Source organism: Paracoccus sediminicola (assembly GCF_027912835.1).
Classification (GTDB): Bacteria; Pseudomonadota; Alphaproteobacteria; order Rhodobacterales; family Rhodobacteraceae; genus Paracoccus; species Paracoccus sediminicola.
Genome location: NZ_CP115768.1, coordinates 1,789,932 through 1,845,680, shown reverse-complemented (window position 1 = coordinate 1,845,680; position 55,749 = coordinate 1,789,932). Strand labels below are relative to the sequence as shown.

The window sequence follows — 55,749 nt, the reverse complement described above, 5'->3', positions numbered from 1 at the left end:
ATGGAATATGAGCCTTGAGCAGGCCATCGAGGCAGAGGCGCAGGCGCAGGCGATCTGCATGCAGACGCAGGATTTCGGGCGGGCCTATCGCGCCTTTGTCGCGAAGGAAAAACCGGTATTCGAAGGGGATTGAGGCCGGAACCGGGGGCCAGCCCCCGGCCCCCCGGGATATTTGCATCAGGATGAGAGGGCGTGGCACAGGTGGCGGATCGGACATTTCTTGACTGGCCTTTCTTCGAAGACCGGCACCGGGCATTGGCCGAGGCGCTGGAAGGCTGGTGCGACACGAATCTTCCGGTGGATCATTCGGATCTGGACGCAGCCTGTCGCGATCTGGTGGCGGCGCTCGGGCAGGGCGGCTGGCTGACGCATTCGGGCGGCGACAATCTGGATGTGCGGACGCTCTGCCTGATCCGCGAGACTTTGGCGCGGCATGATGCGCTTGCCGATTTCGCTTTTGCGATGCAGGGGCTGGGCATGGGCGCGGTCAGCCTGTTCGGCTCTGATGCGCAAAGAGAGTGGCTCGAACGGACCCGCGCCGGCGAGGCGATTTCTGCCTTTGCGCTGACCGAACCGGGTTCGGGTTCCGATGTCGCCAATACCGCGACCACCGCCGAGCGGGTCGAGGGCGGCTATCGCCTGACCGGCGAGAAGACCTATATCTCGAATGGCGGGATCGCTGATCTCTACGTGATGTTCGCGCGCACCGGCGAGGCACCGGGGGCGAAGGGGCTGTCGGCCTTTCTGATGCCAGCCGACACGGAGGGGCTGAGCGTGGCCGAGCGGATCGACGTCATCGCGCCGCATCCGCTGGCCCGGTTGCGAATGGAGGGCGCGTTCCTGCCCGATGAGGCGCTGATCGGCAAGCCGGGCGACGGGTTCAAGCTGGCCATGTCGGTGCTGGACGTCTTCCGCCCGACCGTCGGCGCGGCGGCCCTGGGCATGGCGCGGCGTGCACTGGACGAGGCCATGGCGCGGGTCACGGAACGTCAGGTGCAGGGCGCGCCGCTGGCCTCGCTTCAGTTGGTGCAGGGGCATATCGCGGATATGGCGCTGAAGATCGATGCCGCCGCATTGCTGGTCTATCGCGCCGCCTGGACGAAGGATCAGGGCGCGCCCCGTGTCTCGCGCGAGGCGGCGATGGCGAAGCTTTATGCGACCGAGGCCGCGCAGGAGGTGATCGACGCCGCCGTGCAGCTTCATGGCGGTGACGGTGTGCGCCACGGTGAGAAGGTCGAGGAGCTGTATCGCGAGATCCGGGCGCTGCGCATTTATGAGGGCGCCAGCGACGTGCAGCGTCTGGTCATCGCCCGGAGCGTGCTCGGATGATCTATCGCCGCGAGATCCAGGTCGAGTTCAACCATTGCGACCCGGCGGGCATCGTCTTCTATCCGCGCTATTTCGAGATGACCAATTCGGTTGTCGAGAATTTCTTTGCCGAGGCGCTGAACTATCCGTTCCGGCGGATGCATATGGAAGAGGGCACCGGCGTCCCCACGGTCAGGATCGAGGCGGATTTTACCGCGCCATCGCGACTCGGCGATATTCTAATCTTCTCGCTTGAGGTGGAGCGGATCGGCGGCGCGAGCGCGACGCTCCTGCTGCGCGCTTCGGGGAGGGGCGAGGAGGGCGAGCGGCTCGCGGCGCGGATCACGCTCGTATGGGTGACGCGCGGGCGCGGCGCCACCGCCTGGCCCGAAGAGGTTCGCCAGAGAATGGAAACTTATCTCAGCTCGCCCATGGCCGGGTGAGCCGCCTTGCCCGGAACCGGGGGGCGCAGCACAGACGGATCGTTGAAGGGATGCCGCAAGGGGCAACGATCCGTGAAAGGGAGGACGAAAGATGGGGCGCAATTCGCCTTTGGGACCGACGGGTCATATGGACAGCTTCGCGCGGGACAATCTCCCGCCCGGGGAACTCTGGCCAGAGCTGAAGCTGGACGGGTTCAGCTATCCCGAATATCTCAATGCCGCGGTCGAGATGACGGACCGGATGGTCGAACAGGGACATGGGGACAGGACCGCTCTGATCGGCAACGGGCGGATGCGGACCTATAAGGAGCTCACCGACTGGACCAACCGCATCGCCCATTCGCTGGTCGAGGATTACGGCGTCAGGCCCGGCAACCGGGTGCTGATCCGATCGCCGAACAACCCGGCCATGGTCGCCTGCTGGCTGGCTGCGACCAAGGCGGGCGCGGTGGTGGTGAACACGATGCCGATGCTGCGCGCCGGAGAGCTGGGCAAGATCATCGACAAGGCGCAGGTGACCCACGCGCTTTGCGATACGCGGTTGATGGATGAGCTGACGAAGGCGGCGAAAAGCAGCACGGTTCTGGAAACGGTCGTCGGCTTCGATGGGACAGCCAATCACGATGCCGAGCTTGACCGTGCGGCGCTGACCAAGCCGGTGCAGTTCGATGCGGTGAAGACCGGGCGCGACGATGTGGCGCTGCTGGGCTTTACGTCTGGCACCACGGGCGAGCCGAAGGCGACGATGCATTTCCATCGCGACCTGCTGATCATTGCGGATGCCTATGCGCGCGAGGTGCTGGATGTGCAGCCCGAGGATATCTTTGTCGGCTCCCCGCCTCTGGCCTTTACCTTCGGGCTGGGCGGTCTGGCGATATTTCCGCTGCGTTTCGGGGCTGCGGCGGCGCTGCTGGAAACCGCGTCGCCCGCCAATATGATCGAGATCATCCAGACCCATCGCGCCACGATCTGCTTCACTGCGCCCACCGCTTATCGCGTGATGATGCAGGCGATGGAGGAGGGGGCGGACCTGTCCAGTCTTCGCATGGCCGTTTCTGCGGGAGAGACGCTGCCCGCGCCGGTTTATGAGGAATGGATCGACAAGACGGGCAAGCCGCTTTTGGACGGGATCGGCTCGACCGAGATGCTGCATATCTTTATCAGCAATCGGCTGGGCGACAGCAAGCCGGGCTGCACTGGCAAGCCTCTGCGCGGATATGAGGCGAAGGTAATCGGAGCTGACGGGGCCGAGCTGCCACGCGGTGAGATCGGCCGGCTGGCCGTGCGCGGGCCGGTGGGCTGCCGCTATATGTCCGATCCGGAGAAACAGGCGGAATATGTTCTCGACGGCTGGAACCTCACCGGCGACACCTTCACGCAGGACAAGGACGGCTATTTCCACTTTGCCGCGCGCAATGATGGGATCATCCTCTCTGCGGGCTATAACATCGCCGGGCCGGAGGTCGAGGCGGCGCTGCTGTCCCATGCCGATGTGCTCGAATGCGCGGTGGTCGGGGCCCCCGACGCCGAGCGCGGCCAGATCGTCGAGGCGCATGTCGTGATGCGCGAGGGTGCCGAAGCCGGCCCCGCCATGGCGAAAATCTTGCAAGATCACGTCAAGGCGGCAATCGCGCCGTATAAGTATCCCCGCCGCGTCATGTTTGTTGATACGCTGCCAAAGACGGAAAGCGGGAAGATCCAGCGTTTCCGGCTGCTTGAAGATCGGGACTGAAATCCCGCAAATGGAAGACACAGAACAAGACAACAGGGAGACGAGAATGAACATCCTCAGCAAAATGCAGTTGGCCACCGCCGCATCGGCGCTTCTTCTGGCGGGCGCCGCGAGCGCTGAACCCGTAAAGGTCGGCATGATCACAACGCTGTCCGGTGGCGGGGCCGGTCTGGGCATCGACACGCGCGACGGGTTCGAACTGGCACTGAAGAATGCCGGAGATGCAGCCGCCGAAATCGAGCTGATCATCGAGGATGACCAGCAGAAGCCGGATATCGCGGTGCAGATCGCCGACAAGATGATCCAGTCCGAACAGGTCGATTTGCTGACCGGGATCGTCTGGTCGAACCTTGCCATGGCGGTGGTGCCGGCGGCCGTGGCGCAGGGCAAGTTCTATCTCTCCACCAATGCCGCGCCGTCGCAGCTTGCCGGGCCGGGCTGCGATCCGAATTATTTCTCGGTCTCGTATCAGAACGACAATATGCACGAGGCGGCGGGCGCCTATGCGAGCCAGGAGGGCATCGCCAGCACCTTCATCATGGCGCCGAACTATCCGGCGGGGAAGGATTCACTGACCGGCTTCAAGCGCTTCTATGAGGGCGAGGTGACCGACGAGGTCTATACTCAGGTCGGGCAGACGGATTATGCGGGCGAGATCGCGCAGATCCGCAACAGCGATGCAGACGCGGTGTTCTTCTTCCTGCCCGGCGGGATGGGGATCGCCTTCATGAAGCAATATGCGGAATCGGGCGTCGACAAGCCGCTGATCGGGCCGGCCTTCAGCTTCAGCCAGGACATTCTGCCCGCAGCCGGTGATGCGGCGCTTGGTGTCATCAACACCGCGAACTGGTCTCGGGATCTCGACAATGACGCCAACACCAATTTCGTCGAGACGTTTCAGGCCGAATATGGAAGGCTGCCGTCGCTCTATGCGGCGCAGGGCTATGACACCGCCAACCTGCTGATATCGGCGATGGGCAAGGCAGATGTCTCGGATCAGGAGGCGTTCCGCGCGGCATTGAACGAAGCCGATTTCGACAGTGTGCGCGGCAAGTTCAGCTTTGGCCCGAACCAGCACCCGATCCAGGATTTCTACGTCCGCGAGGTGGTGAAGGATGGCGATGTGCTGACCAACAAGATCGTCAGCACCTCTCTGACCGATCATGCCGATGCCTATGTCGAACAGTGCCAGATGTAAGCCGGACCGGCGCGGGTCGTGCATGAGCATGGCCCGCGCCGCGCCGGATCGTCGTCCTCAAGGGAGAATGTCTTGCTTCTCGTGGCCGAGCAGGCGCTGAACGGCCTGCAATACGGAATGATGCTGTTCCTGATGGCAGCCGGGCTGACCCTCGTTTTCGGGGTGATGGGGCTGATCAATCTGGCCCATGGCTCGCTCTATATGATCGGCGCCTTCGCATGCGCCAGCGTGGCGGCGGCGACGGGCTGGTTCTCGCTCGGTCTGCTGGCGAGCCTGATCGCGGCGGCGGCGGCGGGCGCTCTGGTCGAAATGGTCGTCATCCGCAGGCTTTATGCGCGCGACCATCTGGATCAGGTGCTGGCGACCTTCGCGCTGATCCTTGTGTTCTCCGAAGGCACACGCTGGGTGTTCGGTTCCTTCCCGCTCTATCTCAACCTGCCCCCCGCGCTTCAGGGCGCGGTGACGCTGCCCGGCGGGCTGCAATACCCGCTGTTCCGGCTGGTCATCATCGCCGTGGGCGCGGCGGTGGCTGTGGGGCTTTGGCTGCTGATCACCCGCACCCGGCTTGGCATCCGTATCCGCGCCGGAGAGGCGGATCGCGAGATGATCGCGGCGCTTGGCGTCGATATCGTCGGGCTCTACACCATCGTCTTTGCGCTTGGCGCGGCGCTGGCGGGGCTGGCCGGCGCGCTTGTCGGCTCGATCCAGTCGGTTCAGGTCGGGATGGGAGAGCCGGTGCTGATCCTCGCCTTCGTCGTGGTGGTCATCGGCGGGATTGGCTCGATCAAGGGCGCGCTGATCGGGGCGCTTCTGGTCGGCATGACCGACACGCTCGGCAAGGCGCTGCTGCCCGGTTTCTTCGCGAATTTCATGGCGGAATCGAGCGCCAATGCCGTTGGCGCATCGCTGGCCTCGATGCTGATCTATATTCTCATGGCGATGGTGCTGATCCTGCGACCGCAGGGGCTCTTTGGGGCGAGGGCGTGACCATGCTGCCAGAGATGAACCGCGAGACGCTGGTCAACCTTGCCATCTTCCTGCTGCTGATCGCGGTCGCCATCATCGCGCAGCTGACCGGGCAGGCCTTTACCGTGACACTGGCCACCAAGGCGGCGATCTTTGCGCTGGCCGGGGTGGGGCTGAATCTGGCGCTCGGCTATGGCGGGCTGATCTCCTTCGGTCATGCGGCGTTTTTCGGTCTTGGCGGCTATGTCACCGGCATCCTCGCCAGCCATGCCAGCAACGGCACGCCGGTGATGACGCTCGGCTTCGAGATCATGGGCAGCAACAACATGCTGGTCATCTGGCCCGTGGCGATGATCGTCGCAGGGGTTGCCGCGCTGTTGATCGGGGCGCTGTCGCTGCGCACGTCGGGTGTGTATTTCATCATGGTCACGCTCGCCTTCGCGCAGATGATCTTTTACTTCGCCCTGAGCTGGTCGCGCTATGGCGGCGAGGATGGGCTGAGCTTCTATGTCCGGAACAACTTTCCGGGGCTGAACACGTTCGATCCGATCCAGTATTTCGCGATCTGCGCCACCCTGCTGGCGCTGGCGCTGATCTTTACCGGAATCGTGACCCGCTCGCGCTTCGGTCTGGCGCTTCAGGCGGCGCGGCAGAACCCGCAGCGCAGCTTTGCCGTTGGCATCCGGCCCTACGCGATCCGGCTGACCGCCTTCGTGCTTTCGGGGATGATCGTCGGGCTGGCGGGGGCGCTTTACGCCGATCTCAACCGCTTCGTCAGCCCGGCGATGCTGTCCTGGCATATGTCGGGCGAGATCATGGTCTTCGTGATCCTTGGCGGAGTCGGCCGGATCTGCGGTCCGGTCGCGGGCGCGGCGATCTATATCCTGCTGGAGCATCTGCTTGGCGGCATCAGCGAATACTGGCAGGCGCTGCTCGGGCTGCTGCTGCTGGTGATCGTCCTGTTCTCGCCCGGCGGGCTGATCGGCATCCTGACCGGGAGACGCCGCCATGCCTGAACGTCAGTCAGCCGAACCGGTCCTCGAAATCGAGGGGCTGCGCAAGAGCTTCGGCGCGCTTACCGCCACCGACGATGTCGATCTGACGTTGAACAGGGGCGAAATCCACGCGCTGATCGGGCCGAACGGGGCGGGGAAATCCACCCTCCTCAAGCAGATCACCGGTGAGCTGCGGCCCGATACCGGGCGCATCGCATTCGAGGGGCGGCCCATCGACCGGCTTGACGCGGCGGCGCGGGCGCGGCTTGGGCTGGCACGCAGCTTTCAGGTGTCGTCGGTGATCCCGGATTTTTCGGTCCTTCAGAATGTTGCGCTCGCCGTCGCCGGGGCGAGCGGGCGCGTCTTTCGCTTTCTGCGCCCGGCGCTTGCCGACCCCGCACTGACCGAACCGGCATTGCGGCATCTGGCGCGGGCAGGACTGTCCGATCGGGCCGGGATCGCGGCGGCCGAACTTTCGCATGGCGAGCGCCGCAAGCTCGAAATCGCAATGGCGCTTGCCCTGAAACCACGCGCCTTTCTTCTTGACGAACCCATGGCCGGGATGGGGCTTGAGGGCGGGCGTCAGCTGACCGGCATCCTCTCGGAGCTCAAGGCCGAGGCGCCGATCCTGCTGGTCGAACATGACATGGACGCGGTCTTCGCGCTGGCCGACCGGATTTCGGTTCTGGTGTATGGCCGGATCATCGCCACTGGCAGCGTCGCGGAGATCCGCGCCAACCCTGACGTGCGAAGCTCATATCTGGGGGAGGAAGCATGAGCGCGCTGCTGGAACTCGATCGCATCAACGCGTCCTACGGGGCGGTGCAGGCGCTGTTCGGCGTGTCGCTGACGCTGCGCGAGGGCGAGGTGGTGGCGCTGATGGGCCGCAACGGCATGGGCAAGACCACGACGATCCGCTGCATCAGCCGGCTGATGCCGCTGAGTTCCGGCAGGCTTTCTTTCGCGGGGCAGGATCTGACCGGGCTGAGCGCGCCGCGCGTTGCCCGGCTTGGCATCGGTCTGGTGCCCGAAGGACGGCGCTGCTTTGCGCCGCTAACCGTGTCGGAAAATCTGCTGGTTGCGGCCCGGCCCGGCCCCTGGGACATGGCGCGGGTCTGCCGCCTGTTTCCGCGGCTGGAAGAGCGGATGGGGCAGGTCTCTGCCACGCTTTCGGGCGGCGAGCAGCAGATGCTGGCCATCGGGCGCGCGCTGATGACCAATCCGCGCCTGCTGGTTCTGGACGAGGCGACCGAGGGGCTCGCCCCGGTGGTGCGCCAGGAAATCTGGTCCGGCGTGCGAGAGCTGAAGGAACAGGGGCTGTCGATCCTCCTGGTCGACAAATCCCTGCGCGAACTCTCGGCGGTGGCGGATCACGCGGTCATTCTGGAACGCGGCTGCTCGGTCTGGAGCGGAGAGATGTCGGCGCTCACCCCCGAGCTGACCGACAAGTATCTTGGCGTCTGAGGGCGGGTCGTCCCGGCCCGGCCTCAGGTGACCGCCTCGCGCGCGGTGTATTTCGGATCGGTCCACACTTCGCGGCGCAAACAATCCGCCATCACCTCAATCGCGTCGAAGAGATCGGTGAAGCGGAGATAATAGGGGGCGAGACCGAAGCGCATGATCCCCGGCTCGCGGAAATCGCCGATGACGCCCTGTTCGATCATGGCGCGAACAACCGGGTATCCATTTTCGAAATCGAAGGACACCTGACTGCCGCGCTCATCCGCGTCGCGCGGCGAGACGAGCCGCAGATTGCCGCAGTCTTGATGCTGCTCGACCAGCCGGATGAAGACGTCGCATAGCAGCTGGCTTTTGCGGCGTATCGCGGTAATATCCACGCCGTCGAACAGATCCATCGCAGCTTCGACACCTTTCAGCCCCAAAATCGACTGGGTGCCGCACAGAAAGCGCCGGATCCCGCCAACCGGTCGATAGCTGCTTTCAAATGCAAATGGCTCGGCATGGCCCCACCAGCCCGAAAGCGGCTGGCGCGCGCTGTCGTGATGCCGTTCTGCGACATAGATATAGGCCGGCGCGCCGGGTCCGCCGTTGATGTATTTGTAACTGCAGCCCACCGCGAAATCAGCCTCGATCGCGTCGAGTTCGATGGGCATCACACCGGCCGAATGACACAGGTCCCAGATGACCAACGCGCCGCTTTCATGGGCAAGCCGCGTGACCCGCGCCATATCGGTCAGCCGGCCCGTCCGGTAATCGACATTCGACAGCAGCACCGCCGCAACCTGATCGTCGATCAAATCGCCGAGATCGTCTCCATCCCGGCCGAGAAGCCGGGCGCTGTAATCCGCGCCCATCGCGCCCTCCATCATATAGAGGTCGGTCGGGAAGCTGCTTTGCTCTGATACGATCACCTTGCGATCCGGCCGCATCGCCATCGCTGCCCTCAGCGCCTTGTAGATATTGATCGAGGTGCCGTCGCAGACCACGACTTGACCCGGTGCTGCACCAATCAGCCGACCCAGCCGGTCGCCGAGCCGCTCGGGCAGGGTGAACCAATCCGCCTCTCCCCAACTTCGGATCAGACCATCGCCCCATTCCTGCTCGACCGTCTTCGACAACGTATTCACCGCGCCTTCGGGCAGAGCGCCGAGAGAGTTACCGTCGAGATAGATGACACCCTCCGGCAGGCGGAATTTTTCTCGCAACTCAGCAAGATCATCTTGCGCATCAAGCCTGGCGCAGTCCTCGCGGGTCATCATCGGTGCATCTCCTACGGTCGAGTCGAAAAAAACTTTACAAGAAATTCAGAATGGGTCAAGATTATATAAAATATTGATGACCCTATAATCTCCATGCCTCATTCCGCTTCGGAACAAATCCATCATGAACTCCGCGCCATGATCCTTGGCGGGCGTCTGCGCACGGGGCAGAGCCTGCGCGCCGCGGCTCTGCAAGAGCAGTTCGGTTTCGGGCTCACCCCGCTGCGCGAGGCGCTGAACCGGCTGCGCAGCGAACAGCTTGTCGTGGCGGCGCATCACCAGGGGTTTCAGGTCGCACCCACTTCTAGCGAGGATCTTGCCGATCTCGAGCGCACGCGCGGGCTGATCGAAGGTGAGATGCTTATCGAGTCGATGCGCGCAGGGGACGATGCCTGGGAAGGCGCCATCGTGGCGGCGCATTACCAGTTGGGAAAGCAGATCGCGCCGCATCATCGCGCCTCCGATGACGAGATAGACCGATGGGACAGTCGCCATGCGCAGTTTCATGAGGCGTTGCTGGCCGGTTGCCGTTCCCGTTGGCTGGCGCATATTGCGGCGTTGCTCGGCGCGCAGTTGCAGCGTTATCATCGCAACATATTGCGCGATGTGGCCGAGTTGGCGGCATCCAGCCCCGATCTTGCGCGCGAGGTCGATCAGACCCTCTCCGAGGTGACCGGCATGGATGCCCACACGAGATTGATGGAGAAGGTTCTGGCCCGCGACGAGGCGGCCGCCTCGGCAGAGTTGGCGGCGCATGTGCAGCTGAGTCTGAAAGCCTATCTCGGCTTCGGCCGCCATCTTCGCGCCGCCCGCGCCGCATAATCGGTATCAGGAAAGGACAGCCGCGATGACCTCTGACGACAAGCCGGACCGGATGCTGACACGCGGTGTCGAAGACAGTCTCGTGACCGAGTTCGCGCGCGAGAGGCGCAGCACCTATGGCGATTTCCTCGAACTCAAGACGCTGCTGAACATCCAGCACACGTTTCAGGACCCTGCCGAGCCGGATGAGATGCTGTTCATCATCATCCATCAGGTCAGCGAGCTGTGGCTGAAGCTGATGCATCACCAGCTGGTCGAGACGCGCCGCTTTCTTCAGCGTGACGAGATCGGTCCGGCGCTGAAGAATATCGACCGGATCAAGGCGATCCAGCGACAGCTCATCGCGGCATGGGAGACGCTGCTGACCATGACCCCGGCGGATTACCTGACGTTCCGCGACGCGCTTGGCAATTCCTCGGGCTTCCAGAGCTATGGCTATCGTCAGATCGAGTTCATTCTCGGAAACAAGGATGTCTCGACGCTTGCGGTCCACCGCCACGATCCCGAGGTGATGGAGGCGCTGAACGCGGCCCTCACCAAGCCGTCGCTTTACGATGAGGTGATCAAGCTGCTGGCGCGGCAAGGATTCGATGTGCCCGACGACCTGCTGGAGCGGAATTTCTCGGAACCCTATTCCGGCGATCCGCGCATCGTCGCGATCTGGGTCGAGATCTATCGCGATACGGACAGATATTGGGATCTCTATGCGCTTGGCGAAAAGCTGATGGATGTGGAAACGCTCTTTCAACGCTGGCGCTTCGATCATGCGACCGCGGTCGAGAGGGTGATCGGGATGCAGCCGGGCACGGGCGGTTCCAGCGGCGTGGCCTTCCTGAAAAAGGCGCTCGAACTGAAATTCTTCCACGATCTTTACGACCTGCGCACCGCCCTGGTGCAGAGGCCGGAGGGCGGGGCATGAATTATCGTGGCTTTACACGCGACGAGTTGCAGCGGGAATATTCGCCCAGCGCCATGATCGGGGGTCATCTGCAACCCTATCTGGAGGCATACGCGGCACTGAGCGCGCAGGCGCGGGCCACGTGCGAGGTTCGGGAGAATCTGCGCTATGGCACGGCGCCGGAACATGTGCTCGACCTCTTTCCCGCGCCGCAGCAAGGCGCGCCGCTGCATGTGTTTATTCATGGCGGCTATTGGCAGGCGCTGAGCCAGCGGGAATCTTGTGGCATGGCACCGGCAATCCTTGCGAACGGGCAGGGCTTTGCGACGCTCAACTATACATTGGCTCCCGCGGCGCGGCTTGATCAGATGGTCGAGGAGTGCCGCGACGCGCTGATCTTCCTGGCGCGCAACGCCGCCGATCTGGGCTTCGATCCGGCGCGGGTCACAGTCTCGGGGCACAGCGCCGGGGCGCATCTGGCCGCGATGGTTCTCAGCCGTCATGGCTCGGCGCTTGTCGAGGCGGGCCTGACTGTCACCGATGCCATCCTCATCAGCGGGGTCTACGATCTTGAACCGATTGCCGAGATGTCGGTCAATGAACCGCTGCAATTGACGGCGGACGAGATAGAGACCCTGTCGCCGCTTCGGCTGCCCGCCCCGTCGGGGACACGCCTTCGCGTCACCGTGGCCGAGCGCGATACGCCGGAATTCATCCGCCAGAGCCGCAGCTATGCAGAGCATCTGCGCCGGGCGAGGGTGGACGTATTGTTCGATCTCCAGGCCGGACTCCATCATTACGACATCATCATGACCCCCGGCAGCTTCATCGCCGGCCCAACTTAGCCCGGAGGCACGCCGCGGCGAAATCAAGCGCTGAAATCCATGGCTTTCGCGACCATGGCAAAGCAGTGCCGCAGATATATTAACCTGCCGCAAAAGACAGGCGCCGTCGGCCTCGCGGGTGGTTCACGGGCCGGACGGCTTTGGCTAAGCTGAAATCACGGCGGAACTATGTTATCCTTCAATGGAACTGAACGGTTCTGTCATTGCCTATCTAAATCTATTCGTTTGTCATTTTGCGCGGTCCGGTAGGGTTTGGTGCGGGCATCGGTGATTGTCCGAACCGGGGGGTTGCGTGGCGTATCGGAACGGAAGCGATCGGGGCTGGCGCCTTCGCCGCCCTGCCGCCTCTCCGGTGTTGGTTGGTGCCTAGTTTGGGGGGTAGGTGGGTCAGGGGTATCACGTGGCGGACCGAGCCTGCGGCTGTCCGTGAAGATTTGGCGGGTCGGATCAATGCGGTGGTCCGACCCGTATGATACGAGCCGGGCGGGCCATAGCTTCGTCTCGGCCCTGTCGCAGCTCGGCGTCCTGTCGCTCTGTCATTTGCTTGGTCAGTTCCACGAATTCCGGTTTTTCCTGCGCTGGTTCGTCCGGCCGATAGGCCCCGGCCAGCGCACAAGAATAGGCCTTGTCTGCTTCGACGAGCTGCGCGGTCTGAGACTTGTCGTCGATGGCGATAACCAGAAGCATTGCGTTCCTGATCCCGCCGGCCTGCGGCAGGTCGGACTGCGTGGCATCTCCGAGATGGACCTGCTTGCCGATGCTGCGCAGAATCCGCGCAATGATTCCGTCATAACGCCCGTGTCCGGGACGATGCTCTGGCCAGATTCACCTGCTTCGTCCTACTTATCCTTCTGCCCGACGGTGACATGCGGCGCGATCACGCTTTCATTAAGGACGAACGGCCCCGGCTCTAGGAGCATCGAAAACGCCATGCTCGGCAGCGCGATCAGCCCGAGTGTCAGCCAGATGACCGTCACCTGTAATCCGTCAAGCCCGAGCAGCCGCGCCCGCATCGATCACGTCGACATTCAAAAGCGCCGGCAGCGACGACATCACGATTCCCACAACCAGATAGACAAGCAAGGTCCCGACCCCGAAACGACTGCCAACGTCGCGGCGATGATATCGGAGAACAGGAAAATCGTGGCGAGACGAAGAAAACCATTTATGCGAAACGGCTCCGATCATAGAGCGGAGGACGGCGCAGAAGGTGCCGAGGGGCAGATCGGTCTAGACCTGATATGGCCGAAGGCAGGGGCGGTTGCGACAATCCGGTGCAGCGCGAAAGCTTCGGCGCTGCTCAGGCGACGCGCTGTCCGACGACCCAGCTTTCGCGCAGTGAAGGCGTGTCGCCTATCATCCTGAAGCGGATCAGATCGGCGCGTTGGCCGGTCGCAAGCCGCCCGCGATCCGATAACCCCGCAGCAAGGGCCGGGGTGGCGGTGACGCAGGCGATGGCGCGCGGCCAGTCCTCCCATATCTGTGCCAGCAGCGCCGCCGCCGACAACAGGGCCGAGGGCACGTAATCCGAACTGACGATGTCCAACAGCCCTGCCGCCGCCAGATCCCGCGCAGCGATATTGCCTGAATGAGAGCCGCCCCGGATCAGGTTCGGAGCCCCCATGATCGTGCGGATGCCATGAGCGCGGCAGGCTTCGGCCGCCTCGCGCGTGGTCGGGAACTCAGCCAGCCTGATACCGTGTTCGGCCGAGCGGGCGACCTCTGTCTTGGTGGAATCGTCATGGCTTGCCAGCACGGCGCCGACGGAATTGGCAAAGCGCACCGCCCCTGCCTCATGCGCCGCGCCGTTTTGCGCCGATAGCGCCTTCAGCTCGTCGAAATAGCGGGCGATCTCGCGGTCCTCCATCTGCACCTTGCTGCGCAGATAGGTCTCGAGCATCGCCGTGTCCCGGAATTGGCGTTGTCCGGGCGTGTGATCCATGAGGCTGACCAGACCGACCCTGTCGGCCGGCCCAAACTGGTCCAGCTCGTCTAACAGCGATTCGCAGCAGATCTCGGCGCGCAGATGCAGATGGTGGCTGATCTTTAGCCCACCAGCCGCGCGCTGCGCCAGCAACTCGGTGGCGAGATGCCGGGCGTAGGGTGCGTAATCCTTGCGCGACGGGATCGAGCCGACCCGCATCGCATCGAACACCGTGGTGATGCCGCAACCGGCCAGCTCGGCGTCATGGGCAAAGATCGCCGCAGCATGCGGCCAGTCGACGCCGGGGCGGGGCTGAATATGGCGTTCGAGATTGTCGGTGTGCAGCTCGATAAGGCCGGGTGCAAGAAAATCGCCTTCGCAATCGATCGCTCCGCGCGGCGCGGTGCCGTTGTCGATCACGGCGATATGCCCTTCTCGGATCACCAGATGGCCTTTCGCCACGCGATCGGGCAGGATCAGCGTTGCATTGGCCAGGACGGTTTCTTGCATCTCGATATCCACAGGTCTGCTCGATGAACGAGTATCGCAGATATGCGCTGTATTACACCCCGCCCGAGGGCGCTCTGGCGGATTTCGGTGCGGGCTGGCTGGGATGGGATATTGCGTCGGGCCGGGCCGTGGCTCAGCCTGTCGCGGCAGTTCCGGAACTGGACGCCATCACCGCGACGCCGCGCAAATACGGGTTTCACGCCACGCTGAAGCCGCCCTTCCGGCTGGCAGCAGGTGCCGCCGCGGAGGCGGTTCTTCGGGCAGCGCGCGATCTGGCGCGGTCGCTGTCGCCGGCAGAAGCGGATGGGCTGAGGCTTGACCGGATCGGCCCGTTCCTTGCCCTCGTCGCGGGCGGCGATAATACGGCGCTGAACCGTCTTGCGGCGGCAACGGTTACCCGGCTTGACCATCTGCGCGCGCCGCTGACCGAGGCCGAGTTTTCACGCCGAGCACCGGGACGCCTGTCACCTCGGCAGCGTGAATTGCTGGATCGCTGGGGCTATCCCTACGTGCTGGACGAATTCAGGTTTCACATGACGCTGACCGGCGCGTTGGGCGAGGCGCAGCTGAGCCGAGTGGAAGCGGCATTGACCAAAATTCTGCCACCGATGCCGCAGCCCTTCACGATTGACGCGATCAGCCTCGTCGGAGAGGGTGCGGATGGTCGCTTCCGCCTGATCGAACGCCTGCCGCTATAGCCAGTTCTTCCATTTGAGAAGCAGATAGGTCGCCCCCGCCGTCACCGCCATCAAGCCGAGCGCCCATTCATAGCCAAAACTCCATCCGAGCTCGGGCATATGCGCGAAATTCATCCCGTAGGTCGAGGCGATCAGCGTCGGCGGCAGGAACAGCGCCGCAACGACCGAGAGCACCCGCGAGATGTCGTTCTGCTGAAGGCTGATCATGCCCATAGTCGAATCCACCGAAAGGCTCACGCGCGAGGATAGGAAATCGGCATGTTCCTGTAGCGCCTGCACGTCGCGCTGATGTCCTTTGAGGATCGGCTTCAGCTGTCCGCTATCCTCGGACAGCTTGGCACGGGTCGCCGCATAGAAGCTTAGCACCCGCTCCAGCGAGAGCAGTCCGAGACGCACCCGTGAGATCAGCTCTGATTCCTGGCCGATGGTCTCGAGCGCGGATTGCAGCGCACCGGTCCGTTGCCGCGTATTCGGTTTGAACACATTCCGCACTGTCCCGTCCAGAACATGGCCTGCCGCCTCCAGCAGATCCGCCAGCCGAGCGATGATTTCCTCGATCAGTCCCAGGAACACACGATCGGCACTGCCGGTCCCGCTGGCCGAGCGGTCGGCGCGATCTGCGAAGCTGTCGAAAGGGCGCGGGGCATGGTGGCGGACCGTGACCAGACGGTCACTGGTGAGGATGAACGTCACCGGCCCCGAGATCGATTCCCCGTCAGGTGTAGAGCCTGGCAGCATCGCGGTCATATACGCGATGCGACCGTCCAGATAGAGCCGCGAGGAGATCTCGATCTCGGCCATGTCCTCCAGCGTTGGCACGGTGATGCCCAGCGCCGAAACCGCGTCGATCTGCGCGGGCAGGGGGCGGTAGAGATCGATCCAGATTGCCTGCGCCGGAGATTGGCCGGGCTCGAGCAGGGCGAGATGATTATCCTGCCTGATATATGCGCGAAGCATGGCGGTTCCTTTCCCGCGCCATCAGTGTCCCCACGGACCGGAAGCGTCAAGCCGAACTATGGCCGAAGACGGCCGTGCGGCGTCAGCTCGGGAAAATTTCCTGCACGCCGCAGTGTTCTGAACCGGCGACCGGGCGGTCACAACCTGAGGCCGATTCGCCGTGAATAGTACAAAGATAATAGTTTCACATTGAACATTGTTCAGAACCTTGCGTCCAAACTGTCGGAATAGGCAATTTTCTTACCGAGCACTAACTAAAAAGACAGGTCGAAGCGCGGTTTTCGGGTGCGATTTCCGGGACATGTTTGCTAGGTTCACATTGTTTGATGAGTTGACTTGTTAGAGTGGCGGCTGTGTCGAAAGACACAGCCGCGGCTGCACCTTTTGCAACGAAAAAAGGACGCCCGTTTGGGCGTCCCTTTTCGTTCGGAACGATGTCCCGATCAGCTTTTGTCGCGGAAGAAACTGTCGAGCTCGTTATCGGCTTCTTCCTTGGACCAGCCATATTTCTCCTGAAGCTTGCCGGACAGCTTGTCTTTCTTGCCGCCCGCTTCCTGAAGCTCGTCATCCGTCAGGTCGCCCCATTTCTCCTTCACGGAGCCTTTGAGCTGTTCCCATTTCCCTTCGACAACATCCCAGTTCATAGCATATCCTTTCGATTGCCTTGATTACGTGGGTTAACGTTCCGCAACCCGTGCGGTTCCGGCATTTAGCATTTGTTCAAGCGCATCTAGCCGACCTTATCGGCGGGAATTTGCCCGGCCTCGAAGGCGATCAGATTGTCGAGCGCCCGCAGCGCCATCTCGGTCCGCGTTTCTTCAACGGCGGTGCCCAGATGCGGCAGGAGCACGACATTATCGAGCGCTGTCAGCGCGGCAGGGATCTCGGGCTCATTCTCGTACACATCAAGCCCGGCAGCCCTGATCTTTTTGCCTTGCAGCGCCGCGATCAGCGCCGCCTCGTCTATCACGTCGCCACGGGATATATTGACGATGATGCCATTCGGCCCGAGCGCATCCAGAGTCTCGGCCCCGATCAGGTGATGCGTATTCGCGCCCCCCGGCACGGCGAGCACGACGAAATCGGATTGCCGCATGACGGCTTCGATGCTGGCCAGTTGCCGGGCAGGGAAGTCCAGCGATGATACGGTCGAGCGGTTGAAGAAGACCACGCGCATGTCGAAGCCGCGTTGCAGGCGCCGCGCGATGGTCCGCCCGATCCGGCCCATTCCGATAACCCCCACCGTGCGGCCCGAGACCTGGCTGCCCAGCATCTGCGTCGGGTGCCACCCGGTCCAGTTTCCGCTGCGGGCCAGACGCTCGCCTTCTCCGGCGCGGCGGGCAGTCATCAACAGAAGGGTGACGGCCAGTTCGGCCGTGGCGTCGGTGACCACATCCGGCGTGTTGGTGACGGTGAGTCCCGCCGCTTTTGCGGCCTCGATGTCGATATGGTTAAAGCCGGCGCCGAAATTGGCGAGGATTTTCGCGCGCGGGGCCTCGTCAAAGGCGCTGCCGCGGAAGGCGTCGCCAAGCGTCGGAATGATCGCGTCATATTCGGCAAGGGCGGCAGCGGCCTCCGCCTCGGTCATCGGGGTGTTATTGTCGCGGAACTTCGTCTCGAAACGGGCCGAGATCGCCGCCTCGGCGGCTTTGGTCATCGGGCGGGTGACAAGCAGTTTCATCAATACAGCCTCGCTCCATTCGCCACGGCCTGTTCGGGGCCGATTAACACCACCTCACCATCGGCATCGGGCAGGCCAAGCACAAGCACTTCGGACATGAACTTGCCGATCTGGCGGGGCGCAAAATTGACAACCGCGAGCACCTGTCGGCCAATGAGCGCCTCGGGCTCGTAGTGAGCCGTGATCTGCGCGGAACTCTTGCGCTCACCGATCTCTTGTCCGAATTCGACCCACAGCTTGATCGCGGGCTTGCGCGCCTCGGGGAATGGTTCGGCGCGGGTCACAGTGCCGGCGCGGATATCCACCTTCTGGAAATCGTCGAACGAGATCGTCACTGCCCCAACTCCCGCGAGCGATCAGCCGCGGCTGCAACGGTGCGCAGCATGAGGGGTGGCAGCCCGTGTTCCTTGTCCATCAGCTGGTCAAGCCCCGCCGCCGTGGTGCCGCCGGGCGATGTCACCGCCTCTCGCAGCATGGATGGCGGGGTATCGTCCTCCATCGCCAGCGCACCGGCGCCGGCCACGGTCGCGCGCGCAAGCTGCAGGGACAGCGCTTCGGGCAGACCCTGGGCGATACCGGCATCGGTCAGGGCCTCGATCATGTGGAAGACATATGCCGGACCCGAACCGGACACGGCGGTAACCGCATCCATCTGGCCTTCATTCTCCAGCCGTACGACCTCGCCCACAACGGACATCAGCCGCTCGGCGAGCCCAAGCTGAGCGGCGCCTGCTGCGTCATTGCCGATCAGCGCCGAGATGCCGCGGCCGATGGCTGACGGCGTATTGGGCATGACGCGCACCACCGGCGCATCGGGGAAGGCTTTCTCATATGCAGAGAGTGTGACCCCGGCCGCGACCGACATGACAAGGCTGTCCGCACCCGGCGTCAGCTCTGACAGAACGTCGCCCATCATCTGCGGCTTGACGGCGAGGACGAGCACCGCGGGATTTGCAGGCGGATCGTCATTGACCCGCACGCCCTTTTCGGCCCAGTCGGCGCTGGCATTTGGGTCGATGATCGTGACCGCACCGGGCGCGATGCCGTTGCGCAGCCAGCCGGTCAGCATGGCGCCGCCCATGCGGCCGCAGCCGACCAGAACCAGCCCTCGTTCGTTTATTTCGGAAAAATCCACTGCGTCCCCCCTGAATGATACGGGGCCGCACCAGTTGCGGCCCTGGCTAGGCCCGTCCGTAGGCGGCACCCATCGCAATGTCCATAGCCGCCTCGGGCTCGCTGTCACCCCAGGCGACAAGCTGGAAGGCCGGGTAAAGCCGCTCTGCCTGTTCGACGGCGTTGCGGATCATGTGGTCGATCTGTTCGGGGCTGGCCACAATATCGCCCGACAGCACCAGCCCGTAGCGCCAGACCATCATGCGCTGCGAGGCCCAGAAGGTGAAAGCGCCGTCCCAGACCTGATCATTCGCCATATTCAGCGCCTCATAGAGCGCTGGCATCCGTTCGGCAGGCGGGTCCATGTCGAAGGTGCAGATCAGCCGCAACATCTCTTCGGCGCCGGACCATGCGAGGGTGATCGAGTAACCGCGCCATTGCCCCTCGACGGACATCGCGATCTGGTCATCGGCGAGCCGGTCGAAATCCCATTCGTGATGGGTTGCGATCGATTCGACGATGTCGATGGGATGAATCTCGTTGCTGTGGATATAGCTGTCGGTCTGCGCCATGCCTGCCGTCCCCTGCTTCGGTGGTGCGCCCACCTTTTCTTGCGTAAGACCACGAAAGGATGTGGTTCAGCCCGCGCGTCCTACAAGATCAGGGTGGGCCACAGGGGTGGCCCTGTAAAGGGATTTTTCGTTAAATTCTCCAAAATCTTGTGGACGAATCTGCTCCGTCCACCAGATGCGGCGCTCAGGACAGGCGGGCGCCGTTATCGGCGCGGAACAGATGGATCGCGTCAGGAGCAACGCTCAGCCGCAGCCGCTCCGCGATCTCACCGTCCGAGGGCAGCGTCACCGTAACCAGTTCGCCACCGATATTGCCATGAATCAAGCGGGTTGCGCCGAGTTCCTCGACGGCATCCACGCTCAGTTCGATCTGTCCCTCCGGGGCAGGGCGAAGATCTTCGGGGCGAATGCCAATCAGCCCGGCATGGCCGCTGCCCGGCAGATGCGGCACGGCGCGGGCGGGGATCAGGTTCATCGCCGGGCTGCCGATAAACCCGGCAACGAAGGCCGAGGCAGGTTTGCGATACACTTCCAGGGGAGTGCCGATCTGTTCCACCTTGCCGCCGTTCAGCACCACCAGACGGTCGGCCATGGTCATCGCCTCAAGCTGGTCATGGGTCACATAGAGGCTGGTCGTCCGCAGCCGCTTCTGCAACTCCTTGATCTCGAGCCGCATGGCCACGCGCAGCTTCGCATCAAGATTGGACAACGGTTCGTCGAACAGGAAGGCCGCCGGCTCGCGCACGATCGCGCGGCCCATCGCCACTCGCTGACGCTGCCCTCCCGACAGCGCGCGGGGCTTGCGGTCAAGGAACGGTCCGATCTGGAGGATCTCGGCAGCCTCGTTCACACGTCGGTCGATCTCGGCCCGCGGAGTGCGGCGGTTCTTCAACCCGTATTCGAGATTTTTGCGAACCGACATATGCGGATAGAGCGCATAGTTCTGGAACACCATGGCGATATCGCGCTCGGCCGGCTCGACCTGGTTGACGATGCGCTCGCCGATCTTCACCTCGCCCTCGGTGATTTCCTCCAGCCCGGCGACCATGCGCAGCAGGGTGGACTTTCCGCATCCCGAGGGGCCGACCAGCACGATGAATTCGCCGTCGGCGATGTCGATATTCACATTTTCGACGGCGCGTGTGCCGCCGGGATAGACCTTGCCGACATTGTTCAGGGTGATGGATGCCACGTTATTTCTCCGTCTCGACAAGACCTTTGACGAACAGCCGCTGCATTCCGATGACCACCGCCACGGGGGGCAGCATCGCCATGATGGCGGTCGCCATGACCAGATGCCATTGCGGCAACCCGTCCACCGCGTCGGCCATGCGCTTGATGCCCGCGACGATGGTGTAATACTGCGCATCCGTGGTGATCAGCAGCGGCCAGAGATACTGGTTCCAGCCATAGATGAACAGGATCACGAAAAGCGCGGCGATATTGGTCCGCGACAGCGGCAGAAGGATATCGCGGAAGAACTTCATCGGTCCGGCGCCGTCGATGCGGGCGGCCTCGACCAGCTCGTCGGGCATGGTCAGGAAGACCTGCCGGAACAGGAAGGTCGCCGTGGCGCTGGCGATCAGCGGAATCGACAGCCCGGCATAGGAATTCAGCAGCCCCAGCCCCGCCACGACCTGAAATGTCGGCACAATGCGCACCTCGACCGGCAGCATCAGCGTCACGAAGATGCACCAGAACGCGAACATGCGCAGCGGAAAGCGGAAATAGACGATGGCGAAGGCCGAGAGGATCGAGATGATGATCTTTCCGAAGGCGATCGCCAGCGCCATGATAAGAGAGTTCAGCACCATCCGCGCCACGGGCGGCGTGCCGCTTGTGGACAGTCCGGAATCGAGCATCCGGCTGTAATTCTCGATCAGATGCGGCCCGGGCCACATCGGGATCGTGCCAGAACCGAAATCGGTGGCGGTGTGGGTCGAGGCGACGAAGGCTACCCAGACCGGCAGCGCCACAAGCGCCACGCCGATAATCAGCGTGAGATGGGTCAGAAAATTCAGGAAGGGACGGTTCTCGATCATCAATAGGCGACCTTCTTCTCGACCCAGCGGAACTGGATCACCGTCAGTGCGATCACGATCAGCATGAGGATCACGGATTGGGCGCCGGATGAGCCCATGTTCTGCCCGACGAAACCGTCGAAATAGACCTTGTAGACCATGATATTGGTGGCCTGCGCCGGTCCTCCCTCGGTGGTGCTGTCGATCACCGCGAAGGTCTCGAACATGGCGTAGACGATATTGACCACCAGCAGGAAGAAGGTGGTGGGCGACAGAAGCGGGAAGGTGATGGTGAAGAAACGCTTCACCGGCCCCGCCCCGTCGATGGCCGCGGCTTCGCGCAGCGAGGCGGGGATCGCCTGCAAGCCGGCCACGAAGAACAGGAAGTTATAGCTGATCTGCTTCCATGCGCTTGCGATCACCACCAGCGCCATGGCCTCGTTCGGGTTCGAGATATGGTTCCAGTCGTAGCCGATCTGTTCCAGAAGGAAGGGCAGGATGCCGATGGTCGGGTTGAAGATAAACCACCACAGGATCCCGGCCACTGCCGGCGCGACCGCATAGGGCCAGACCAACAGGGTCGTATAAGCGCGGGCCGAGCGGAGCGTCCGGTCCGCCGCCACCGCAAGCAGCAGCGAGAACCCCATCGAAAGCACCGTCACCAACACCGCGAAGACCAGCGTGACCTGCATCGAGTTCAGATATTCAGGGCTGTCCATCAGCCGCAGATAGTTCTCCATCCCGACAAAGGTCGAGCGGATGCCGAACGCATCCTCGCGCAGGAAGCTCTGCCAGACAGCCTGGGCGGCGGGCCAGATGAAAAAGATGAAGGTGATGGCAAGCTGGGGCGCCAGAAGCAGCCACGGCAGAAGCTGATTGCTGAAGATGGTCCGCTTCATCGATGTCCCGGCCTTACGCAAAAGACGAGGGGCCGCGCCGCGCGCAGCCCCTCGGGATCGGTCTTACTGGTTCTGTGCCGCGAAATCGGCGATCTGCTGGTTGCCGCGTTCGACCAGCGAATCCAGAGCCTCCTGCGCGGTCTTGGACCCGCTCATCAGCGCTTCGAACTCTTCGTCGATGATGCCGCGGATCTGCACGTAATTGCCGAAGCGCAGACCCTTCGAATTCTCGGTCGGCTCGTTCAGCGTGATCTGGCGCAGCCCGGTATCGGCACCGGGATTTTCCTCGAAGAAGCCGGACATTTCTTCACCCGCAGCCTCGGTGATCGGCAGATAGCCCGAGAACGAGGCCCAGTCAGCCTGCACCTCGGGGCTGGAGAGATAGCTGAAGAACGCGGCGACGCCGGGATATTCCTCATCCGGACGGCCCGACAGCACCCACAGAGTGGCGCCGCCGATGATCGAGTTCTGCGGCGCGCTCTCGATATCGTCGTAATAGGGCAGCATGCCGAAACCGACCTCGAAATCGGTCGCATTGGCCAGAACCCCGGCGCGGCTGGCCGAGCTGTTCATGATCATGGCGCATTCCTGGCTGTAGAACATCGGCGGGGCGTTGTCGCCGCCGACCGGGCCGCCATACTTGAAGATGCCTTCATCCGCCCAACGCTTCAGATTGCCCCAATGCTTGACCTGCGCCTCGCCGTTCAGCGTCAGCTCTGCGTCGGTCCCGCCGAAGCCGTTCTCCATGGTGCCGATGGGCTGGTTATGCCAGGCACTGAAATTCTCGGTCTGGATCCAGCTCACCCAGCCGGTGGTGAAGCCACATTCCGCCGCGCCCGATTCCATGATCTGCTTCGAGAATTCTTCCATCTGCGCCCAGGTCTCGGGCGGCTGTTCTGGATCGAGCCCGGCCTCTTCGAAGATATTCTTGTTGTAGTAGAGGATCGGCGTCGACGAGTTGAACGGCATGGACAGCATATTGCCATCCGTGTCGGTGTAATAGCCGACCACGGCGGGCAGGAACGCGGCGGGATCGAAATTCTCGCCATGCTCTTCCATCAGCTGATAGACCGGCATGATCGCGCCCTCGGCGGCCATCATGGTGCCGGTCCCGACCTCGAAGACCTGCACGATGGCCGGCTGCTCCTGCGCGCGGAACGCGGCGATGGCGGCTGTCATCGTCTCGGGGTAGGTGCCCTTATAGGACGGCACGACAGTGTATTCGTCCTGGCTGTCATTGAAGCCCTGGACGATTTCTTCGAGCTTGGTGCCCAGCTCGCCGCCCATGGCGTGCCACCACTGGATTTCGGTCTGAGCGTTGGCAGCACCCAGCGAGGCGATCAGCGCAATGGCCGATGCGGAATAGATACGTGTCATTTCTGTTGTCCTTCCTGTTGAGGGCGTCGCCTGCCTAGTGTCGCGAAGTAACCGGCTGACGACTTTTTTGTTACAGAAATGTGACAGATTTTTCGGGCTGTGCAAGCGGCCATCAAAAAAGGCGACCGGGTTCTCCGGTCGCCCTTGCGATGTCGATCCCGGGGCGCGATCAGTTCGCGCTGCGCCGGAACATGGATTTCACGCCCGAGAGCAAAGGCACCAGCGTCGCATTGGCCAGCGGCACGATGATGTATTCCGACAGCGGGATCAGGATCAGCCCCCAGATCAGACCGATGATCCCGTCGATAAAGGCAGTCACCGCCCAGGACACCAGCCCCGGTGCCTGCGGCACCATCGCGGCGGCGGCCTCGGCCTGATGCTTGATCCATTCGTAAGGAGCATGCCAGCCCAGCTCGTGCAGGCCATGCACGATGATGTTGCCGCCGACCCAGATCATCGCGGCTGTGCCGATGATGGTCAGTGCCTTCATGAATCCCGGCATGAATTTCACGATGCCACGGCCAAGCGAGGCGACGAAGCCGCTATTGTTGCGGGCCAGCGCGACGCCGACATCGTCGGCCTTCACGATCAGCGCCACCGAGCCGTAGACGACCACGGTAATGGCCAGCGCCACGACGAACAGAACGCCCGCCTCGGTGCCAAGTTTCGCCAGCCCGATCAGCCCGCTGCCTGCCATCAGCGCAGTCACCTCGTTCAGCGCGATGGTCATGATCTCGGCCGAAAGGATGAAGTCCGTCTTGATCGCGCCGGCGACCTTTTTTTCCTCCAGCTGGGCCGGGTCGCCCTGGCCGCCTTCGTATTTGTCATGCGGATCGTCGGGCGGAGAGATCGCGTGATACACCTTCTCGGCGCCCTCAAAGCACAGATAGGATCCGCCCAGCATCAGCAACGGCGCAATCAGCCAGGGCGCAAAAGCCGATAGCAGCAACGCGATCGGCAGCAGGATCACCACCTTGTTGAAGATCGACCCCTTGGCGATCCGCCAGATGATCGGCAATTCACGATTCGCATCGAAGCCGGTCAGATATTTCGGCGTCACCGCCGCATCGTCGATGACCGCGCCGGCGGCTTTCGATCCCGCCTTGACCGCCATGCCGGTGACATCGTCCACCGATGCGGCGGCGACCTTGGCAATTCCTGCCACGTCGTCGAGAAGCGCGATCAAACCGGCCATTTGGGATCCTTTCCTTGCTGCGATAGCATAATAGCTTCGGGCTGCGAAGGTTCCACCCCTACCGGCGATCCCGCGCCCATGCGCTTGCACCGGACGCGGGAATCCTTCATCACCACTGCACCACAAGGGAAAGGGCAGACTCATGGCCGATCTGGACGCGAACGCGAAACCGACCGAGGAAATCGACCTGCGCGAGGTGTTCGGGCTGGACAGCGACATGAAGGTCAAGGGCTTCGCCGAAAAGACCGAGCGCGTGCCCGATATCGACAGCACCTACAAGTTCGATCCCGACACCACCCTCGCGATCCTGGCGGGCTTTGCCTATAACCGCCGGGTGATGATCCAGGGCTATCACGGCACCGGGAAATCCACCCATATCGAGCAGATCGCTGCGCGGCTGAACTGGCCCTGCGTGCGGGTCAATCTCGACAGCCATGTCAGCCGCATCGACCTGATCGGGAAGGATGCGATCAAGCTGGTCGACGGCAAGCAGGTCACCGTGTTCCACGAAGGCATCCTGCCCTGGGCGCTGCGCAACCCGACCGCCATCGTCTTTGACGAATACGATGCGGGCCGGGCCGATGTGATGTTCGTGATCCAGCGCGTGCTCGAGGCTGACGGCAAGCTGACCTTGCTGGACCAGAATGAGGTCATCACGCCGAACCCGTCATTCCGCCTGTTCGCCACGGCGAACACGGTGGGTCTGGGCGATACGACGGGCCTCTATCACGGCACGCAGCAGATCAACCAGGGCCAGATGGACCGCTGGTCTTTGGTTTCGACGCTGAACTATCTCAGCCATGATGCCGAGGCCGCGATCGTTCTGGCGAAGAACCCGAATTACAACAACGAAAAGGGCCGCGACGTGATCTCGAAGATGGTCACTCTGGCCGATCTGACCCGGACCGCCTTCATGCAGGGCGATCTGTCCACGGTGATGTCGCCGCGCACGGTGATCTCCTGGGCGCAGAACGCGCGGATTTTCGACAATGTCGGCTATGCTTTCCGTCTGACCTTCCTGAACAAATGCGATGAGCTGGAACGCCAGACCGTCGCCGAGTTCTATCAGCGCCTCTTCGACGAGGAACTGCCCGAGAGCGCGGCGGCAAAGGCAGGGTGAGACGGGCGCGCATGCGGTGCTGAGACGATAGTTGGTGGGCTGACCGCCGGGCTGTTAACTTTCTTCAGCCGCGCTATCATGCCCATCGGGAGAATTCCGGTATGAAACCCAACGACAACCCCGCCGACCCGTTCAAGAAGGCCCTGACCGAGGCGACGCGCGCGCTTGCCGATGACGCCGAGCTGAACGTCACCTACACCGCCGATCCCTCCGGTGTCGCCGGGGATACGATGCGCCTGCCGCAGATCAGCCGGCGGATGGGCCGGGACGAGATCATTCAGGCGCGCGGCACTGCCGATTCACTCGCCATGCGAATCCGGCACCACGACGCGGAAACCCATGCCCGCTATGCACCGTCCGGCCCGCTCGCGCATGAGATCTATGACGCGGTCGAAACCGCGCGGGTCGAGGCGCTCGGGGCGCGGCACATGCCCGGTGCGCTGTCCAATATCGACGCCAAGATGGGCGCAGAGGCGGTGCGGCGCGGTTACGATCAGGCCCGGCAACCTGCCGATGTGCCGCTGCCCGCCGCTGCCGGTTACCTGCTGCGCGAGGCGGCGACGGGGCGCGCGCTGCCGCCGGGCGCAGCCGAGGCGGCCGAGCTGTGGCGTCCCTTTGTGACCCAGCAGGCGGGCCATGTGCTCGACGCGGCGCGAGAAACGATTCCGGATCAGGCCGCCTTTGCCCGGCTGGCGCGGCAGCTCATTTCCGATCTCGGCTATGGCGACCAGCTCGGCGACGATCCCGACGACCAACCCCAAGAGGACGACGCCTCGGAAGAGGCTGAACCCGATCCCGAGGCCGGCGACAACCAGGCCCGCGAAGAGGATGAGGGCGAGGATAACGACGCCTCGCCCGAGCGCAGCCAGGAACGCACACAGGACGAACGCCAGGCGCAGGTCAGTCTCGACGACAGCTCGGACGAAGAGATGGTCGAGGAAGAGGCAGAGATGCCCGATGGCGACATGCCCGAAGAGCTGCCGCCCCCGGTCAGCGATGCATCGCCCGATTACCGCGTTTACAGCCAGGAATTCGACGAAGAGATCCGCGCCGACGAACTCGCCGAACCGGCCGAACTCGAACGGCTGCGCGCCTATCTCGACAAGCAGCTCGACCCGTTGCGGGGCGCGGTCTCTCGGCTGGCCAACAAGCTTCAGCGGCGGCTTCAGGCCAAGCAGAACCGGAGTTGGGAATTCGACAAGGAGGAAGGCGTGCTGGATGCCGGGCGTCTGGCGCGCGTAGTGGCCAATCCGACCACGCCGCTCAGCTTCAAGGTCGAGCACGATACCGAGTTCCGCGACACGGTGGTCACGCTGCTCTTGGACAATTCCGGCTCGATGCGTGGCCGTCCGATCTCGATCGCCGCGATCTGCGCCGATGTTCTGGCCCGCACGCTGGAACGGTGCAGCGTCAAGGTCGAGATCCTCGGCTTTACCACCCGCGCCTGGAAGGGCGGGCAAAGTCGTGAGGCCTGGCTGAAGGAGAACCGCCCCGCCGAGCCGGGCCGGCTGAACGACCTTCGCCACATCATCTACAAACCCGCCGATGCGCCCTGGCGTCGGGTGCGGCCGAATTTGGGGCTGATGATGAAAGAGGGTCTGCTGAAGGAAAATATCGACGGCGAGGCGCTGGAATGGGCGCATCGCAGGCTGGTGAAACGACCCGAGGCGCGCAAGATCCTGATGGTGATTTCGGACGGGGCGCCGGTGGATGATTCGACGCTGTCGGTGAACCCCGCGAACTATCTGGAAAAACATCTCCGTGACGTGATCGCGATGGTCGAAAAGCGCCGCCAGGTCGAGCTTCTGGCCATCGGGATCGGTCATGACGTGACGCGCTATTACGAACGCGCGGTGACGATCACCGATGCCGAACAGCTCGGCGGGGCGATGACCGAACAGCTTGCCGCGCTGTTCGATACCGATCCGCGCAAGCGGGCGCGGGTCATGGGAATAGGCGGCGTCAGGCGGGCGATGTGATGGTTGAGCAATTCGAAACCGCGGAAGGCGCCTCGCAGGGCGCGACGCGTCTGGCCGCGCTGCGCGATGCCATGCAGTCAGAGGGGCTGGACGGGTTCATGGTGCCCCGCGCCGACGCTCATCAGGGCGAATATGTGGCCGATGCCGATGCAAGGCTGCGCTGGCTGACCGGGTTTTCCGGCAGCGCGGGGCAGGCGGTGGTGACGGCGGATCATGCGGCGGTCTTTGCCGATGGGCGATATCGTGTGCAGGTCCGGGAAGAGGTGGATCTCAACCATTTCACCCCGGTCGATTTCCCGGCAACCAGACCGGAAGGCTGGCTCCGCGATGCGCTGACCGAAGGCGGGCGGGTCGGGTTCGACCCCTGGCTGCACACGCATCGCGAAATATCCGATCTGCGGGATGCGCTGGAGGATGCGAATATCTCCTTCCTGCCGGTGAATAATCTCGTCGACCGGATCTGGGACGATCGGCCCTCGCCGCCGGTCGGTCAGGTGCGGCTTCATGATGAGGCGATTGCCGGGGCAAGCGCCGCCGAAAAGCGCGACCGCATCGCCGCTCAGCTGCGCGCCGAGGGACAGGCGGCGGCAGTCATCACGCTTGCCGATTCGCTGTCGTGGCTGCTGAATATCCGTGGCACTGATCTGCCGCATAACCCGGTGGTGCTGGGCTTCGCGATCATCGCGGCGGATGGCTCGGTGCAGCTTTTCTCCGATCCCGCCAAGTTCAGCGACGAGATCCGCTCGGCATTGGGCAAGGCGATAGCGATCCACCATCCCGAGAGTTTTGCGGCGGCGCTCGCCAATCTCGAAGGCCCGGTCCGCGTCGATCCCGGCTCGGCGCCCGAGGCGGTTTTCGACATTCTCGATGAACAGGGCACGGCGGTGATCGAGGCGCGCGATCCGGCCATCATGCCCAAGGCCCGCAAGAACGAGGCTGAAATCGCCGGTATGCGCGACGCCCATCTGACGGATGGGGCGGTCATGGCGCGGTTTCTGGCCTGGCTCGACGCGCGGGCTCCGGGCGGGCTGACAGAGATCGACATCGTGCAAAAGCTGGCAGAGCTGCGCCGCGCGGCGGGTGCTCTGGATAGCAGCTTCGACACGATCAGCGCGGTGGGAGGCCATGCGGCACTGCCCCATTACCGCGTTTCAGCCGACAGCAACGCGGAGCTGCAGGCGGGGCGGGTTCTGCTTGTCGACAGTGGCGGACAATATGATAACGGCACCACCGACATCACCCGAACCATGGCGGTCGGCGATGTCGGCCACGCGGCGCGTGAGGCGTTTACGCTCGTTCTCAAGGGCATGATCGCGGTGTCGCGGCTGCGTTTTCCGAAAGGTGTCGCCGGGCGCGATATCGACCCGGTCGCGCGCGCACCGCTGTGGACGGCCGGCCTGGATTTCGATCACGGCACCGGTCACGGTGTCGGCGCGGCGCTCTGCGTCCATGAAGGCCCGATGCGGATCAGTCGCATCTCCGAGATCCCGCTGGAACCCGGCATGATCCTGTCGAACGAGCCCGGCTATTACCGTGAGGGCGCGTTCGGCATCCGCATCGAGAACCTCTTGCTGGTCACTGAAGCCGACAGCCCCGACGGGCGCGAGATGCTGGGTTTCGAGACGCTGAACTTCACCCCGATCGACCGCCGCATGATTCTGCGCGAGATGCTCTCGGAGGCCGAGCGTGAGTGGCTGGATAGCTACCATGCCCAGGTGCTTGAAAAGATCGGACCGCGCGTCGATGAACAAACGCGGATCTGGCTGGAGGGCGCGACCGCGCCTTTGTGACCGTATCTGTCCGGACATGAACAGCGCCGCCCAGACGGGCGGCGCTGTTCGCGTCGGTAAGCGGACCCGGTCAGATCACCCAGAGGATCCCACCGATGATTACCCCGGTGATCAGCAGCAGCACCACGCAGAACCCCATGATGTCGCGCGCCTTCAGCCCGGCGATGCCCAGCATCGGCAGGGCCCAGAACGGTTGCAGCAGGTTGGTCCAGGCATCGCCCCATGCCACGCCCATGATGACCTTGTTCACATCTGCGCCAAGCGATTCCGCCGCCGGCAGCATGATCGGCGCCTGCACCGCCCATTGCCCGCCGCCCGAGGGCACGAAGATGTTTACGATCCCGGCCGAGATGAAGCTCCAGAACGGCAGGGTGCGATCGGTCGAAAGCGAGACGAACCATTCCGACATGGTCGCGGCAAGTCCGGTCCCGGTCATGATCGCCATGATCCCGGCATAGAAGGGGAACTGGATCACGATTCCCGCGCCGCCCTTTACCGCATCGTCAAGCGACGCCAGAAGGCTGCGCGCGGTGCCGTGCAAAGTCAGGCCGACGAAGAGAAAGGCGAAATTGACCACATTCAGGTTCAGCCCGCCGCCGCCGATGAAATACAGCAGCAGCCAGACGATGCCCGGAATGCCGACCAGATACATGAGGATGCGCGAATTCTCCAGCCGCTGCGCCGGGGTGGCGTCATTGGGCAGCGGCGGCAGCCCCTCGTCATTGCCCAGCGTCGCGCGGTCGATCAGCACCGCCTCGTCGTCGCGCGGCATCATCATCCGGTTGGCGATGGGCAGAACGATCACGATGACCGCAACCATCATCAGGTTCCAGCTTGCGAAGATCGTCTCGGAGGTCGGGATCACGCCGATCTGATCTGCGGTGAAATGCCCCTCGGTCGCGACCGTCAGCGGGATCGAACCCGAGATCCCGCCATGCCAGATCACGAAGCCGGAATAGGCCGAGGCGACGAGCAGCCGGTAATCGACGCGCACCTGCTTGGCGAGCTCACGCGCGAAGATCGCGCCGACGACCAGCCCAAAGCCCCAGTTGATCCAGGCCGCGGCCAGCGACACCAGCGTGACCATGACGATCGCCATGCCGCCGGATCTGGCCATCCCGGCCAGCGATGCCAGCAGCTTTCGCACCGGCGGAGACGAGGCGAGGATAAAGCCCGTGACCAGCACCAGCAGCATCTGCATCGAGAATTGCAGCAGCGACCAGAAACCGTCGCCCCAGATGCGGACCAGCTCGACCGGGTTGGTTTTCTGGATTCCCATCGCGGCAAGCATGGCCACGATGGTGAGAACCAGTACGAAGATGAACGCATCCGGCAGATAGCGCTCCATCAGCCGGGTCGCGGGACGCGACAGGATTCTGAGCATGAAATTCCTCCCCTGAATGGACTATGCGCAGAGACTGCGCTGCCCGTCCGCAGCGGGCAAGCCTCCGATACGAAAACGCCGGCCAAGCTGGCCGGCGCTGTTCACAAAGTTGCTTATCTGCCTCAGCCGATGGCGGCGGATTTAACCTGTGCATCGACCTTGTCGATATACTGCGCGAAGTTTTCCGAGAACATCTCCACCAGTTTCCGCGCCTGCCGATCATAGGCTTCCGCGTCGTCCCAGGTGCGGCGCGGGTCCAGCAGGACATCGGACACGCCCGGCACCGCGACCGGAACCTCGAAGCCGAAATTCGGGTCCTTACGGAACTCCACCGCGTTCAGCGAGCCGTCCAGAGCCGCCGTCAGCAGCGAGCGCGTCGCCCGGATCGGCATGCGAGAGCCGGTGCCGAAAGCGCCGCCGGTCCAGCCTGTATTGACCAGCCAGCAGGTCGCACCGGTTTCGGCGATCTTCTTTTGCAGCAGCTCGCCATAGGCTTCCGGGCGACGCGGCATGAAGGGCGCACCGAAACAGGTCGAGAAAGTGGGCTGCGGTTCCGTCACGCCCATCTCGGTGCCCGGTGTCTTCGAGGTGAACCCCGACAGGAAGTGATACATCGCCTGTGCCGGGGTCAGCCTGGCAATCGGCGGCAGCACGCCATAGGCGTCACAAGTCAGCATGATGACGTTTTTCGGCACCCCGGCAACGCCGGTCGCCGAGGCGTTCGAGATATAGTCGAGCGGATAGGCGCAGCGCATATTCTCGGTGAGCGAGCTGTCCTCGAAATCCAGCTCCAGCGTGTCGGGGTCATAGACCATATTCTCGATCACCGTGCCGAATTTATGCGTCGTGGCATAAATCTCCGGCTCGGCCTTTTCCGACAGGTTGATCGTCTTGGCGTAGCAGCCACCCTCGAAATTGAACACGCCCTCGTCGGACCAGCCATGCTCGTCATCGCCGATCAGCACGCGGGCGGGGTCCGCCGACAGCGTGGTCTTGCCGGTGCCGCTGAGGCCAAAGAACACCGCCACGTCGTTTTCATCCTCGGGCGCGTGATTGGCGCTGCAATGCATCGGCATCACGCCGCGGCCGGGCAGAATGTAATTCAGCAGGGTGAAGACGCCCTTCTTGTTCTCACCCGCATATTCGGTATTGCCGATGAGGATCAGCTTCTTCTCGAAATTCAGCGCGATCACGGTTTCGCTGCGGCAGCCATGACGTTCTGGATCGGCCTTGAAGCTGGGGCAGTTGATGATGGTGAACTCGGCCTCGAAACCGGCCAGTTCTTCCGCTTCGGGCCGGCGCAGAAGGTGGCGGATGAACAGGTTGTGCCAGGCGAGTTCCGACACCACACGCACATCCAGTCGCTGCGCCGGATCGGCCCCCGCATAGAGATCCTGGACGAAATATTCCTTGCCCTGCATATGAACAAGCATGTCTTGATGCAGAAGGTCGAACGCCTCGGGCGCCATCGGCTTGTTGTTTTCCCACCAGATCGTATCCTCGACCTCAGGGGTGCGGACGACGAATTTATCCTTGGGAGAGCGTCCGGTATGCTTGCCGGTCGACACGAGGAACGCGCCCCCCTTGCCAAGCGTCCCTTCGCCGCGCGCAATGGCATGTTCGATCAGCGCCGGTTCGAGCAGGTTATAGTGAACAACCGAGGCCCCCTTGATTCCCTGATCTTCCAGCTTGAATTTAGGGTTAACACGGGGCTGCGACATCTGACGAAAATCTCCGCTGAGGCAAGGGCATGAAGGGTCGATCTGAGGTTCCTATAACATGGCAAAATTATGAAAACAGAGGGGATTGCGGCGTGTTAGCGATATTAAGACCGGTTAGCGCAAACAGGATGAATCCCGCGAAGATCCTCCCGCCCCGGCGGCGCGGGGCGTGACTGCGGACCCGCTGCTTCATGCCAGCGCCGTGGCATACGACGGGGCGGGGGTGCTTATTCTCGGCCCTTCGGGATCGGGGAAGTCGGCGCTCGCTTTGCAGATGATCGGGCTCGGGGCGGTGCTGATCGCAGATGATCGCGTCGAATTGACAGCGGGCGAGGCCGGCGTGATCGCCGCAGCGCCCGCCGCCATCGCCGGGCTGATCGAGGCGCGTGGCGTCGGGCTGATCCGCGCCCCGCACGCTGCGGCGCGGCTGCGGCTGGTTGTGGATCTGGGCCGGACCGAGACCGAGAGGCTGCCGCCTATTCGCCACACTGACGTAATGGATAGTCGGCTGCCTCTTGTCCTCGGTCCTCTTACGGCCCATCTTTCCAGCACGATACGCCTCATTCTGAAGGGCGGTCGCATCGATCCAGAAGGTGATCTGTTCCCGAGCACGCGATGAACGATCGTTCTAGCCAAGGTCAGCCCTACACGCCCGTCGGTCTCGACGATGCTTCGACACGGCTTGTGCTCGTGACAGGCCCGTCGGGCGCCGGGCGCTCGACCGCGATCAACGTGCTTGAGGATCTCGGCTACGAGGCGATCGACAACCTGCCGCTCTCGCTGGTGCCGCGTCTTCTGGACGGGCCGCCGCGCCCCGCGCCGCTGGCGCTCGGGCTGGATGTGCGCAACCGCGATTTTTCGGCCTCGGCGGTGATCGAGCTGATCGACAGGCTGACGCGGCAACCGCGCTATTGGGCCGAGGTGCTGTATCTCGACTGCGATTCCTCGATTCTCGTGCGCCGCTTCAACGAAACCCGCCGGCGTCACCCGATGGCCGGGGCCGGTGCCCCGCTGGACGGGATCGAGCGGGAAAAGGACCTGCTCGCCCCGATCCGCGTGCGCGCCGATGTGCTGGTCAATACCTCCGAGATGTCTCCGCATGATCTCAAGGCCGAACTGGCGCAGTATTTCGAAACCGACCCGGACAAGCGCCTGACCGTCTCGGTCCAGAGCTTTTCCTATAAGCGCGGCGTCCCGCGCGGCATCGACATGATGTTCGATTGCCGCTTCCTCGAGAACCCGCATTGGCACGGCGATCTGCGCGCCCTGGACGGGCGCGATGCGGCGGTGCAGCGATTCGTTCAGTCGGATGACCGTTTCGACGAGTTCTTTCAGCGGATACGCGATCTGATCCTGTTCGTGCTTCCCGCCCACCTGGAAGAGGGAAAAACCCATCTCGCCATCGGTTTCGGCTGTACAGGGGGACAACATCGCTCTGTTACCCTTGCAGAAATCATGTCACAAGCGCTAGCTGAACAAGGCTGGCAAGTCTCGAAACGTCACAGGGAGCTCGAACGCCGCGAGGCCGACATGGCCAAGATAGCGGAGTCAGGTTCGGCGCCTCAGGGAATACGGAATTGATCGGAATCGTCATTGTCGCGCATGGGGGGCTGGCCCGGGAATATCTCTCGGCAATGGAACATGTCGTCGGTCCGCAGCTCGGGGTCCGCACCGTCACCATCGAAGATGCCCATGACCGCGCCGCCAAAAGCAGCGAGATTTGCGTCGCCGCCGATGAGGTGGATGAGGGCGACGGCGTTGTCGTGGTCACCGACCTCTTTGGCGGCTCGCCCTCCAACCTGTCGCTCCCGGCCTGTTCCGTGCGCGATCGTGTAATCCTTTACGGGGCGAATTTGCCGATGCTGGTCAAGCTCGCCAAGCTGCGGCACCTGCCGGCGGAACAGGCCGCGTCACTGGCCGCCGCCGCCGGCCGAAAATATATCGACAGCTATAATGTGTTCGATGAGGTGTCCCAGCACCGGGTCGCCCAATGAGCCAAGCGATCAGTCTGGTCCTGCCCATCGTCAACGAAAAGGGCCTGCACGCCCGCGCCTCCGCGAAATTCGTCGAGATGGTCGAACGCTTCGATGCCGAAGCCAGCGTCACCCGCGACGGCATGACCGTTTCGGGCGATTCCATCATGGGCCTGTTGATGCTCGCCGCAGGGCGGGGCAGCGAAATCGCCGTCAAGACGACCGGCAGCCAGGCCGAGGAGCTGGCCCGCGCGCTGACCGAGCTGGTGGCGACAAGGTTCGGCGAGGATAGCTGAGACGTGCCGCATCGCCGATCCTATCACCACGGAAATCTTCGTGAGGCCCTGATAGAGGCGGCAATCACCCTGATCGAGCAATCCGGCCCGCACTCCTTTTCCCTGGCCGAGGCGGCGCGCCGCGCGGGCGTGTCTGCCGCAGCGCCCTATCGCCACTTCAAGGGGCGCGACGATCTCCTGGAGGAAATCGCGCGCCGCGGCTATGTCGAATTCGCCGAGACGATGGAACGCGCCTATGCCGACGGCCGCCCCGATCCGCTGGCCGCGCTAGCCCGCGTCGGAGAGCGCTATCTTCAGTTCTCGCGCGAGCGTCCCGGCTATTACATGGCCATGTTCGAAAGCGACATCTCGATCACCGCCCATACAGAACTCTATGCGGCCGAGCAGCGTTCGATCGGCCTCCTGATCCGGGCCTCGGAGGCTTTGGCGGAGCGATTGCCAAAGGACGATCGCCCCCCGTCGCGCATGGTTGCCAATCACATCTGGGCCATGAGCCACGGAGTCGTCGAACTCTTTTCGCGGGGAAAGCAGGGCGCGCGCTCGCCCATATCGGCCGAGGACATGCTCAGCTCGGGCGTCACCATCTATCTGCGCGGTCTGGGACTGCTCGGGCCTGCCGATCAGCCGCGCGCAGGCGGTTGACGCCAGCTTCGGAAATTCGTGCCACACCCTCTTGAACCGTCTCTGCCGCTCCCCATCTGATGTAATGTGAATGGTATTCACATAGCGAAAGGTACCACAATGCAATATGGCGGAACCACTGTTTACAAACCCGGGCTGATGGCCCGTCTGCGGGATGGCATGATCCAGACCCGCGACTGGCTGGACGGTCACGGCAAGAAGGCCTGGCTTATGGCCATGATTGCCGGCTTCATCTTCGTCTGGCCGGTCGGCCTGGCGCTTCTCTTTTACATGATCGGGAGCAATCGCATGTTCAGCTGCCAGAAATCCTCCAGCCGCCGCTATCGCAGGCCGGCATCCTCGGGCAACTCGGCCTTCGATGCCTATCGCGAGGAAACGCTGAAGCGGATGGAACAGGAGCATGAAGAATTCATGGCCTTTATGGCTCGCCTGCGCGAAGCCCGCGACAAGGCCGAATTCGACCAGTTCATGAAAGAACGCCGCGACACGGATGAGCGCCCGGTCACGCTGTGACGCAGCTGCAGACGAAAAAGGGCCGGGAGACACTCCCGGCCCTTTTTGCATGGCGGCGGACGGCTCAGCGTGTCGGCACCGGCTTTTCGCCCGAATAATCGTAGAAACCGCGCCCAGATTTGCGGCCCAGCCAGCCGGCCTCGACATATTTCACCAGAAGCGGGCAGGGGCGGTATTTCGTATCAGCCAGCCCGTCATGCAGCACGCCCATGATCGCAAGGCAGGTGTCCAGACCGATGAAATCAGCGAGTTCAAGCGGTCCCATCGGCCAGTTCGCACCCAGCTTCATCGACTGGTCGATGGACTGAACCGAGCCGACGCCTTCGTAGAGCGTATAGACCGCCTCGTTGATCATCGGCATCAGGATACGGTTTACGATGAAGGCCGGAAAATCCTCGGCGGTGGCCGAGGTCTTGCCCAGCCGTTCGACCACCTCGAACAGCGTCTTGTAGGTCGGCTCATCGGTGGCGATGCCGCGGATCAGCTCGACAAGCTGCATCACCGGCACCGGGTTCATGAAATGGAAGCCCATGAATTTCTCGGGCCGGTCGGTGCGGCTGGCCAGCCGGGTGATCGAGATCGAAGAGGTGTTCGAGGTCAGGATCGTGTCCGGCTTCAGATGCGGCAGAAGCTCCTCGAAGATCTTTTGCTTCACCGCCTCTTTCTCGGTCGCCGCCTCGATTACCAGATCGGTTTCGCCCAGATCCTTCAGCGCCAGCGTGGTCCGGATGCGGCCAAGCGCATCGTTCTTTTCGGCCTCGCCGATCTTCTCGCCCTTCACCTGACGGTCGAGATTCCGGGTGATGAGGCTCACCGCCTTGTCGAGCGCCTCCTGGTCCACATCGTTCAGAAGCACGTCATATCCCGCCAGAGCGAAGACATGGGCGATGCCGTTGCCCATCTGCCCCGCGCCGACGATACCTACCGATTCAATCGCCATGATCTGTCCTTTCATCCGTTGCGCGGACGATAGGGCGTGGTGCGGCGCGGATCAATGCGCATCGGGCGCGCGCGCGTTATCCGTCGGGCGCGGCGCTGACGTAAGCCTTGTCGGAGGCCCGCTCGGCGACCCGCGCCGGTCCGGATCACCCGCGAATAAAGGCCAGAAGATCCCTGTTGATCGTCTCGGCCTCGGTGGTCGGCATGCCGTGAGGGAAGCCGGGATAGGTCTTCAGCTCGCAATTCTGCAGGATCTCCGCCGATTTCTTGCCAGAGATTTCATAGGGGACGACCTGATCCGCCTCGCCATGCATGACCATCATCGGCGTGGTGATCTCTTTCATCTCGGCGCGGAAATCGGTCTGCGAAAAGGCGACGATGCCGTCATAATGGGCCTTTGCACAGCCCATCATCCCCTGACGCCACCAGTTGTGGATCAGCGGCTCGGACGGCTCCACCCCGTCCTGATCGAAATTATAGAACGGTCCTGCCGGCACATCGTGAAAGAACTGCGCGCGGTTCTCTGCGGTGTTTTTCTGGAAGTCATCGAAGACGGATTTTTCCAGCCCGCCCGGATTGTCCCCGGTCTTGACCATCAGCGGCGGCACGGCGCTGATCAGCACGCCCTTGGCGACCTTGTCCTCCTTGTGGCGGGTGATATAGCGCACCACCTCTCCACCGCCGGTGGAATGGCCGACATGCACGGCGCCCTGGATGCCGAGATGCCGGACCACCGCCGCGACGTCATCGGCATAATGATCCATGTCATGCCCGTCCCAGACCTGGCTCGAGCGGCCATGACCGCGCCGGTCGCTGGCAACGACGCGGAATCCTTCGCCCAGGAAGAACATCATCTGCGCGTCCCAGTCATCGGCGCTCAGCGGCCAGCCGTGATGGAAATAGATCACCTGCGCATCGCGCGGGCCCCAATCCTTGTAATAGATCTCGACGCCGTCATCGGTGGTGACATAAGCCATGATGTGTCCAGTCCCTTTTAGAAATAACTCCGTGGCAGCAGAACGCGTGCCGTGCCGCCTGCGTTTCATCTCTGCGCGACGGGACTGGCGGCTTGCCGCTGATCGCCACCATCCCCGTCCTGATGCAAAAGGCCCGCCATTCGGGGCGGGCCTTTGGGTTGGGGGAGGGGGCGCTGCCCCCGCCACCTTGCGGTGGCCCCCCCGGGATATTTGGGTCAGGATGAAGCGTCAGAGCTTCTCGGTCAGTTCGGGGACGGCCTGGAAGAGATCCGCGACGAGGCCGTAATCGGCGACCTGGAAGATCGGGGCCTCTTCGTCCTTGTTGATCGCCACGATGACCTTGGAATCCTTCATCCCCGCGAGATGCTGGATCGCGCCCGAGATGCCGACGGCGACGTAGAGTTCCGGCGCCACCACCTTGCCGGTCTGGCCGACCTGCCAGTCATTCGGCGCATAGCCCGAATCCACCGCCGCGCGCGAGGCGCCCACGGCCGCCCCCAGCTTGTCGGCGAGCTTCTCGATCATCTCGAAATTCTCCTCCGAGCCGAGACCGCGCCCGCCCGAGACCACGCGCCCCGCCGAGGTCAGCTCGGGCCGGTCGCTCTCGGCCACCTCGTCCGAGACCCAGCTCGACAGGCCCGGATCGGACCCCGTCGCCTGATCCTCGACCGGGGCCCCGCCGCCCATCCCGGCGGCGTCGAAGCTGGCCGTGCGCACGGTCATGACCTTCTTGGCGTCCTTCGATGTCACCGTCTGGATCGCGTTGCCGGCATAGACCGGGCGCTTGAACGTGTCGGCATCGACGACCTCGGAGACATCCGAGATCACCATCACATCCAGCAGCGCCGCCACGCGGGGCATGATGTTCTTGGCATCCGTCGTCGCCGGTGCGGCGATATGGTCGTAATCGCCCGCCAGTTCCACCAGCAGCGCGGCGGTGGGCTCGGCCAGGCGATGACCATAGAGATCATCCTCGGCGACCAGCACCTTCGCCACCCCGTCGATCTTCGCGGCCTCTTCGGCGGCGGCTTTCGCGGACGACCCGGCGCAGAGCACCGTCACATCGCCCAGCCCCTTCAGCGCCGCGACCGCCTTACCGGTCGCATCCGCATTGAGTTCACCATTGGTGACTTCACCCAGCAACAGAACAGCCATCACACAACCCCCGCTTCTTTCAGTTTGCCGACCAGCTCATCGACCGATTCGACGATGATCCCCGCCTTGCGGCCCTCGGGCTCGGCGGTGTGGGTGATCTCCAGCCGGGGCGAGACATCGACGCCGTAATCATCGGCGGTCTTTTCCTCGAGCGGCTTCTTCTTCGCCTTCATGATATTGGGCAGCGAGGCATAGCGCGGCTCGTTCAGCCGCAGATCCGCCGTGACGATGGCGGGCAGCTTGACCTCGATGGTCTGCAAGCCGCCATCGACCTCGCGCGTGACCTTGGCGGATTCGCCCTCGATCTCGACCTTGCTGGCGAAGGTCGCCTGACCCCAGCCCAGAAGTGCCGCCAGCATCTGGCCTGTCGCGTTCATGTCGTTGTCGATGGCCTGCTTGCCGGCGATGACCAGCTTCGGCTGCTCTTCGTCGATCACCGCTTTCAGGATCTTGGCCACCGCCAGAGGCTCGATATCGGTGTGCACATCATCCGCCGCCACGACCAGGATGCCGCGATCGGCCCCCATCGCCAGCGCCGTGCGGATCGTCTCCGCCGCCTGCTTCACGCCGATCGAGACCACCACGACCTCCTCGGCCGTGCCCGCCTCCTTCAGACGGATCGCCTCTTCCACGGCAATCTCGTCGAACGGGTTCATCGACATCTTCACATTCGCAAGATCGACACCAGAGCCGTCGGATTTCACCTTGGCCTTCACGTTGTAATCAATCACGCGCTTCACTGGCACGAGGACCTTCATTGGCACCTTCTCCCTTATCTGCATCAAGCAATCCGCTGCAATCTAGCGACCGGAACGGCGTGGGGACAGGGGAAAATCCGCTGACGTTGCGTTTACGTTCACGTCAACTATCCTCGTCCCGGCTGGCACCGGGCTGCCACAGAACGTCGCCGCCCCGATCCAGATTTGCAACCCGCGCCGCCACGAAGAGCCAGTCCGACAGCCGGTTCAGATAGCGCAGCGCCGCCGGGTTGGCATCTGCGGTTTCGGCCAGCGCGGTGGCGCAGCGTTCGGCCCGCCGCGCGATGGTGCGGGCCAGATGGAGATGCGCGGCCAGCGCGCTGCCGCCCGGCAGGATGAAGCTGCGCAGCGGCTCCAGCGCTGCATTCATCGCATCGATCTGGGTCTCGAGCCGGCGCACCTGGCTGTCGATGATGCGCAGCACCGGATAGGGCGCTTCGTCATCCGCCGCCATATCGGGCCGAGAAAGATCCGCACCGAGGTCGAATAACTCGTTTTGGATCATGGCGATGAGGGAAGTTTCTTCGGGCCCGGCATGCAGCCGGCACAGCCCGAGTGCCGCGTTCAGCTCGTCCACCGTCCCATAGGCCTCGACCCGAAGATGATGCTTGGGCACCCGGCTGCCATCCGACAGGGCGGTGTCCCCGCCATCGCCGGTGCGGGTATAGATCCGGTTCAGCACGACCATCAGTTGCCGCCGCGCAGCGCGATGAACAGAAGGATCAGCGCGATGGCGACGGCCTGCGCGATGATCCGCCAGCGCATCATCCGATTGCCGTGTTTCGCGTTGAACTTGCCGCCGACACCGAAGCCCCCGATCCCGGTGGCGAGGATCGCCACCACGCCGAACAGGGCGAGCATCATCACGATGAACAGGGGATCGTCGGACATGGCGCGGCCTTTTCTTGCGGTTCCGTTTCAGCCTATCGGGCGCGCGGCAGCGGGTCCAGTGACCGCACCGGGGCGCGTTGCCGCAGCCGGGTCACAGCGCCGTGACCCCGGCGTCTTGCACGCCGCGACGAAGGCGGCTTTGCGCCAACCGAGCCTGACCGGCGGCAAGCCACCGCGCAGCGTCGCGTCAGAAACCGAATCACCTGTAGCGCGACGGCAACAATCGCGCTATGCTTCCCTTCAGACCCGGGTAACGGGCAACGAACAGAGGCAGTGACGGCGGTATTCCCATGACCGAGATGGTCTTCGGCGCGACCCCCATGCGGGCGGGCGATCCGATTCTTCCCAGATGGTGGCGGACCGTGGACCGGTGGTCCCTCTTTGCGGTGCTGTGCCTGTTTGCCATCGGGCTCTTGCTGGGGCTCGCCGCCTCGGTCCCGCTGGCCGAGAAGAACAATCTGCCGCCATTCTACTATGTCACACGGCAGGCCGTGTTCGGCGCGGCGGGGCTGATGGTGATGTTCGTCATCTCGTTGCTCGGCCCGCGCCAGATCCGGCGCATCGGGGTGATCGGGTTCTTCGTCTCGGTGCTGGTGGTCGCGGCGCTGCCCTTTATCGGCACCGATTTCGGCAAGGGCGCGACGCGCTGGCTGAGCCTCGGCTTTGCCTCGGTCCAGCCCTCGGAGTTTCTCAAGCCCTGCTTCATTGCTGCCGTGGCATGGTGCATGGCCGCCAGCCAGGAGGTCGGCGGCCCGCCCGGCAAGGCGATCAGCTTCGGCATCACCGCGGCCGTGGTGATGATGCTGGTCGGTCAGCCCGATTTCGGGCAGGCCTCGCTGGTGCTGTTTTCCTGGGGGGTGATGTTCTTCGTCGCGGGCGCCCCGATGGCGCTTCTGGCCGGGGTGGCGGGGCTGGCCGTGGCGGGCGGGTTCCTCGCCTATGGCTCCTCGGAACATTTCGCGCGCCGGATCGACGGGTTCCTGACCGCCGAGGTCGATCCGCGCACCCAGCTCGGCTATGCGACCAACGCCATTCAGGAAGGCGGGTTCTTCGGCGTCGGCGTGGGTGAGGGCACCGTCAAATGGTCGCTGCCCGACGCGCATACCGACTTCATCATCGCCGTCGCCGCCGAGGAATACGGGCTGGTCATGGTGCTGGCGATCATCGCGCTCTACGCCACCATCGTGTTCCGTTCGCTGATGCGGCTCCTGCGCGAGCGCGACCCCTTCGCGCGCATCGCCGGTACCGGTCTGGCCTGCGCCTTCGGCGTGCAGGCGCTCATCAATATGGGCGTCGCGGTAAGGCTCTTGCCGGCCAAGGGGATGACGCTGCCCTTCGTCAGCTATGGCGGCTCGTCGGTGGTGGCCTCGGGGATCGCGGTCGGCATGCTGCTGGCGCTGACCCGTCACCGCGCGCAGGGCGAGATGTCGGATATTCTCAGCCGGAGCCGTTGATGCCCCGCTATGCGCTGATCGCCGCCGGGGGGACCGGCGGGCATATGTTTCCCGCCCAGGCTCTGGCCGAGCGCCTGCTGGATGAGGGCTGGCGGGTCAGGCTCTCCACCGATGAGCGGGGCGCGCGCTATGCCGGGAATTTCCCCGATGCCGTCACGCGAGAGATCGTGGCGTCCGCCACGACCGCGCGGGGCGGGCTGGCGGGCAAGCTGACCGCACCGGTCAAGATCGCCTCGGGCATCATCGCCGCGCGCCGCGCTTTGCGCCGCGACCGACCCGACGTGGTGATCGGCTTCGGCGGCTATCCGACCATCCCGGCCATGTCCGCGGCGCTGAGCCTGCGGATTCCGCGGATGATCCACGAACAGAACGGCATCATGGGCCGGGTGAACCGGCTCTTCGCCCCTCGTGTCGACCGCGTCGCCTGCGGCATCTGGCCGACCGAACTCCCCGCCGGGGTCGAGGGCACCCATACCGGCAACCCCGTCCGTCAATCGGTGCTGGATCGGGAGGGCGCGCCATACGATCCGCCGGGCACGGCGGCACTGCGCCTGCTGGTGATCGGCGGCAGTCAGGGGGCGCGCGTGCTCTCGGACCTGCTGCCCGCCGCGATCGCCGCCTTGCCCCAAGACATCCGCGCCCGGCTGCATGTCTCGCATCAGGCCCGTGCCGAGGATCACGACCGCGTCACGGCCGCCTATGACGCGGCCGGGATCGACGCCACCGTGCAGCCCTTCTTTCAGGACGTGCCGGACCGGCTCGCCGCCTGTCATCTCGTGGTCAGCCGCGCCGGTGCCTCTTCGGTCGCCGACATCACCGTGATCGGCCGCCCGGCCATCCTGATCCCCTATGCCGCCGCCGCCGGAGACCACCAGACCGCCAATGCGCGGCCTCTGGCCGATGCGGGCGCGGCGGTCGTCCTGCCCGAATCGACAGTTGACGCAGAGACGCTGACGCGCGACATCGCCGCAATTCTTTCCGACGCCGATCGCGCGCGGCAGATGGCTCGGGCCGCTGCCGACCTCGGCCGTCCCGACGCCACCGCGCGTCTTTACCAACTTGTCACGGAGATCGCCGCATGAATGCTGCCACGAAACTGCCCGGAGAACTCGGTCCCATCCATTTCGTTGGGATCGGCGGGATCGGCATGTCCGGCATCGCCGAGGTGCTGATGACGCTCGGCTATGACGTGCAGGGCTCTGATTCAAAGCGCTCCAAGATCACCGACCGGCTGGAAAGCCTTGGCGCACGCATCTTCGAGGGGCAGGCGGCGGAAAATATCGGCGAGGCCGGCGTCGTCGTCATCTCGACCGCGATCAAGAAGGGCAATCCCGAACTGGAAGAGGCCCGCCGCCGCGGCCTCCCCGTGGTGCGCCGCGCCGAGATGCTGGCCGAGCTGATGCGGCTGAAATCCAATGTCGCCATCGGCGGCACCCACGGCAAGACCACCACCACGACGATGGTTGCCACGCTGCTCGATCACGGCAAGTTCGACCCGACCGTCATCAATGGCGGGGTGATCCACGCCTACGGCTCGAACGCGCGGGCCGGCGCGGGCGAATGGATGGTGGTCGAGGCCGACGAATCGGATGGCAGCTTCAACCGTCTGCCCGCCACCATCGCCATCGTCACCAATATCGACCCCGAGCATATGGAACATTGGGGCGATTTCGACCGCCTGCGCGAGGGGTTCTATAATTTCGTTTCCTCGGTGCCATTCTACGGTCTGGTCGTATGCTGCACCGACCATCCCGAGGTTCAGGCGCTTGTCGGCAAGCTCCATGACCGCCGCGTTGTGACCTTCGGCTTTAATGCCCAGGCGGATGTGCGGGCGATGAATCTGCGCTATGAAAGCGGCGTCGCGCATTTCGACATTGCGCTTCAGGGCGAGGCCGACATCCATGACGGCGAGGTGCCGATGATCGAAAACTGCACCCTGCCCATGCCCGGCGACCACAACGTGTCGAACGCACTTGCCGCCGTCGCCGTGGCCCGCCATCTCGGCATGAAGCGCGCCGAGATCCGCGAGGCGCTGGCGAAATTCGGCGGGGTGGGGCGGCGCTTTACCCGCGTAGGAGAGGTGAACGGCGTCACCATCATCGACGATTACGGCCATCACCCTGTGGAAATCGCCGCCGTGCTCAAGGCGGCGCGTCAGGCGACCAAGGGCCGCGTGATCGCCGTGCATCAGCCGCATCGCTATTCTCGCCTGTCGAGCCTGTTTGAAGATTTCTGCGCCTGTTTCAACGAGGCCGACGTGGTCGGCATCGTCGATGTCTACGCCGCGGGCGAGGACCCGATCCCCGGCGCATCGCGCGACGATCTCGTGGCCGGGCTGATCGCGCATGGCCACCGCCATGCCCGCGCCATCATGGATGAGGACGATCTCACCCGGCTGGTGCGCGAACAGGCGCGGCCCGGCGACATGGTGGTCTGTCTCGGCGCGGGCTCGATCTCGGCCTGGGCCAATGCGCTGCCCGCCCGGCTCCAGGAAAAAGCGGCCTGAGACAGCGATTACGGCGTCCCGCCGGTCGTTTGGCGTTTTTCATTGGTCGACTGTTCGTGTTCAGAAAGATTGCACTTTGCCGATCCTGTTCCTGCTCGCCTTCGTCATTTTGGTGATCCTGCCCGGACGCGCCGCCTATCTCCTCGGCCGCGCCCGCCGCAGCCGCCCGCTCTGGCTCGTGGCGGCCTTGATGATCGTGGCCGGGCTGGTTCTTTTCTGGCTGATCCCGCAAGACTATCCGGAGCTCAGCCCCGAACAGGCAGCCATCGAAGCGCGGATCAGGACCGAATTCGTCATCATGATGACAAGCGCCGGTCTCGTGGCGCTGGTGATCGGTGCGCTTCTCGGCTGGCGCCGTGCGACGCGGGGCTAGGCGGTGGCGGTTTCGGCGGATGAGATCTATTTGCTCAGCGGCCTGGGGCTCGCCCTGCTGGTGGCGCTTTCCGCCGGGTTCGGGCTCAGCCTGCGCAGCCTCGGCCTCGCGCTGCTGCTCGCCGTGCTGGTCGTGGTGCTGATTCCCATTGCCGTGCGCATCAGCCCGAACAGCATCGGCTTTCCCCTGACCCTCGGCGCGGTGATCTGCGGCGCATTCCTGACCGCGCTGCGGCTCGGCTGGCGCGGCTGGCCCCGGCTGCGCGGTTACGTGCTGTTCTGGCTCGGCTTGCTGTTGTTGAACCTCGCTGCCGGTCTGATCGGACCGGCCTTCACCTCCGCGCCCGGCTCGCGCGCCGATCTGGGCTTCCAGCTTGGCGTCCAGGTGATCGGGCTGCCGCTTCTGGCCGGGCTGCTCCTCGGCATCGCGCTCGCCATTCGCGGCGAGGCCGGCTGACCGTAGCGCCGATATTGACGCCTCGGGCATGGCTGGCTACCAGCATCGCCATGAGCATCGAACTCCCCACCCCGCGCGGAAACCTGACCCCGAACCGGCCCCTCGACAGCCTGACCTGGCTGCGCGTCGGCGGCCCCGCCGACTGGCTGTTCCAGCCCGCCGACGCTGAGGATCTGGCGGCGTTCCTGCGCGATCTCGACCCCGCCGTGCCGGTCTTCCCGATGGGCGTCGGTTCGAACCTGATCGTCCGCGACGGGGGCATTCGCGGCGTGGTGATCCGTCTGGGAAGAGGCTTCAATACTATTGATTTTTCGGACGGAATCGTGATCGCAGGGGCCGCCGCCCTGGACGCACATGTCGCCCGCAAGGCAGCGGATCAGGGACTGGACCTGACCTTTCTGCGGACCATACCGGGCAGCATTGGCGGCGCGGTGCGGATGAATGCGGGCTGCTATGGCAGCTATGTCGCCGACCATCTGATCGACGCCACCGCCATCACCCGGCAGGGCGAGACACTGACCCTGACGCCAGAGGAGCTGCGTTTCGGCTATCGCCACAGCCAACTGCCCGACGGCGCCGTGCTGACCAGCGCCCGCCTGCGCGCCGAAGCCGGCGATCCCTCCGCCCTTCACGCGAAAATGGAAGACCAGCTCGCCCGCCGCGATGCCACCCAACCCACGAAAGAGCGCAGCGCCGGATCGACCTTCCGCAACCCCGCCGGCTTCAGCTCGACCGGCCGCGCCGACGACACGCACGAACTGAAAGCCTGGAAACTGATCGATGAAGCGGGGCTGCGTGGTTACCGTCTCGGCGGCGCGCAAATGTCTGAAAAACATCCGAATTTTCTACTGAACGCCGATGGTGCGACAGCGGCGGAACTGGAAGCTCTCGGCGAATTGGTGCGCGAACGGGTGCGCCGGAACGCCGGACAAGAGCTTCAATGGGAGGTGATCCGGGTGGGCGAGCCTGCCGCGGCACCGGCGCTTTGACAGCGTCTCCTGACGCTATTTCTCGCCGCTGAGCATCTCGCCCTGGCCGCCCACCACCGTGGCCAGCCCCATCATGTCCATGCCGCCCAGAATGGCGTCGACAGCCACCGCCGCCAGCAACATTCCCATCACCCGGCTGATGATGTTGGAGCCGGTATTGCCGATATATTTATAGACCCTCGACGCCGCGAGCAGCAGCGCCAATGTCAGCGCCAGCACAGCCAGCAGCGCCCCCGCCGTGACAAGCTGATCCGCGACCGAGTTGCGGTGGTTGTCGGTCAGCACCACCACCCCCAGCATCGCGCCGGGCGAGGCGATGGATGGCATGGCCAGCGGAAACACCGCGCCTTCAAGATGGTCGCGCTCAGCCTCTTCGATTTCGCGCTGAGGCTTGGATTCACCGAAGATCATCGTCATCGCAAAGATGAACAGCACGATCCCCCCGGCAATCTGGAACGAGCCAAGCCGCAGCCCCATCCCTTCCAGCACGAATTGCCCGAAGGCCAGGAAGCCCAGCAAAACCAGCGTTGCCACGAAGACGGCACGGATGGCAAAGCGCCGATGCAGCTTGCGCGGCACGTATTTCGTCGCGAAGAGGAACACCGGGATCGTGCCGATCGGGTCGATCACGACGAACAGGGTCACGAATTCGCGAAAGATGGCACTGAAATCCATGACGCTCCGATGGCGAGGGGTGGCAAGGCCGCTTGATCTAGCAAGGCCGCGCATCGTATCGCAAGGGCGGACCGCCGAGGGAGCATCACATGTCCGATGGTTTGACGCCCGAGACTGCCGCCGCAAGCCGACATGCCTATGTCACGCTGGCCACCAACCGCGATTACGCGCTGGGCGCATTGGCGCTGGTGAACTCGATCCGGGCGACCGGCACCGCAGCCGACATCGTGGTGATGCATACCTCGGTTCCCGATAAGGATCTCGATCCGCTGCGCGCGGCCGGGGCGCGATTGGTGCGCACCGCGTTGCTCGATACCTCGGCAGAGTTCAACGCCACCCACGCACGGGACGCGCTGCACGCCCGTGCCGCATTCACCAAGGGGACCAAGCCGCCCTTCCATACGCCGCTCGACAATTTCGCCAAGCTGCGACTTTGGGAAATGACCGAATATGCCTCGACCGTGTTCATTGATGCCGATGCGGTCATGCTGAAGAATTGCGACAAACTATTTGATTATCCTGAATTTTGTGCTGCGCCGAATGTCTATGAGGGCGTCGCGGATTTTCACCGACTGAATTCGGGCGTGTTCACCGCGCGCCCGTCACAGGCGACATTCGCGGCGATGATGGACCGGCTCGACCAACCCGGCATCTTCTGGAGGCGCACCGATCAGAGCTTTTTGCAGGAGTTCTTCCCCGATTGGCACGGGCTGCCGGTCTTCTACAACATGCTGCAATATGTCTGGTTCAACATGCCCGAACTCTGGGCCTGGGACGAGATCCATATCCTGCATTTCCAGTATGAAAAGCCGTGGCAGGATCACGACAAGGCCGAACGGTTGCGCCCGCTGATCGAGCTGTGGAAGGGCTTTGCCGGGCAGGGGCCACGGGTCGAGCTGTCCGGGCTCAGCGATCCGGCATGAGGGTTGCCGTCACCGGGGGCACGGGGCTTGTCGGGCGCTTTCTCGTGAACGCGGCGCTTGCTGCGGGCGACCATGTCACGGTGCTTGGCCGCAAGGCTCCGCCGCCCGGCTTCTTTGCCGCAGAGTTGGAGCACGAGGTCTATAACCTGGAAGGAAAACCCCCGAATTTCAGTGGAGTGGATGTTATTTTTCACGCGGCGTTCGCGCATGTGCCGGGCCGCTACCGCGGGGGAGAGGGGGCGGACCCGCAGGGCTTTCTGCGCCGCAATCTCGATGGGTCTCTGCGCCTTTTCGAAGCGGCGGCGCAGGCCGGGGCGCATCTTGTCTTCCTGTCGACACGCGCGGTTTACGGCCCGCAGCACGGCATGCCGACCGAGGAAACGGTTTGCCGGCCGGATACGCTTTACGGCGAGGCGAAGCTCGCAGCCGAGCAGGCCCTGCTGAGATCGGGCCAGCCTGCGACGGTGCTTCGGGCAACCGGGGTTTACGGTCCTGCCGGGCCGGGACAGCGCCATAAATGGGCCGAGCTGTTCGATGACTTTGCGCGTGGGACGGCAATCGCGCCGCGCGCCGGCACCGAGCTACATGGCGACGACCTTGCCGCTGCGTCGCGTCTGGCGGTGGGGGTTGGGGGCGGTGTGTTCAACGTCTCGGACATGATGCTCGACCGGCGTGACCTGCTGGCCGTCTGGCAAGAGATCACCGGACTGCCCGGTGATCTTCCGGCGCGGGCGGATGTCACGGGTTATAATGAGATGGACACCGCCCGGCTGCGCGCGCTTGGTTGGCGACCCGGCGGCATGGCGCGGCTGCGCGTGGCGCTGCGCCAAATGGCCGAAGATGCAGGAATTTCGCCGAAGCCGGCATAAGACTCTTCCCTGATTCGCCGGACTTCGCTAGAATCACCGAACAGAGCGACGACCCGGAATAACCGGGCGGCAAAACAGGCTCCCGGATCAACCGGGCAGAAAGGCGAAATTGGCGGGCAGGTCGAGCAGGACAGCCCCACATGTCGTCGTCCTCAAGGGCGGACCCTCGGCGGAGCGCGAGGTGTCGCTGTCATCGGGGGCGGAATGCGCCAAGGCGCTGCGGCAGGCGGGGTATGAGGTTACCGAGATCGACGCGGGGCAGGATCTGCCCGCGCGGCTGGCCGAGGCCGCCCCCGATGTGGTGTTCAACGCACTGCATGGCAGGTGGGGCGAGGATGGCTGCGTTCAGGGCATGCTCGAATGGCTGAAGCTGCGCTATACGCATTCCGGCGTTCTGGCATCGGCGCTGGCGATGGACAAGACCCGCTCGAAGCAGGTCTATCGCGAGGCCGGGTTGCCGGTGGTGGACAGCCTGATCGTTGCCACCGAAACCGCGCGCAGCTCGCACCCGATGGCCCCGCCTTATGTCGTCAAGCCCAATGCCGAAGGGTCGAGCGTCGGGATCTATATCGTCCGCGACGGCGCGAACGGCCCGGCCCAGCTTGGCGCGCAGATGCCGGCGGAAGTCATGGTCGAAACCTATGTGCCGGGGCGCGAACTGACCACCACGGTTCTGGGCGACCGCGCGCTCGGCGTGACCGAGATCATCACCGATGGCTGGTATGATTACGACGCGAAATACAAGACCGGCGGTTCGCGCCATGTCGTGCCCGCCGAAATCCCCGACGATATCAGCGCCGCCTGTCTCGATTATGCGCTTCGGGCCCATCGTGTGCTTGGCTGCCGCGGCATGAGCAGGACCGATTTCCGCTGGGATGACAGCCGCGGGCTGGCCGGTCTGTATCTGCTGGAAACCAACACACAGCCGGGCATGACGCCAACCTCGCTTGCGCCCGAACAGGCAGCAGCGGCGGGATTGGATTTTCCGGCGCTTTGCGCCTGGCTGATCGAGGACGCGCTATGCAGGGCATAAACCGGCAGCAAGACCCGGGCTTTTCGCCGCAGCCAACCCCGCCGCGCAAAGGCTGGAAGCGCCCCCAGCAAGAGGCAGAGAAGCCGAAGCGGGACCCCGCGCCGTCGCGCCTGGCCTATCGTCTGAACCGGATGTGGCTGACCCCGGCCTTTCGCAAGCTGACCCGGGTCGGCGTCCCGGCCTTTCTTCTGGCAATGACGGCAGGGCTGTGGCTTTCCGACGAGGATCGCCGCGCTTCGCTGGCGGGCGGGCTGACCGGCATGGTCGAGGCGGTGCAGAACCGCGAACAATTCATGGTGGGTTCGATGAAGATCGAGGGCGCCTCCGAGCCGGTCGAAAAGGCGCTGCGGATGATGCTGCCCGTCGATCTGCCGGCGTCGAGCTTTGATATTGATCTGGATCAGCTGCGCCAGGACATCATGATCCTCGATGCGGTGAAGGATGTGGATCTGCGCATCAAGCCCGGCGGCGTGCTGGCCGCGAAGGTGGTCGAGCGCGAGCCGGTCATGCTGTGGCGCCACGCCCGCGGGATCGAGCAACTGGACGAGAACGGCAAGCGCGTCGCATCGGTGACGTCGCGCTCGGTGCGGCCCGAATTGCCGCTGATCGCGGGCGAGGGGGCGGATGCCGCCGCCAGCGAGGCGATGCAGATCTATGCCGCCGCCGGGCCGCTTCTGCCCCGGGTGCGCGGCTTGCAGCGCATGGGCGAGCGGCGTTGGGATGTGGTGCTGGATCGCGGTCAGCGGATCAAGCTGCCCGCCGCCGGCGCCGTGGCCGCGCTGGAACGGCTGATCGCGCTCGACAAGGCGGAGGGACTGTTGTCGCGCGATGTGGCTCTGGTCGATCTGCGTGACGGGGCGCGCCCGGTGGCGCGCATCGGGATCAAGGCACAAAACACTATCCGCGCGGCGCGCGGGCTGCCGCTGCTCGATGCGGATGGCAGGGAACTGCCGCAACATGACAAGAAAAGCTGAGGGCGAGGGACAGACGAGATGAAGGATCTTTATCACCAACAGCGGGCGATGCGGAACATGCGGCAGGCGGCGCTGCAACGCGGGGTGATCGCGGTTCTGGATATCGGAAGCTCGAAAGTCGCCTGCTTCGTGCTGCAATTCGACGGGCCGGGCGTCTATCGCGAGACGGACGGGGTCGGGCCGATGGCCGGGCAGTCGAATTTCCGGGTGATCGGTGCGGCGACGACCCGCTCGCGCGGGGTGCGTTTCGGTGAGATCGAGACCATGGCCGAGACCGAGCGCGCCATTCGCACCGCCGTGCAGGCGGCGCAGAAGCTGGCCGGGGTCCGGGTCGATCATGCGATTGCCTGCATCGCCGGGGCGCGGCCTTCTTCTTATGGTTTGGACGGAGAGATCGCGCTGAAGAACGGGACTGTCGGGCAGGGCGATATCGCTCATGTGCTGGCCTCCTGCGAGGTGCCTGATTTCGGGCGCGGTCGGCAGGTGCTGCACGCGCAGCCGGTCAATTTCACCGTGGACGGGCGGTCGGGGCTGATGGACCCGCGCGAACATGCCGGGCAGGCGCTCGGTGTGGACATGCATGTGCTGACCGTGGATGCCGATGCGATCGACAATCTGGTCCATGTCATTCGCCGCTGCGACATGGAGCTGGCGGGGGTGGCCTCGGCCTCCTATATGTCGGCGCTGTCCTCGCTGGTGGAAGACGAGCAGGAGCTGGGTGCCGCCTGTATCGACCTTGGCGGCGGCGCGACCGGCGTGTCGATCTTCGTCAAGAAACACATGATCTTTGCGGATGCCGTCCCGATGGGCGGCAGCCTTGTCACCCAGGACATCGCCAAGGGGCTGCGCATCCCGATGGCCGTGGCCGAGCGTATCAAGACGCTGAATGGCGGGATCGAGGCGACGGGCCGCGACGACCGTGACCTGATCGAGCTGGGCGGCGAGACCGGCGACTGGGAGACCGATCGCCGCAGCGTCAGCCGCGCTGACCTGATCGGCATCATGCGCCCGCGCGTCGAAGAGATCCTCGAAGAGGTCGCGGCGATCCTCGATGCGGCGGGGTTCGATCATATGCCAAGCCAGCAGGTCGTGCTGACCGGCGGAGCCAGCCAGATCCCCGGGCTCGACGGGCTGGCGGCGCGGATGCTGGGCCGCAATGTCCGAATCGGGCGACCGTTGCGCATCCACGGCCTGCCGCATCAGCTGACCGGGCCGAATTTCGCCTCGGCCGTGGGGCTGGCGCTGTTTGCGGCCCATCCGCAGGACGAATGGTGGGACTTCGAGATGCCCGCCGACACCTATCCGGCGCGTTCTTTGCGCCGCGCCTATCGCTGGTTTCGCAACAATTGGTGACAGGCGTCTGAAATCATTGATAGTAGGGATGGCGGGCGTCGCCCCTATATCCTGCGGTGTCGGCAAGATAACGCCGGAAGCATATGACTTGCCCACAAGATTTTGCGTCTGAACCGTGTTTTTCGGGTGACGCTCGGCCCTCTCTTGGGTAGAGTTTTAGGAATACGGGGGATTCGACCGGGCGCGAGACCCAGGTCGCAGTCAAAACAACAGGCGGAAACCATGAACCTCAATCTGATGATGAACGACGAAGACGATCTGAAGCCGCGCATCACCGTGTTTGGTGTCGGCGGTGCAGGCGGCAACGCGGTCAACAACATGATCGAAAAGCAGCTTGATGGCTGTGTCTTCGTGGTTGCCAACACCGATGCGCAGGCGCTTCAGCAATCCAGCTCGGAGGCCCGCGTCCAGCTGGGGCCGAAAGTGACCGAGGGCCTCGGCGCCGGGGCCAAGCCCGAAGTCGGCGCCCGTGCCGCAGAGGAGACGATCGAGGATATCGTCGATCACCTGCAAGGCGCGCATATGTGCTTCATCACCGCCGGGATGGGCGGCGGCACCGGCACCGGCGCGGCTCCGATCATCGCGCAGGCGGCGCGCCAGATGGGCATTCTGACCGTCGGTGTCGTGACCAAGCCCTTCCAGTTCGAGGGCACCAAGCGGATGCGCCAGGCCGATCAGGGCGTCGAAGAGCTTCAGAAGCATGTCGACACGCTGATCATCATCCCCAACCAGAACCTGTTCCGCCTCGCAAACGAAAAGACCACCTTCACCGAAGCCTTCGCCATGGCCGATGACGTGCTGTATCAGGGCGTCAAGGGCGTGACCGATCTGATGGTGCGTCCGGGTCTGATCAATCTCGACTTCGCCGACGTGCGCGCGGTGATGGACGAGATGGGCAAGGCGATGATGGGCACCGGCGAGGCCGAGGGCGAGAACCGCGCCGTGCAGGCCGCCGAAAAGGCCATCGCCAACCCGCTTCTTGACGAGATCAGCCTGAACGGCGCCAAGGGTGTGCTAATCAACATCACCGGCGGCACCGATCTGACGCTGTTCGAACTGGACGAGGCCGCGAATATCATCCGCGACAAGGTGGATGGCGATGCCAATATCATCGTCGGCTCGACGCTGGACCCCGACATGGAAGGCGCGATCCGCGTCTCTGTCGTCGCGACCGGTATCGACGCCGCTGTCGAAGAGGCCGCGCCGCCCGCACCGCGTCGCCGGGTCGAGGCTGTCGCTCCGCAGCCTGCGCCCGAGCCCAAGGCCGAGCGGGAGGACGTGCCGCCGCGCCGTGCCGCCCCGCCGGCTGCGGCTCCGGCTGCCCGCGCCGAGGCGCCCGAGCCGCCGCAGACTTCGTTCGACGATGACGACATGCCCGCGCCGGCCTATCAGCCTCGCGAAGCTGCGCCGTCCCGCGCCGCGGCGCCCGCCGACCCGATAGGGGATGATGCCGAGAACTTCGTCGCCCCGCGCAGCGCCGCTCCGCGTGGCACCCCGCCTGCCGATGTGCTGGAACGGATGCGCCGCGCCGCCGCCGCACAGCCCGGTGCGGCCGCCCGCGGCCCGCAGGCTCCGGCGCGCAGCAAGCCTCAGGCCGAGGCGCCGGCGCGCGGGGAAAGCCGCATGGCCGGTCTGGGCCGCATGATCGAGCGCATGGCCGGTCATCACGGCGAGAAACCTTCGGCCGCTTCGATCGCCGATCGGGTGAACGAGCGTCTCTCGACCCGCCGTCAGGGCAGCGCCGAAGCCGATTTCGATGACCTCGCCGACGATTCGCAGGGCGACAACACCGAGATCCCCGCTTTCCTGCGTCGCCAGGCGAACTGATCGCGAAACCGACACGACGCATTCACGGATGCGTCAGACAATGCTCCGCAAAGGGCCTCCAGATGGGGGCCCTTTTGCCGTCCGGCCCGCAATATACGGAAAACCCGCGATTTTCGCCGAGGGCTTTGTTACAGAGAGTCACAAAACGTTAGTTGAGTAGACCTGCTGCCGCACCTAATTCCAGTCTTGCGGGCAAGCGAATGTCCCGCGGCAAAAAGAATACGGGCAGAACCATGCAGGCAACCATTGCGAAAGCGGCAGAGTTTCGGGGCGTCGGGCTTCACTCCGGCGTCAAGGCGCGCATGGGGATCCTGCCTGCGCCGGCCGATCACGGCATCGTCTTCGAGCGCAGCGACCTGCCGATGGGTGAGAACCGGATCCCGGCGCAGTGGGACCGTGTCGTGCCCTCGAAACTCTGCACGCTGATCGAGAATGAGGGCGGGGCGCGGGTCTCGACCATCGAACATATCATGGCGGCGCTTGCCGGCACCGGCATCCAGAACGCGCTGATCCGCATCGACGCGGGCGAAGTTCCGATCCTCGACGGCTCGTCGGCGGAGTTCGTGTCGGGCATCCTTGGCGCCGGCATCCGCACCCAGGATGCGCCGCAGCGCGCGATCCGGCTGAAACGCCCGGTCGAGGTGCGCGAGGGTCTGGCTGTCGCCCGTCTTGAACCGGCCGATCATCTGGAGATCGACTTTCATATCGAATTCGCCGACGCCGCGATCGGTCGCCAGGACAAGGCGCTCGACATGGCCAATGGCGCGTTCGTGCGCGAGTTGATGGACAGCCGCACCTTCTGCCGTCAATCCGATGTCGATGTGATGCGCGAAAACGGGCTGGCGCTTGGCGGCACCTATCTGAACGCGGTCGTGGTCGATGGCGACAAGGTGCTGTCGCCCGGCGGGTTGCGCCATGCCGATGAGGCGGTGCGTCACAAGATGCTCGACGCGATGGGCGATCTGGCCTTGGCCGGTGCGCCGCTTCTGGCCCGTTATTCGGGCAACCGGGCTGGCCACGCGATGACCAACAAGCTGCTTCGCGCGCTGTTTTCGGACCCTGATGCCTGGGAGTGGGTGACCTGCCCGTCGGAGCTTGAATGCCGGCTTCCGGGCGCCGGCGTTGCTGCCTATGGCCCGGTCAACGCACCGGCCCTGATTGCCGTTGCGTGAGCATTTACCACGGCGCGCAAGTGCCGGGAAAATCACTACATTGCCATTTTGCGCCCCCTGATGTTCTGTGCTAGGACGACCGGGCCGCGAAGACGGGCCCGACTCGTCCCCGGCGCGTAAGTTCTGACAGGCA

Annotated in this window: 59 protein-coding genes (1 of these 59 cut by a window edge); 35 read left to right on the top strand and 24 right to left on the bottom strand. The window is 64.0% G+C overall.

Going from position 1 to position 55,749, the window contains the following annotated elements; all coding sequences use genetic code 11:
• The 9 genes from PAF18_RS09155 to PAF18_RS09115 form a co-directional block, all read left to right on the top strand.
• Positions 1–133: the 3' end of an enoyl-CoA hydratase family protein gene (locus tag PAF18_RS09155; protein ID WP_271115450.1), read on the top strand. Its footprint begins 680 nt before the window's first position; the window shows 133 of its 813 coding nt (coding positions 681–813); its start codon lies beyond the left edge, outside the window; it ends in the stop codon at positions 131–133.
• 68 nt (positions 134–201) lie between these two features.
• Positions 202–1,329, top strand: coding sequence for an acyl-CoA dehydrogenase family protein (locus PAF18_RS09150; protein ID WP_271118091.1), 1,128 nt, complete (start codon positions 202–204; stop codon positions 1,327–1,329).
• Complete coding sequence (locus PAF18_RS09145; protein ID WP_271115449.1) at positions 1,326–1,751, top strand: acyl-CoA thioesterase; 426 nt, start codon at positions 1,326–1,328, stop codon at positions 1,749–1,751. The genes PAF18_RS09150 and PAF18_RS09145 overlap by 4 nt, the downstream gene beginning before the upstream one ends.
• Positions 1,752–1,842: 91 nt before the next feature.
• Positions 1,843–3,483 carry an AMP-binding protein gene (locus tag PAF18_RS09140; RefSeq protein WP_271115448.1) on the top strand — a complete coding sequence of 547 codons (1,641 nt, stop codon included), beginning with the start codon at positions 1,843–1,845 and terminating at the stop codon, positions 3,481–3,483.
• Positions 3,484–3,529: 46 nt separating this feature from the next.
• Positions 3,530–4,681, top strand: a complete 1,152-nt coding sequence (locus tag PAF18_RS09135) for an ABC transporter substrate-binding protein (protein ID WP_271115447.1) — start codon at positions 3,530–3,532, stop codon at positions 4,679–4,681.
• A 72-nt stretch (positions 4,682–4,753) separates the two neighbouring features.
• Positions 4,754–5,668, top strand: coding sequence for a branched-chain amino acid ABC transporter permease (locus tag PAF18_RS09130; RefSeq protein WP_271115446.1), 915 nt, complete (start codon positions 4,754–4,756; stop codon positions 5,666–5,668).
• Between the two features lie 14 nt (positions 5,669–5,682).
• A complete protein-coding gene (locus PAF18_RS09125) occupies positions 5,683–6,663 on the top strand; it encodes a branched-chain amino acid ABC transporter permease (RefSeq protein WP_271118090.1) in 981 nt (326 codons plus the stop codon).
• The gene (locus PAF18_RS09120) at positions 6,656–7,420 is read left to right on the top strand and encodes an ABC transporter ATP-binding protein (protein ID WP_271115445.1); all 765 of its coding nucleotides are present in this window, start codon (positions 6,656–6,658) and stop codon (positions 7,418–7,420) included. The genes PAF18_RS09125 and PAF18_RS09120 overlap by 8 nt, the downstream gene beginning before the upstream one ends.
• Positions 7,417–8,106, top strand: coding sequence for an ABC transporter ATP-binding protein (locus PAF18_RS09115; protein ID WP_271115444.1), 690 nt, complete (start codon positions 7,417–7,419; stop codon positions 8,104–8,106). The genes PAF18_RS09120 and PAF18_RS09115 overlap by 4 nt, the downstream gene beginning before the upstream one ends.
• 23 nt (positions 8,107–8,129) lie before the next feature.
• On the opposite strand, the gene kynU is transcribed toward PAF18_RS09115, so the two are convergent.
• The gene (gene kynU / locus PAF18_RS09110; RefSeq protein WP_271115443.1) at positions 8,130–9,362 is read right to left on the bottom strand and encodes a kynureninase; all 1,233 of its coding nucleotides are present in this window, start codon (positions 9,360–9,362) and stop codon (positions 8,130–8,132) included.
• Positions 9,363–9,455: 93 nt separating this feature from the next.
• On the opposite strand from kynU, the gene PAF18_RS09105 reads away from it, so the two are divergent.
• From PAF18_RS09105 to PAF18_RS09095, 3 genes are read left to right on the top strand one after another with little or no spacing between them, the layout of a single operon-like run.
• Positions 9,456–10,184, top strand: coding sequence for a GntR family transcriptional regulator (locus tag PAF18_RS09105; protein ID WP_271115442.1), 729 nt, complete (start codon positions 9,456–9,458; stop codon positions 10,182–10,184).
• Between the two features lie 25 nt (positions 10,185–10,209).
• On the top strand, positions 10,210–11,103 hold the full coding sequence (locus tag PAF18_RS09100) for a tryptophan 2,3-dioxygenase (protein ID WP_271115441.1): 894 nt from the start codon (positions 10,210–10,212) through the stop codon (positions 11,101–11,103).
• The gene (locus PAF18_RS09095) at positions 11,100–11,927 is read left to right on the top strand and encodes an alpha/beta hydrolase (RefSeq protein WP_271115440.1); all 828 of its coding nucleotides are present in this window, start codon (positions 11,100–11,102) and stop codon (positions 11,925–11,927) included. The genes PAF18_RS09100 and PAF18_RS09095 overlap by 4 nt, the downstream gene beginning before the upstream one ends.
• Before the next feature lie 447 nt (positions 11,928–12,374).
• Here the strand turns inward: PAF18_RS09095 and PAF18_RS09090 are convergent, their stop codons facing one another.
• The 3 genes from PAF18_RS09090 to PAF18_RS09080 all read right to left on the bottom strand — a co-directional run bounded on the left by PAF18_RS09090 (position 12,375) and on the right by PAF18_RS09080 (position 14,361).
• Positions 12,375–12,614, bottom strand: coding sequence for a hypothetical protein (locus tag PAF18_RS09090; protein ID WP_271115439.1), 240 nt, complete (start codon positions 12,612–12,614; stop codon positions 12,375–12,377).
• A 152-nt stretch (positions 12,615–12,766) separates the two neighbouring features.
• Positions 12,767–12,904 carry a hypothetical protein gene (locus PAF18_RS09085; RefSeq protein WP_271115438.1) on the bottom strand — a complete coding sequence of 46 codons (138 nt, stop codon included), beginning with the start codon at positions 12,902–12,904 and terminating at the stop codon, positions 12,767–12,769.
• Between the two features lie 323 nt (positions 12,905–13,227).
• Positions 13,228–14,361, bottom strand: a complete 1,134-nt coding sequence (locus PAF18_RS09080) for an alpha-D-ribose 1-methylphosphonate 5-triphosphate diphosphatase (RefSeq protein ID WP_271115437.1) — start codon at positions 14,359–14,361, stop codon at positions 13,228–13,230.
• A gap of 23 nt (positions 14,362–14,384) precedes the next feature.
• On the opposite strand from PAF18_RS09080, the gene PAF18_RS09075 reads away from it, so the two are divergent.
• Positions 14,385–15,059 carry a DUF1045 domain-containing protein gene (locus PAF18_RS09075; protein ID WP_271115436.1) on the top strand — a complete coding sequence of 225 codons (675 nt, stop codon included), beginning with the start codon at positions 14,385–14,387 and terminating at the stop codon, positions 15,057–15,059.
• Here PAF18_RS09075 and PAF18_RS09070 read toward each other — a convergent pair.
• From PAF18_RS09070 to PAF18_RS09020, 11 genes are all read right to left on the bottom strand, one after another.
• The gene (locus PAF18_RS09070) at positions 15,054–16,016 is read right to left on the bottom strand and encodes a magnesium transporter CorA family protein (protein ID WP_271115435.1); all 963 of its coding nucleotides are present in this window, start codon (positions 16,014–16,016) and stop codon (positions 15,054–15,056) included. The two genes, PAF18_RS09075 and PAF18_RS09070, sit on opposite strands and share 6 nt — an antisense overlap.
• A 443-nt stretch (positions 16,017–16,459) precedes the next feature.
• The gene (locus PAF18_RS09065) at positions 16,460–16,660 is read right to left on the bottom strand and encodes a CsbD family protein (protein WP_271115434.1); all 201 of its coding nucleotides are present in this window, start codon (positions 16,658–16,660) and stop codon (positions 16,460–16,462) included.
• Between the two features lie 86 nt (positions 16,661–16,746).
• Positions 16,747–17,697 (bottom strand): 2-hydroxyacid dehydrogenase, encoded by a 951-nt coding sequence (locus PAF18_RS09060; protein WP_271115433.1) that lies wholly within the window; start codon positions 17,695–17,697, stop codon positions 16,747–16,749.
• A complete protein-coding gene (locus PAF18_RS09055) occupies positions 17,697–18,032 on the bottom strand; it encodes a tRNA-binding protein (RefSeq protein ID WP_271115432.1) in 336 nt (111 codons plus the stop codon). Before PAF18_RS09055 ends, PAF18_RS09060 begins: the two co-directional genes overlap by 1 nt.
• Positions 18,029–18,832, bottom strand: a complete 804-nt coding sequence (gene proC, locus PAF18_RS09050; protein ID WP_271115431.1) for a pyrroline-5-carboxylate reductase — start codon at positions 18,830–18,832, stop codon at positions 18,029–18,031. Before proC ends, PAF18_RS09055 begins: the two co-directional genes overlap by 4 nt.
• 46 nt (positions 18,833–18,878) lie before the next feature.
• Entirely contained in the window at positions 18,879–19,382 is a 504-nt protein-coding gene (locus PAF18_RS09045; RefSeq protein ID WP_271115430.1) for a type III secretion system chaperone family protein, read from the bottom strand.
• Between the two features lie 184 nt (positions 19,383–19,566).
• Entirely contained in the window at positions 19,567–20,574 is a 1,008-nt protein-coding gene (locus PAF18_RS09040) for a sn-glycerol-3-phosphate import ATP-binding protein UgpC (RefSeq protein WP_271115429.1), read from the bottom strand.
• Position 20,575: 1 nt separating this feature from the next.
• Positions 20,576–21,424: a sn-glycerol-3-phosphate ABC transporter permease UgpE gene (gene ugpE / locus PAF18_RS09035; RefSeq protein ID WP_271115428.1), complete on the bottom strand. Its 849-nt coding sequence runs from the start codon at positions 21,422–21,424 to the stop codon at positions 20,576–20,578.
• On the bottom strand, positions 21,424–22,302 hold the full coding sequence (gene ugpA / locus PAF18_RS09030) for a sn-glycerol-3-phosphate ABC transporter permease UgpA (protein WP_271115427.1): 879 nt from the start codon (positions 22,300–22,302) through the stop codon (positions 21,424–21,426). Before ugpA ends, ugpE begins: the two co-directional genes overlap by 1 nt.
• Before the next feature lie 63 nt (positions 22,303–22,365).
• The gene (gene ugpB, locus PAF18_RS09025) at positions 22,366–23,679 is read right to left on the bottom strand and encodes a sn-glycerol-3-phosphate ABC transporter substrate-binding protein UgpB (RefSeq protein WP_271115426.1); all 1,314 of its coding nucleotides are present in this window, start codon (positions 23,677–23,679) and stop codon (positions 22,366–22,368) included.
• Positions 23,680–23,848: 169 nt separating this feature from the next.
• Entirely contained in the window at positions 23,849–24,874 is a 1,026-nt protein-coding gene (locus tag PAF18_RS09020) for a DUF808 domain-containing protein (RefSeq protein ID WP_271115425.1), read from the bottom strand.
• Positions 24,875–25,016: 142 nt separating this feature from the next.
• Here PAF18_RS09020 and cobS point away from each other — a divergent pair, with 142 nt between their 5' ends.
• The 3 genes from cobS to PAF18_RS09005 all read left to right on the top strand — a co-directional run bounded on the left by cobS (position 25,017) and on the right by PAF18_RS09005 (position 29,763).
• Entirely contained in the window at positions 25,017–25,994 is a 978-nt protein-coding gene (gene cobS / locus PAF18_RS09015; protein ID WP_271115424.1) for a cobaltochelatase subunit CobS, read from the top strand.
• A gap of 101 nt (positions 25,995–26,095) precedes the next feature.
• Positions 26,096–27,973 (top strand): cobaltochelatase subunit CobT, encoded by a 1,878-nt coding sequence (gene cobT, locus PAF18_RS09010; RefSeq protein ID WP_271115423.1) that lies wholly within the window; start codon positions 26,096–26,098, stop codon positions 27,971–27,973.
• Entirely contained in the window at positions 27,973–29,763 is a 1,791-nt protein-coding gene (locus PAF18_RS09005; protein WP_271115422.1) for an aminopeptidase P family protein, read from the top strand. The genes cobT and PAF18_RS09005 overlap by 1 nt, the downstream gene beginning before the upstream one ends.
• Positions 29,764–29,833: 70 nt before the next feature.
• Here the strand turns inward: PAF18_RS09005 and PAF18_RS09000 are convergent, their stop codons facing one another.
• Positions 29,834–31,147, bottom strand: a complete 1,314-nt coding sequence (locus PAF18_RS09000) for a short-chain fatty acid transporter (protein ID WP_271115421.1) — start codon at positions 31,145–31,147, stop codon at positions 29,834–29,836.
• A gap of 122 nt (positions 31,148–31,269) precedes the next feature.
• Entirely contained in the window at positions 31,270–32,868 is a 1,599-nt protein-coding gene (locus PAF18_RS08995; RefSeq protein ID WP_271115420.1) for a phosphoenolpyruvate carboxykinase, read from the bottom strand.
• Positions 32,869–33,037: 169 nt separating this feature from the next.
• On the opposite strand from PAF18_RS08995, the gene PAF18_RS08990 reads away from it, so the two are divergent.
• From PAF18_RS08990 to PAF18_RS08965, 6 genes are all read left to right on the top strand, one after another.
• Entirely contained in the window at positions 33,038–33,487 is a 450-nt protein-coding gene (locus PAF18_RS08990; protein WP_271115419.1) for an HPr kinase/phosphorylase, read from the top strand.
• Positions 33,484–34,449, top strand: a complete 966-nt coding sequence (rapZ, locus tag PAF18_RS08985; protein ID WP_271115418.1) for an RNase adapter RapZ — start codon at positions 33,484–33,486, stop codon at positions 34,447–34,449. Before PAF18_RS08990 ends, rapZ begins: the two co-directional genes overlap by 4 nt.
• Entirely contained in the window at positions 34,446–34,862 is a 417-nt protein-coding gene (locus PAF18_RS08980; protein WP_271115417.1) for a PTS sugar transporter subunit IIA, read from the top strand. Before rapZ ends, PAF18_RS08980 begins: the two co-directional genes overlap by 4 nt.
• Positions 34,859–35,137, top strand: coding sequence for an HPr family phosphocarrier protein (locus tag PAF18_RS08975; RefSeq protein ID WP_271115416.1), 279 nt, complete (start codon positions 34,859–34,861; stop codon positions 35,135–35,137). The genes PAF18_RS08980 and PAF18_RS08975 overlap by 4 nt, the downstream gene beginning before the upstream one ends.
• 3 nt (positions 35,138–35,140) lie before the next feature.
• Positions 35,141–35,779 carry a TetR/AcrR family transcriptional regulator gene (locus PAF18_RS08970; protein WP_271115415.1) on the top strand — a complete coding sequence of 213 codons (639 nt, stop codon included), beginning with the start codon at positions 35,141–35,143 and terminating at the stop codon, positions 35,777–35,779.
• Between the two features lie 138 nt (positions 35,780–35,917).
• Positions 35,918–36,292, top strand: a complete 375-nt coding sequence (locus tag PAF18_RS08965) for a DUF2852 domain-containing protein (protein ID WP_271115414.1) — start codon at positions 35,918–35,920, stop codon at positions 36,290–36,292.
• 64 nt (positions 36,293–36,356) lie between these two features.
• On the opposite strand, the gene PAF18_RS08960 is transcribed toward PAF18_RS08965, so the two are convergent.
• The 6 genes from PAF18_RS08960 to PAF18_RS08935 form a co-directional block, all read right to left on the bottom strand.
• The gene (locus PAF18_RS08960; RefSeq protein WP_271115413.1) at positions 36,357–37,232 is read right to left on the bottom strand and encodes a 3-hydroxybutyryl-CoA dehydrogenase; all 876 of its coding nucleotides are present in this window, start codon (positions 37,230–37,232) and stop codon (positions 36,357–36,359) included.
• Between the two features lie 145 nt (positions 37,233–37,377).
• A complete protein-coding gene (locus PAF18_RS08955) occupies positions 37,378–38,208 on the bottom strand; it encodes an alpha/beta fold hydrolase (protein WP_271115412.1) in 831 nt (276 codons plus the stop codon).
• Positions 38,209–38,436: 228 nt separating this feature from the next.
• Positions 38,437–39,363 (bottom strand): electron transfer flavoprotein subunit alpha/FixB family protein, encoded by a 927-nt coding sequence (locus PAF18_RS08950; RefSeq protein WP_271115411.1) that lies wholly within the window; start codon positions 39,361–39,363, stop codon positions 38,437–38,439.
• Positions 39,363–40,121, bottom strand: a complete 759-nt coding sequence (locus PAF18_RS08945; RefSeq protein ID WP_271115410.1) for an electron transfer flavoprotein subunit beta/FixA family protein — start codon at positions 40,119–40,121, stop codon at positions 39,363–39,365. Before PAF18_RS08945 ends, PAF18_RS08950 begins: the two co-directional genes overlap by 1 nt.
• A gap of 103 nt (positions 40,122–40,224) precedes the next feature.
• A complete protein-coding gene (locus PAF18_RS08940) occupies positions 40,225–40,809 on the bottom strand; it encodes a cob(I)yrinic acid a,c-diamide adenosyltransferase (RefSeq protein WP_271115409.1) in 585 nt (194 codons plus the stop codon).
• Positions 40,809–41,012 (bottom strand): twin transmembrane helix small protein, encoded by a 204-nt coding sequence (locus PAF18_RS08935; RefSeq protein WP_271115408.1) that lies wholly within the window; start codon positions 41,010–41,012, stop codon positions 40,809–40,811. Before PAF18_RS08935 ends, PAF18_RS08940 begins: the two co-directional genes overlap by 1 nt.
• A 290-nt stretch (positions 41,013–41,302) precedes the next feature.
• On the opposite strand from PAF18_RS08935, the gene ftsW reads away from it, so the two are divergent.
• The 6 genes from ftsW to murB all read left to right on the top strand — a co-directional run bounded on the left by ftsW (position 41,303) and on the right by murB (position 46,790).
• Complete coding sequence (gene ftsW / locus PAF18_RS08930; RefSeq protein ID WP_271115407.1) at positions 41,303–42,466, top strand: putative lipid II flippase FtsW; 1,164 nt, start codon at positions 41,303–41,305, stop codon at positions 42,464–42,466.
• Positions 42,466–43,548, top strand: a complete 1,083-nt coding sequence (murG, locus tag PAF18_RS08925; RefSeq protein WP_271115406.1) for an undecaprenyldiphospho-muramoylpentapeptide beta-N-acetylglucosaminyltransferase — start codon at positions 42,466–42,468, stop codon at positions 43,546–43,548. The genes ftsW and murG overlap by 1 nt, the downstream gene beginning before the upstream one ends.
• Positions 43,545–44,972, top strand: a complete 1,428-nt coding sequence (gene murC, locus PAF18_RS08920) for a UDP-N-acetylmuramate--L-alanine ligase (RefSeq protein WP_271115405.1) — start codon at positions 43,545–43,547, stop codon at positions 44,970–44,972. Before murG ends, murC begins: the two co-directional genes overlap by 4 nt.
• 76 nt (positions 44,973–45,048) lie before the next feature.
• Positions 45,049–45,345 carry a hypothetical protein gene (locus PAF18_RS08915; protein WP_271115404.1) on the top strand — a complete coding sequence of 99 codons (297 nt, stop codon included), beginning with the start codon at positions 45,049–45,051 and terminating at the stop codon, positions 45,343–45,345.
• A gap of 3 nt (positions 45,346–45,348) precedes the next feature.
• Positions 45,349–45,801 (top strand): hypothetical protein, encoded by a 453-nt coding sequence (locus PAF18_RS08910; protein ID WP_271115403.1) that lies wholly within the window; start codon positions 45,349–45,351, stop codon positions 45,799–45,801.
• A 50-nt stretch (positions 45,802–45,851) separates the two neighbouring features.
• Positions 45,852–46,790 carry a UDP-N-acetylmuramate dehydrogenase gene (gene murB, locus PAF18_RS08905; protein WP_271115402.1) on the top strand — a complete coding sequence of 313 codons (939 nt, stop codon included), beginning with the start codon at positions 45,852–45,854 and terminating at the stop codon, positions 46,788–46,790.
• 15 nt (positions 46,791–46,805) lie between these two features.
• On the opposite strand, the gene PAF18_RS08900 is transcribed toward murB, so the two are convergent.
• Positions 46,806–47,465 carry a MarC family protein gene (locus PAF18_RS08900; RefSeq protein WP_271115401.1) on the bottom strand — a complete coding sequence of 220 codons (660 nt, stop codon included), beginning with the start codon at positions 47,463–47,465 and terminating at the stop codon, positions 46,806–46,808.
• Between the two features lie 89 nt (positions 47,466–47,554).
• Between PAF18_RS08900 and PAF18_RS08895 the strand changes: the two genes are divergently transcribed.
• The 7 genes from PAF18_RS08895 (at position 47,555) to lpxC (ending at position 55,616) form a co-directional block, all read left to right on the top strand.
• Positions 47,555–48,388, top strand: a complete 834-nt coding sequence (locus tag PAF18_RS08895; protein ID WP_271115400.1) for a glycosyltransferase — start codon at positions 47,555–47,557, stop codon at positions 48,386–48,388.
• The gene (locus PAF18_RS08890; protein WP_271115399.1) at positions 48,385–49,257 is read left to right on the top strand and encodes an NAD-dependent epimerase/dehydratase family protein; all 873 of its coding nucleotides are present in this window, start codon (positions 48,385–48,387) and stop codon (positions 49,255–49,257) included. The genes PAF18_RS08895 and PAF18_RS08890 overlap by 4 nt, the downstream gene beginning before the upstream one ends.
• Before the next feature lie 109 nt (positions 49,258–49,366).
• Positions 49,367–50,290 carry a D-alanine--D-alanine ligase gene (locus tag PAF18_RS08885; protein ID WP_271115398.1) on the top strand — a complete coding sequence of 308 codons (924 nt, stop codon included), beginning with the start codon at positions 49,367–49,369 and terminating at the stop codon, positions 50,288–50,290.
• Entirely contained in the window at positions 50,278–51,264 is a 987-nt protein-coding gene (locus tag PAF18_RS08880; protein ID WP_271115397.1) for a cell division protein FtsQ/DivIB, read from the top strand. The genes PAF18_RS08885 and PAF18_RS08880 overlap by 13 nt, the downstream gene beginning before the upstream one ends.
• Positions 51,265–51,282: 18 nt before the next feature.
• A complete protein-coding gene (ftsA, locus tag PAF18_RS08875; RefSeq protein WP_271115396.1) occupies positions 51,283–52,617 on the top strand; it encodes a cell division protein FtsA in 1,335 nt (444 codons plus the stop codon).
• A 222-nt stretch (positions 52,618–52,839) separates the two neighbouring features.
• The gene (gene ftsZ / locus PAF18_RS08870; RefSeq protein WP_271115395.1) at positions 52,840–54,444 is read left to right on the top strand and encodes a cell division protein FtsZ; all 1,605 of its coding nucleotides are present in this window, start codon (positions 52,840–52,842) and stop codon (positions 54,442–54,444) included.
• Between the two features lie 233 nt (positions 54,445–54,677).
• On the top strand, positions 54,678–55,616 hold the full coding sequence (gene lpxC / locus PAF18_RS08865; RefSeq protein WP_271115394.1) for a UDP-3-O-acyl-N-acetylglucosamine deacetylase: 939 nt from the start codon (positions 54,678–54,680) through the stop codon (positions 55,614–55,616).
• Positions 55,617–55,749 lie beyond the last annotated feature (133 nt).

Coding starts and splice junctions, on each gene's coding strand:
- PAF18_RS09070 (WP_271115435.1), bottom strand. CDS start 16,016: ATGCTTCGCGCATATATCAGGCAGGATAATCATCTCGCCCTGCTCGAG.
- PAF18_RS09105 (WP_271115442.1), top strand. CDS start 9,456: ATGCCTCATTCCGCTTCGGAACAAATCCATCATGAACTCCGCGCCATG.
- PAF18_RS08960 (WP_271115413.1), bottom strand. CDS start 37,232: ATGGCGATTGAATCGGTAGGTATCGTCGGCGCGGGGCAGATGGGCAAC.
- ugpE (WP_271115428.1), bottom strand. CDS start 21,424: ATGATCGAGAACCGTCCCTTCCTGAATTTTCTGACCCATCTCACGCTG.
- PAF18_RS09090 (WP_271115439.1), bottom strand. CDS start 12,614: ATGCTTCTGGTTATCGCCATCGACGACAAGTCTCAGACCGCGCAGCTC.
- PAF18_RS09060 (WP_271115433.1), bottom strand. CDS start 17,697: ATGAAACTGCTTGTCACCCGCCCGATGACCAAAGCCGCCGAGGCGGCG.
- PAF18_RS09075 (WP_271115436.1), top strand. CDS start 14,385: ATGAACGAGTATCGCAGATATGCGCTGTATTACACCCCGCCCGAGGGC.
- PAF18_RS09095 (WP_271115440.1), top strand. CDS start 11,100: ATGAATTATCGTGGCTTTACACGCGACGAGTTGCAGCGGGAATATTCG.
- lpxC (WP_271115394.1), top strand. CDS start 54,678: ATGCAGGCAACCATTGCGAAAGCGGCAGAGTTTCGGGGCGTCGGGCTT.
- PAF18_RS09065 (WP_271115434.1), bottom strand. CDS start 16,660: ATGAACTGGGATGTTGTCGAAGGGAAATGGGAACAGCTCAAAGGCTCC.
- PAF18_RS09045 (WP_271115430.1), bottom strand. CDS start 19,382: ATGGCGCAGACCGACAGCTATATCCACAGCAACGAGATTCATCCCATC.
- ftsW (WP_271115407.1), top strand. CDS start 41,303: ATGACCGAGATGGTCTTCGGCGCGACCCCCATGCGGGCGGGCGATCCG.
- PAF18_RS09000 (WP_271115421.1), bottom strand. CDS start 31,147: ATGCTCAGAATCCTGTCGCGTCCCGCGACCCGGCTGATGGAGCGCTAT.
- PAF18_RS09135 (WP_271115447.1), top strand. CDS start 3,530: ATGAACATCCTCAGCAAAATGCAGTTGGCCACCGCCGCATCGGCGCTT.
- PAF18_RS08955 (WP_271115412.1), bottom strand. CDS start 38,208: ATGGCTTATGTCACCACCGATGACGGCGTCGAGATCTATTACAAGGAT.
- PAF18_RS09125 (WP_271118090.1), top strand. CDS start 5,683: ATGAACCGCGAGACGCTGGTCAACCTTGCCATCTTCCTGCTGCTGATC.
- kynU (WP_271115443.1), bottom strand. CDS start 9,362: ATGATGACCCGCGAGGACTGCGCCAGGCTTGATGCGCAAGATGATCTT.
- PAF18_RS08950 (WP_271115411.1), bottom strand. CDS start 39,363: ATGGCTGTTCTGTTGCTGGGTGAAGTCACCAATGGTGAACTCAATGCG.
- PAF18_RS08935 (WP_271115408.1), bottom strand. CDS start 41,012: ATGTCCGACGATCCCCTGTTCATCGTGATGATGCTCGCCCTGTTCGGC.
- PAF18_RS08890 (WP_271115399.1), top strand. CDS start 48,385: ATGAGGGTTGCCGTCACCGGGGGCACGGGGCTTGTCGGGCGCTTTCTC.
- PAF18_RS09100 (WP_271115441.1), top strand. CDS start 10,210: ATGACCTCTGACGACAAGCCGGACCGGATGCTGACACGCGGTGTCGAA.
- PAF18_RS08895 (WP_271115400.1), top strand. CDS start 47,555: ATGTCCGATGGTTTGACGCCCGAGACTGCCGCCGCAAGCCGACATGCC.
- PAF18_RS08900 (WP_271115401.1), bottom strand. CDS start 47,465: ATGGATTTCAGTGCCATCTTTCGCGAATTCGTGACCCTGTTCGTCGTG.
- PAF18_RS08995 (WP_271115420.1), bottom strand. CDS start 32,868: ATGTCGCAGCCCCGTGTTAACCCTAAATTCAAGCTGGAAGATCAGGGA.
- cobT (WP_271115423.1), top strand. CDS start 26,096: ATGAAACCCAACGACAACCCCGCCGACCCGTTCAAGAAGGCCCTGACC.
- murG (WP_271115406.1), top strand. CDS start 42,466: ATGCCCCGCTATGCGCTGATCGCCGCCGGGGGGACCGGCGGGCATATG.
- PAF18_RS09115 (WP_271115444.1), top strand. CDS start 7,417: ATGAGCGCGCTGCTGGAACTCGATCGCATCAACGCGTCCTACGGGGCG.
- PAF18_RS09005 (WP_271115422.1), top strand. CDS start 27,973: ATGGTTGAGCAATTCGAAACCGCGGAAGGCGCCTCGCAGGGCGCGACG.
- PAF18_RS09020 (WP_271115425.1), bottom strand. CDS start 24,874: ATGGCCGGTTTGATCGCGCTTCTCGACGACGTGGCAGGAATTGCCAAG.
- PAF18_RS08975 (WP_271115416.1), top strand. CDS start 34,859: ATGAGCCAAGCGATCAGTCTGGTCCTGCCCATCGTCAACGAAAAGGGC.
- PAF18_RS09080 (WP_271115437.1), bottom strand. CDS start 14,361: ATGCAAGAAACCGTCCTGGCCAATGCAACGCTGATCCTGCCCGATCGC.
- PAF18_RS08880 (WP_271115397.1), top strand. CDS start 50,278: ATGCAGGGCATAAACCGGCAGCAAGACCCGGGCTTTTCGCCGCAGCCA.
- PAF18_RS09120 (WP_271115445.1), top strand. CDS start 6,656: ATGCCTGAACGTCAGTCAGCCGAACCGGTCCTCGAAATCGAGGGGCTG.
- rapZ (WP_271115418.1), top strand. CDS start 33,484: ATGAACGATCGTTCTAGCCAAGGTCAGCCCTACACGCCCGTCGGTCTC.
- PAF18_RS08965 (WP_271115414.1), top strand. CDS start 35,918: ATGGCCCGTCTGCGGGATGGCATGATCCAGACCCGCGACTGGCTGGAC.
- murB (WP_271115402.1), top strand. CDS start 45,852: ATGAGCATCGAACTCCCCACCCCGCGCGGAAACCTGACCCCGAACCGG.
- PAF18_RS09140 (WP_271115448.1), top strand. CDS start 1,843: ATGGGGCGCAATTCGCCTTTGGGACCGACGGGTCATATGGACAGCTTC.
- ftsA (WP_271115396.1), top strand. CDS start 51,283: ATGAAGGATCTTTATCACCAACAGCGGGCGATGCGGAACATGCGGCAG.
- cobS (WP_271115424.1), top strand. CDS start 25,017: ATGGCCGATCTGGACGCGAACGCGAAACCGACCGAGGAAATCGACCTG.
- PAF18_RS08945 (WP_271115410.1), bottom strand. CDS start 40,121: ATGAAGGTCCTCGTGCCAGTGAAGCGCGTGATTGATTACAACGTGAAG.
- ftsZ (WP_271115395.1), top strand. CDS start 52,840: ATGAACCTCAATCTGATGATGAACGACGAAGACGATCTGAAGCCGCGC.
- PAF18_RS09145 (WP_271115449.1), top strand. CDS start 1,326: ATGATCTATCGCCGCGAGATCCAGGTCGAGTTCAACCATTGCGACCCG.
- PAF18_RS08940 (WP_271115409.1), bottom strand. CDS start 40,809: ATGGTCGTGCTGAACCGGATCTATACCCGCACCGGCGATGGCGGGGAC.
- murC (WP_271115405.1), top strand. CDS start 43,545: ATGAATGCTGCCACGAAACTGCCCGGAGAACTCGGTCCCATCCATTTC.
- ugpB (WP_271115426.1), bottom strand. CDS start 23,679: ATGACACGTATCTATTCCGCATCGGCCATTGCGCTGATCGCCTCGCTG.
- ugpA (WP_271115427.1), bottom strand. CDS start 22,302: ATGAAGCGGACCATCTTCAGCAATCAGCTTCTGCCGTGGCTGCTTCTG.